Genomic DNA, 40,844 nt, shown 5'->3' on the forward strand with positions numbered 1-40,844 from the left:
ACGTAAAACTATCCTTCCTCACCGACGAAAAAGAGCATCCGTATGCCGACACCATGCTGGAGGAACTGGCATCCGAAGTAGATTCTCTGATAACTCAGGGAGTACGCACAAACGATATTGCTATTTTGGTTCGTAAAAACAAAACCATTCCTGCCATTGCCGACTATTTCGACAAGCATACGCCTTACCGGATTGTATCGGACGAGGCTTTCCGTCTGGACGCTTCGCTTGCCATCTGCATGATGATAGATGGCTTGCGTTACCTTACTTCGCCCGACGACCGCATTGCTCAGGCAAGGCTTGCCGTAGCCTATCAACGTGAAGTACTGCAACAGAATATCGACTTAAATACAGTTTTACTGAATCAAATAGAGCATTATCTTCCGGCAGGCTTTGTCCTTCAGCAGGAAGAATTGAGATTAATGCCCTTGTACGAGCTGCTGGAGAAACTATTTGTTCTGTTCGATATGCAACGTATCGAGAAACAAGATGCTTATATCTGCGCTTTCTACGATGCAGTGACAGAGTATATGCAAAATAACTCATCGGAACTGACGGCCTTTATCTCGTTCTGGGACGAGCGACTTCACGAAAAGACTATCCCTTCCGGAGAGATAGAAGGTATCCGGATTCTGTCTATCCATAAATCGAAAGGGCTGGAGTATCATACGGTTCTGATACCTTTCTGCGACTGGAAAATGGAGAACGAAACAAACAGTCACCTGATTTGGTGTTCGGTAGCAGGTACGGGAAAGAATACAGACCTCCCACCCTTCAACGAACTGGATATTGTTCCGGTCAACTATTCGGGAGCAATGGCCGAGTCGGTCTACCGCGACAGTTACCTGGAAGAGCGTCTTCAACTTTGGGTAGACAATCTGAATCTGCTGTATGTTGCCTTTACCCGTGCCTGCAAAAACCTCATTGTATGGGGAAAGGCCAAGCAGAAAGGAACCGTTTCCGAACTGCTTCTGGAAGCGTTGCCGCACATTAAGTTAACGATGAACGCTACTTCCAGCCGTGACATCGAGGCTCAGGAAGGTACCGATGAAGACGCTACCGATATATATGAATACGGAGAACTCTGCTTGTCGGAGGAAACAAAGAAAAAAACAAAGGAAAACCCGCTTGCCGTACAGCCTGAAAATATTCCGATACATATCGAATCGATAGAAACGGAAATAGAATTCAAACAGTCCAACCGCTCTGCCGACTTTATCCGAGGAGAGGAAGATGATGACGAAACGGGACGTTACATCCGTCAGGGACAACTTTTGCATAATCTTTTCGCCTCCATCCGGCAGGAAGGAGATTTGCCCCAAGCTATCGAACGACTGCGTTTCGAAGGAATACTGGAGTCGTCCGAACAGGAAAAACAAATTCAGAAGCTGGCTCAATGGGCACTGGGCAATCCGAAAGTGAAAGACTGGTATAGTGGAGAATGGGAACTGTACAATGAATGCAGCATTATCTATACCGATGAAGAGGGCGTCATGCAAACCCGTCGTCCGGACCGCGTCATGATGAAAGACGGACAAGTAGTGGTAGTAGACTTCAAGTTTGGCAAGCCCAAAGACGGTTACCGCCAGCAAGTCCGCGAATATATGAATCTTTTGTCCGCTATGGGATATGAACAGATAAGCGGATATTTGTGGTATGTATTCGCCAACGAACTGGAAGAGGTTAAATAAACGATAAAAGCCATCTGGATATATGGAAACATTTTTGAAACAAGTAGCACACGATTTATATAAAAAGACCGAAGGCGACTTCACAAAAGTAGCAATCGTATTCCCGAACAAGCGTGCAAGCCTGTTCTTCAATGAATATCTGGCTCAGGAAAGCGACCGTCCTATCTGGTCGCCCACCTACGTCAGCATCAGCGAATTGTTCCGTCAGTCGTCCGACTTAACTATTGCCGACCCGATAAAACTGGTCTGCGACCTTTACAAAGTTTTTCAGAAGGCCACCGGAAGCAAAGAAACACTCGATGATTTCTACTTCTGGGGAGAGATGCTTATCGCTGATTTCGACGACGCAGACAAGAACATGGCCGATACAAAAGCGCTCTTCAGCAACCTGAAAGACTTGAATGAACTGATGGATAACTACGATTTTCTGGAGGAAGGACAAAAGGAAGCGCTGAGTCAGTTCTTCCACAATTTCTCCATCGACCAGGTAACAGAACTGAAGCAACGTTTCATCTCTCTATGGGATGTGCTGGGCGACATCTATACGGAATACAAGACACTGCTGGAAAGCCAGTCGGTTGCATACGAAGGAATGCTGTACCGACAGGTAATAGAACAACTGGATGTGGAAACTCTCCCCTACAACAAATATATATTTGTAGGATTTAATGTACTGAATAAGGTAGAACATACTCTGTTCAAAAAACTGAATGAAGCCGGAAAGGCTCTGTTTTACTGGGATTACGATACATTTTACCTCAACAAGATACCTCACGAAGCCGGAGAATTTATCCGCCGCAACCTGCGGGATTTCCCGTCGGAACTGCCAGTTTCCTGCTTCAACAACCTGAGCCAGCCTAAAGATATAACCTTCATTGAATCGCCGACCGAGAACGGACAAGTACGATACTTGCCCCAATGGATTCGAGAAAACCTTACCCCAGAGGAGAAAGAAACGGCCGTTGTACTATGCAACGAAGCACTGCTTCAGCCCGTGCTGCATTCTTTGCCGGACAATGTGAAGCATATCAATATCACAATGGGCTTTCCGCTTTCGCAGACTCCCGCATACAGTTTCGTCAATGCCTTGTTGGAACTTCATACTTCGGGTTATAATCCAAACAACGGACGCTATTTGTTTGCGGAAGTTATCAGTGTACTGAAGCATCCGTATACCCGCCAGTTGTCACCCGAAGCCGAGAAACTGGAACAAATTCTCACCCGCGACAACCGTTTCTACCCGCTCCCTTCGGAGCTGAAACAAGACGAAGTACTGGAACTGTTGTTTACTCCGCGTAGAAACAACCTCGACCTATGCTGCATGCTGTCGGAAGCTTTGAAGGAAGTAGCCGTAATTTACCAGCAACAGGCAGCCTCACATTCCGATGCATTCGACCAACTGTACCGTGAATCATTATTCAAAACCTATACATTGGTCAACCGCTTCCACACACTGATTGAGAGCAAGGAACTGAATGTACAGGCAGGTACCTTCCAGCGCTTGCTCACCCGTGTCATGTCTTCATCGAGCATTCCTTTTCACGGAGAGCCAGCTATCGGTATGCAAGTCATGGGTGTACTGGAAACACGTAACCTCGACTTCCGTCATCTCATCCTGCTTTCCGTCAACGAAGGGCAGTTGCCTAAAGCAGGAGGTGATTCCTCTTTCATCCCTTACAACTTACGAAAGGCTTTTGGCATGACGACCATCGACCATAAAATAGCCGTTTATGCTTATTATTTCTATCGTTTGCTGCAACGAGCCGAGAAGGTAACGCTGGTATACAATACCGCTACCGACGGTATCAACCGCGGAGAGCTATCACGCTTCATGCTCCAGTTCCTGATAGAATGGGGACATCCCATACAGCGTAAGCAACTGGAAGCTGAGCAGTCCCCGCAGGGTTCTACCCCTATAACCATCGAAAAAACGCCCGATATCATGGAGCGAATGAAGAAGGTATTCGACCTTCAGAGTAACCCGAAGGCTATCATTTCGCCATCGGCCCTGAACTGTTACCTCGACTGCCCGCTGAAATTCTACTATAAATATGTAGCACAACTCAGCGCCCCCGACGAAGTTACCGCCGACATCGACTCAGCCAAGTTCGGTAGTATCTTCCATTATGCAGCAGAACATATCTACAAAGACCTTACAGCACACGGAAAACTGATAACCGAAGAGGACCTTAATGCACTGCTGAAAGATGAAGTCCGCCTGCAAACCTATGTAGACAATGGATTCAAGGAGCTGTTCTTCAATCTGCCACTGGATGAACAACCCGAATATAACGGCATTCAACTTATCAATTCAGCCGTTATCCTGAAGTATATCCAGCAGCTTCTCCGGAACGATTTGGGACATACTCCATTCACCTTCGTGGGGTCCGAACGCCCCGTTTTCGAGCAGGTCAGCATACAATGTCCGAATGGAACAATCCAGTCGCGCATAGGAGGTATCATCGACCGTATAGATACAAAAGACGGAACCCTGCGGATTGTGGACTATAAGACAGGAGGAGATGCTGATATTCCTGCTAACATCGCTTCGCTCTTTATCCCAGATAAAAAGCGCTCGAACTATGTTTTCCAAACTTTCCTTTATGCATCTATTGTCTGCAAGATATTGAGAGAGAAAAACGACGACCGACGGGTAGCCCCCGCCTTGCTATATATTCATCGGGCTGCTTCGGAAAATTATTCTCCGATTATCCAGATAGGAGAACCCCGCAAGCCGAAAGAATCTGTAGAAGATTTTGCGAAATACGAAGAAGAGTTCCGGAAACACCTGAATGAATTACTGGAAACAATCTTCAATCCCCATATCTCTTTCACCCAAACCGATATAGAAGACAAATGCGCCTATTGTGATTTCAAGGCACTTTGTAAGAAATAAAGACAGATTCAGTGGCAGGGAATTTTGGCATTCCCTATAGGACGCCGAAATTCCCTGCCGCTATTTAAAAGTCTAAATTATCATAGAAAAAAATAAAACCTGCATGAATTAGATTTTATTCTATTTATCTTCACCGCGCTAAACTAATACTACAATGAACAAACTATTATTCATCCCTATTGCCGTATGCGGCGTCAGTCAATATGTCAACGCCCAGTCCCCTCAATCTCCCAACATTGTTCTTATTCTTTGCGATGACATGGGCTTTTCCGACTTAGGATGTTACGGAAGTGAAATCCAGACACCGAATATAGATAAGCTTGCTCAGGAAGGAGTACGCTTCAGTCAATTTAAAAACACTGGACGAAGCTGTCCAAGCCGGGCTGCTCTGCTGACAGGCAGATACCAGCATGAAGTGGGAATGGGCTGGATGGCTGAAGTGGACGAACACCGTCCCGGTTACAGAGGACAATTAGATAAAGCATATCCGACCATCGCCGAAGTGATGAAAGCCGGCGGATACTCCACATACATGAGCGGAAAATGGCACGTAACGACAACTGGCGGCTACGATGCTCCTAACGGAAGTTATCCTGTACAACGAGGTTTCGACAAATACTATGGCTACCTGCATGGAGGAGGAAGTTACTACAAACCCAATCCGGTCTACAATAATTTGGAAAGAATCACCGATTTTCCCGATGACTATTATTACACCAAAGCCATCACCGACTCGGCCGTTAGCTTTGTACATGCGCACGATAGTCGGAAACCGATGTTCTTATACGTAGCCCATTATGCGCCTCACCTGCCACTGCAAGCACCAGCCGAATATGTAAAAAAGTGCGTCGACCGTTATAAAGCAGGATATGATGTCTTACGCAAGCAACGATTCGAAAAGCAAAAGAGCATCGGACTGATACCCGATAGTCTGGAACTTCCGATATTCAACAAAGAATTTGGCGGCAAACGTCCGGCATGGGAAGACCTGACGCCTCAGCAACAGGAGAAATGGATAAACGATATGGCCACCTATGCTGCCATGATTGAAATCATGGACGAAGGCATCGGCAAGCTGGTCGATGAGATCAAGAAGAAAGGTATGTACGAAAATACCGTCTTTCTCTTCCTGAGCGACAATGGTGCTACCGATGAAGGCGGATTCATCGGACAATTAATGTCTGACCTATCGAATACGCCTTATCGGAGTTATAAGAAGTGGGTTTTCCAAGGAGGTACCAGTACTCCGTTCATCCTTACCTATGGCGACAAGAAGAAAAATAAGATGAAAGGGGAAATCTGTCACCAGCCTGCACATATCATCGATGTCATGCCAACATGCATGGCTTTGGGAAAGGTAACATACCCCAAGACGTTTGCTCATGCTGACCTGCCGGGAACCAGCCTGCTTCCAGCTTCACAAGGAAAAACTCTTGAGCCAAGAACTTTATATTTCGAACATCAAAGTTCCTGCGCCATTATAGATGGCAACTGGAAATTGGTAAAAGCCGACAGAGACAGCCAATGGGAACTGATCAATCTAGCTACTGATCCATTCGAAACCAATGATCTTGCAGAAAAATACCCCGAAAAAGTAGAAGAGCTGGAGGCCAAATGGATCGACTGGGCCAACACCCATAAAGTCTTTCCTCTGGAAAACCGGAAATGGACAGAACGAATCAATTTCTATCACAAGAAGAACCCTTATCAGAAAGGAGATCAGTAACAACTTAAATCATACTGCATGAAGAAATCAATCCCCTACATTTATTTCGTTCTTTGCTGCCTGATGACATGCATCACACAGCAAAGTTTTGCTTATCAACCGGAATATTCTACTGCCGGTTTTTTCGAACTTCCCCATACGGGACGAACGGTGTATAGTATGAATCCTGCCTGGCGTATGTACAAAGGAAGTCTGAAAGGAGCTGAACAGCCCGGATTCAATGATAAAGAATGGAATCTTGTTTCCCTGCCCGACGGCATAGAATATGTTCCTACAGAAGCCAGCGGATGCGTCAACTATCAGGGAGAAGTATGGTACCGGAAACATTTTACACCGGAGGTTTCGTGGAAAGGGAAACAACTTTTCCTGCACTTTGAAGCCATCATGGGGAAATCCAAGGTATGGATTAACGGGACGCTGGTCAACGAGCACTTCGGCGGATTCCTGCCTGTCATTGCCAATGTAACCAAATACATCAAGTATGGAGAAGATAATGTGATTGCCGTATGGGCAGACAACAGCAATGATCCGTCCTACCCTCCCGGAAAACCACAAGACCAACTCGACTTTACGTATTGTGGAGGTATCTACAGAGATTGCTGGATGATTGTACATAACAACGTATTTATTACCGATCCTAATTATGAGAACGAAACAGCCGGCGGAGGACTCTTCGTTTCATTCGGACAGATTTCTGAAAAATCGGCAGAAGTAAGATTAGATGCCCACATCCGTAACCTGTCGGACAAGTCGTTCTCCGGAAAAGTTGCCTACCAGTTGTTCGATAAAGACAACCGACTTGTATGTCAGGCTGATAAATCTTTCTCGGTAAGCAAGGGAAAGGCACGTAAAACCTCTCTCAACCTTACGGTAGAGAATCCTGAATTATGGGAACCGGACAGTCCGTATTTATATCAGCTTCATGTCCTGATCAAGGATAAATCAGGACAGACCGTCGACGGGTATCGCCGACGCATCGGCATCCGAAGCATTGAATTCAAGGGAAAAGATGGTTTCTGGCTCAACGGAAAGCCTTACCCTTATCCGCTGATAGGAGCCAACAGACACCAGGATTTTGCCGTAATAGGCAACGCACTTTCCAATAGTCTCCACTGGAGAGATGCCAAGAAGCTGCGTGATGCAGGACTCCGGGTGATTCGTAACGCCCACTATCCGCAAGATCCTGCATTTATGGATGCCTGCGACGAACTGGGCCTCTTCGTGATAGTCAATACGCCGGGCTGGCAATTCTGGAACAACGAACCGGTATTTGCACAAAGAGTTTACAGTGATATTCGCAACATGGTAAGACGCGACAGAAACCATCCTTCTGTCTGGATGTGGGAACCCATCCTGAACGAAACATGGTATCCGGAAGATTTTGCCAAAAACGTTGTCGATATTCTTCACGAAGAGTATCCTTACCCTTATTGCTACGCAGGATGTGATGTCACCGCCAAAGGACATGAATACTTTCCCATCCACTTTACTCATCCGTTGAACGGAGCGGGAGGAGCCTTCAACACAGCAACCATGGATCCTAAGATTTCATATTTCACCCGCGAATGGGGAGATAACGTAGACGACTGGAATTCGCATAATTCTCCAAGCCGGGTGAACCGTGCATGGGGGGAAGTACCTATGCTGATTCAAGCTCAGGGATATGCCAAAACAGATTATAAATATACCTGCTACGATGCTTTATACCGCAATACACGGCAGCACATGGGTGGATGCCTCTGGCATTCTTTCGACCATCAGCGCGGCTATCATCCCGATCCGTTCTACGGAGGTATCATGGATGCATTCCGTCAGCCTAAATTGTCTTACTATATGTTCTGCTCACAGCGCCCTGCCGAAACGAACGACAAGCTGATAGCAGAAAACGGTCCGATGGTATTCATCGCCAACGCCATGACACCTTTCTCACCGAAAGATGTTACAGTATACAGCAACTGCGACGAGGTACGTCTAACTTACTGCAAGGACGGGAAACAGTTGGTCTATAAGAAAGAGAAAACAAACGAAGGCATGCCCTCACCGGTTATTACGTTCAAGGACGTATGGGACGTAATGTACGACAAGCAGCTGGCCAGAGCACGTAAGCATGCAGACTCTTACCTGCTGGCAGAAGGACTCGTAGATGGGAAAGTGGTAGCTACTCATAAAGTAATGCCCGCCCGACGTCCTTCCCAAATCAAGTTATGGGCCGACAATGAGGGTATGCAGACAACAGCCGACGGCTCCGACCTGATTACGGTCGTTGCAGCCATCACCGATGACAACGGAAATATCAAACGATTGAACAACTGTCACATCAAGTTTGAGATAGAAGGCCCGGGAGAACTTGTCGCAAGCGAAGAAACATTTACCAACCCCCGTGCCGTACAATGGGGAACGGCTCCGATTCTGGTACGTGCCAAAGCTCAGGAAGGTAGCATCAAAATAAAAGCATCGGTCGTACCCAGCGGAATACACACTCCGGTTTCTGCCGAACTCGTCATCCCGACGGCAAAGACGGCACACCCGTTCATTGCCGACAAGAATGAACTGAATCTTCTATTGAACGGCCCCGGAAAACGAGAGAACCAGTCTTCAGCCAATCAGGCAGACGAAGAAATGCGCAAGCAACAACAGGAACAAAGCCGGATGAAACTGAAAGAGGTGGAACAACAGCAAAGCGACTTTGAATAAGTCATTTCCCTATAAAAAAACAAATCGTGCAGACCTGAAAGCCTGCACGATTTGTTTTTTTCTGATACCTCTTTCCGTATCTTATGATGTAGAAAAAGAAAAACTGTCTTTAAGACAAGCCTTCTATTTCACCATTTACTATATCAATATGCAATGCCTGCGGTTCTTTCGGCAGTCCCGGCATACGCATTATTTCACCGGCAATAATAACCAGCATCTCAGCTCCAGCATTCAATACAATATCACGCACATGGAATTCAAAATCTTTCACTACTCCATACAGTTTCGGATCGGTAGAGAATGAATATTGTGTCTTAGCGATACAGATAGGGAAATGTCCGTAACCAAGCTCTTGAATGCGTTTCAGTTTCTTTCTGGCTGCTGCACTATAAGTAATCATATTGGCACCATACAAGTTGCATGCTACCTTCGAAATCTTTTCTTCTACAGAATCATCGTCATTGTATGCCAGACGTAACGGTTCTGAAGGCTGTTTTTCGATGGTATCTACTACCAAGTTAGCCAGTTCTACTGCTCCAGCACCACCTTCTACAAAGGCATTGTTCACCGCAAAACCTACTCCCAGTTCCGCACAATGCTGACGAACCAGATCAATTTCTTCTTCCGTATCGTTTGCATAACGGTTGAAAGCAACAACTACCGTCTGACCGAAAGAACGAAGGTTCTCGATATGCTTGTCGAGATTTGCCAGTCCCTTTACCAGTCCCTCTGCATTCGGTTCCTTTATCTGGTCAAGACTTACACCGCCATGCATTTTCAGTCCCTGTGCAGTTGCTACGATAACAGTCAGTTTAGGCTGCAATCCCGACTTGCGGCATTTGATATCATAGAATTTTTCAGCACCCAGATCAGCACCGAATCCAGCTTCCGTAATCACATAGTCACCGAAAGTCATGGCCAGTTTGGTAGCCATTACCGAATTACATCCATGAGCAATGTTAGCAAACGGACCACCATGTACGAAAGCAGCCGTATGTTCCGTAGTTTGAACCAAGTTCGGAGCAATCGCATCCTTCAGCAATACAGTAATCGCCCCTGCTACACCCAGATCTTTTACGGTAAAAGGTTTGTTGTCGATTGTGAAGCCCAGCAAAATATTCTCGATACGGCGACGCAGATCGTCTTCATCCTTTGCCAGACAGAGAATAGCCATAATTTCCGAAGCCGGTGTAATATCGAAGCTCGACTCACGAGTGATACCGTTCGATTTGCCGCCCAGTCCGGTAATGATATAACGCAGGCCGCGGTCGTTCACATCAAGCACACGGTTCCACAACACCTCTTTCAGTGCAAAACCGTTATCCTGATTCTGATACATATAGTTGTCCAGCAAAGCAGCAATCATGTTGTGTGCCGAAGTGATCGCATGAAAATCGCCTGTAAAATGCAGGTTAATCTTATCCATCGGCAATACCTGAGCATATCCGCCTCCGGCAGCTCCACCCTTCATACCAAAGCAAGGGCCCAGTGAAGGCTCGCGAAGAGCACAAATCGCCTTCTTTCCGATACGAGTCAGCCCCAGTGCCAGACCGATTGATACGGTAGTTTTTCCGATACCCGCCTTGGTCGGTGTAATAGCCGTCACCAGAATAAGGTTACTATTCTTTACTTTTTCCTCATCGATCAAAGTTTCTGGAACTTTTGCGATATAACGTCCATAATTATGGATTTCTTCTACAGGTATATCATAATCACGTGCTACCTGCTTAATCTTTGTCAGTTCAATACTGCGCGCTATTTCGATATCTGATTTCATAGTGATTTTGAAAATGAGAGCGCAAAGATAAGAAAAATTCCATAACTTTGCGGTATCACGTTCCACTATTAGGAATACTCTTATCTAACTTAGAATCAAATTAAAGAAAAAGGAGCTCAATTATGAACAATTTCACCTTTTACAGCCCGACTGAATTTGTATTCGGAAGAGCAACAGAAACACAAACAGGAACATTGGTCAGAAAATATCACGGCACAAAGGCTTTGATTGTATATGGAGGCGGCTCGGTAGTACGAAGCGGACTGCTGGACAAGGTAAAGCACTCGCTGGATGAGGCAAAAGTCGCTTATGCCGAACTGGGAGGTGTACAGCCTAATCCTACCGACCCGAAAGTATACGAAGGCATCGAGCTGGGACGCAAGGAACAAGTTGACTTCATACTGCCGGTAGGTGGAGGTTCTGTTATCGATACAGCAAAGGCTATTGCCATAGGTATTCCTTACGAAGGCGACTTCTGGGACTTTTTCATCGGCAAATCCGTGCCTCAGGCGGGACTGCCCATCGGGGTGGTACTGACAATTCCCGCAGCGGGAAGTGAAGGCTCCGGCAATGCCGTTATTACCAAACTCGACGGCTTGAGAAAACTGGGTCTACACACTCCCGCTATCCTCCGTCCGGCTTTTGCCGTCATGAATCCGGAACTTACTTATACTCTGCCCGCCTGGCAGACAGCCAGCGGTATCACCGATATGATGGCACACATCATGGAACGTTACTTCAGCAATACTCCGGGAGTAGAAATAGCCGACCGCATGTGTGAAGGTGTACTGAAAGCAATCATTACCGAAGCACCTCGCGTAATGGCAGAACCGGAGAATTACGATGCACGCGCCAACATCATGTGGGCGGGAACCGTAGCACACAACGGTACCTGCGGAGTAGGCTGTGAAGAAGACTGGGCCTCACACGGTCTGGAACACGAAATCAGTGCCATTTACAATGTAACCCACGGTGCCGGACTGGCTGTCATTTTCCCGGCATGGCTGACTTATGCAGCGAAACACAATGCGGGGAAGGTGGCTCAATTTGCAACTCGTGTATGGGACGTGCCGGCATCGGATGACTTACAAGCAGTTGCACTGGAAGGTATTTCACGTTTCAAGGCTTTCCTGCATAGCATCGGTATGCCTGTTTCCTTCAAGGAACTGGGTATAGAACATCCCGACATCGACTTGCTGGTAAGAAAATTCCACGAAGACAAAGGTCAGATAGCCGGCAATTATGTACGTCTTGACAGTCGGGCAAGCCGCGAGATCTATGAGATAGCCAATCAATAAATTTTATCAGCGGTTTGATCTACCGTATACTCAGACGGATTATTCATTGCTTCACGTAGCGGTGCAATGTTAATCCGCCTGTTTTTTGATTTTATTTATCGTACAACAGATTATTACATCCACTCAAATATCAACATTATGGAATTCAACAATACTCAAGTCCGCCGTCAGGACAGACTGCTGGACGAAACACGTTCGTTCGAAATACTGAAAGAAGGAGAATACGGAATACTTTCCATGCGCACCGAAAACGGCGACGGCGCTTATGGAATCCCCCTCAGCTATGTATGGGACAGAGGAAACTCCATCTACATACACTGTGCCCCGATAGGCAGAAAGCTGACCTGCATTGACGCCTGTCCCAACGTATCGTTCTGCGTGATAGGACGTACCAAAGTCATCCCCGGAGAATTTACGACAGCCTACGAAAGTATCGTACTCCGCTGTACGGCACACCACGGCCTTCACGAAGCCGAACGCATGTCGGCTCTTTCCCTGTTCCTGAGCAAATACTGCCCCGATGACAAGATAAAAGGAATGAAATATGCCGAGAAATCATTCCACCGTACAGAGATTATCCGCCTCGACATTGAAGAAATCAGCGGCAAAAGCAAGAACCGTTTCTAACACCATCCAAGCCAAGCATGAAGTCAACAACAAGCTATACCTATAAAGAAATATGGCTGATAGCCTATCCCATTCTGATCAGCCTGCTCATGGAACAAATGATCGGCATCACCGATACAGCCTTTCTCGGACGCGTAGGCGAAATCGAGCTGGGAGCTTCTGCCATAGCAGGCGTATACTATCTGGCTATTTTTATGATCGGATTCGGATTTACCATCGGTTCTCAGATACTGATAGCCCGCCGCAACGGAGAAGGCAACTACCGTGCCATCGGAAACATTTTCTATCAGGGCATTTACTTCCTCATGCTGATGAGTCTGGTGATATTTACACTCTCCCAACTCTTTTCAGAGCAAATACTGGGTGTGCTGGTAGCTTCCGACCACATTGTCGGAGCAGCCACCGACTATATCCGCTGGCGAGTATACGGATTTTTCTTTTCCTTTATAGGTGCCATGTTCAGAGCTTTCTTTGTCGGAACCACACAAACCCGCACACTCACGCTGAACTCTGTTGTCATGGTACTGGCAAACATAGTATTCAACTACACGTTGATATTCGGCAAGTTTGGCTTTCCTGCCATGGGAATTGCCGGAGCTGCTATCGGTTCATCACTTGCCGAACTGGTATCGGTGCTGTTCTTCATCGGATATACATACAAAAAGATCGACTTCCGCAAGTACGGGCTGAACCATATTCCGGGTTTTCGCACCCGTGAACTGTCGCAAATCATGCACATTTCACTATGGACCATGGTACAGAACTTTATTTCACTTTCCACCTGGTTCCTGTTCTTTATCTTTATCGAACACCTTGGAGAACGTCCGCTTGCCATATCCAATATCATACGCAGCGTATCGAGTGTTCCGTTTATGACGGTCACCGCCTTCGCCTCGACTTGCAGTTCCCTGGTCAGCAACCAGATAGGAGCCGGACACAGCCGTCAGGTTCCCGCCCTGATCAGTCAGCACATCCGGCTGTGTGCCTGCATCGTGATTCCGATGGTCGGGCTTATCTCCCTGTTCCCTTCACCGGTACTGCGCATTTATACCGATATCCCCGACCTGATAAATGCCAGCATTCCCACCCTGTGGGTACTGTGTTCCACTTATCTGGTCAGCATCCCCGGCTTCATTTATTTCCAGTCGGTATCCGGAACAGGCAATACCCGTGCAGCCTTCATCCTCGAAATGATAGCACTTGCCCTGTACATCATCTACATTCTGATTGTCATCATGGGCATGAAAGCCGATGTAGCCGTATGCTGGACTGCCGAGCATCTGTATGCCGTGTGCATAGGAGTAGCCAGTTATCTGTATATCAAAAAGTTCAACTGGCAGCATAAACGTATCTAAGGAATTCCCCTATTGCAAATAGGAATATTCCTCTTTACGATTAGGAAAAAACAATTGTACATATCACATTCCCGGATTATCTTTGTCATATCAAAACAAAAGGAGGAAGTTATGAAAACAATAAAACGTAAACTTTACTATATAGCAGCAATGCTGTCTTTAATATTTACATTAAACTCGTGCGACTATGTAGGATTAGGCATTGAATTCGGAAATGGGACAAATGATTATCGTGAAACTACCGACTATTTATGCAGCCGTATCTGGACGGACGAGTGGACCGACGAATACGACGTCTATTACTATCAGGAACTTCGTTTCTATCCGGATAATACAGGAATAGATTATCTGTACTCGCAAGACCGCTACGGAAACCGTCAGGAATCTACGCTGAACTTCGCATGGGACTGGTGGAACAGCAGTTATACAAGCATCCGCCTCAACTATGGCAACCGATATTCATACATGGACAATATCCAGATGGGAGGCAATCAACTGAACTGCCTGCTGGATAACTACCCGGCCTATTTCATCGGGAAATAAAAACTACTTATGTTTCTCTCTCTCTAATTCTCCCCGTCTGTTTTACTGAAACTGCCGAAAGTTTGGAAAACGGAACGGGGAGTTCCTTTATTTTTTGTACAAATCATATTGTATTTTTGTACAGAACTTTTTATTTTTTGTACAAAAACAATCAGTATATCCGGCAGGTCTTTCAGAAAATGTGCTGAGGCGTCTTTACATCTCTGAGGATATTCAACAAAGAAGAATTTCTTTCACTCCGAACTTTATCTATTGCGTCTGCCGTATGTAGCAGAGAAAATGAGTATCTTTGTTTCCCGAAAAAAATTAAATTCAATAATCATGAAGAAAACAGACCTTATGACAATGACGGCAGCCATGATGTTTGCAGCATCGGGCTATGTCAATGCCGCCACTCCGGCTGATGCCGACAAGCCTGTCATCGGCAAACAAGAAATCAGAATCAAGGACAAGAAACTGACTCCCGAGGCACTATGGGCTATGGGACGTATCGGAAGTTCAAGCGTATCGCCCGACGGAAAGCAGATTGCATATACCGTTTCTTACTATAGTGTAAAGGAAAATAAAAGTCACACCGTTATCTACGTAATGAATGCCGACGGCACGAATAACCTGTTGCTGACTACTACTGCCGACAGTGAGGTGGAACCGGCATGGATCAAGGGCGGCAGCAAGATTGCCTTTCTGAGTGCTGCCAGCGGAAGCATGCAGTTGTGGGAAATGAACCCCGACGGCAGTGAACGCAAGCAACTTTCATCTTACGAAGGAGGTATCGATGGCTTCAAGTTCTCACCCGACGAAAGCAAGGTGCTGTTTATCGCGCAAGTGAAATACGGCGAACGTACATCCGACCTGTATCCCGACCTGGACAAGGCAAGCGGAAAGGTTATCAACGACCTGATGTACAAGCATTGGGACGAATGGGTGGAAAGCATTCCGCATCCTTTTGTGGCTGCATTCGACGGCAATCAGGTAGGAACTGCCACAGATATCCTGAAAAATGAGCCTTATGAATCGCCGATGAAACCGTTCGGCGGCATCGAACAACTGGCGTGGAGCAACGATTCCAAGCAGATTGCCTATACCTGCCGTAAGAAAACCGGTCTGGAATATTCCGTATCGACCGACTCGGATATCTACCTTTATAATACAGAAAACGGTGAAACCCGTAACCTGTGCAAGGAAGATGCTACTGACAAGAACCTGGGTTACGATACCAATCCGAAATTCTCTCCCGACGGAAAGAGCATTGCCTGGCAGAGCATGGAGCGCGACGGCTATGAAAGCGACCGCAACCGTCTGTGTGTGATGAACCTGAAAAGCGGAGAAAAGACATACGTAACCGAAGCCTTCCAGTCGGGTGTAGACGACTATTGCTGGGCTCCCGACGGAAAGACATTGTATTTCGTGGGTGTATGGCATGCTACCAGCATGATTCACAGTACCAACCTGAAGGGAGAAGTTAAGCAGCTCACCGACGGCATGTACGATTATACCTCGGTTGCCATGCTGAACAACAAGCAGTTGCTTACCAAACGTCACTCCATCAGCGAAGCAGACGAGCTGTTTGCAGTCGATCTGAAAAAGAAAAACACCGTAACCCGCATCACGAAAGAAAACGATCATATCTTCAGCCAGTTGAAGATGGGTAAGGTGGAAGCACGCTGGACCAAGACCGTCGACGGAAAAGACATGCTTTCGTGGGTAGTTTATCCTGCCAACTTCGACCCGAACAAGAAATATCCTACCCTGCTGTTCTGCGAGGGCGGTCCTCAAAGTCCGGTAAGCCAGTTCTGGAGCTACCGCTGGAACCTGCAAATTATGGCAGCCAACGATTACATTGTCATTGCTCCTAACCGCCGCGGTCTGCCGGGATTCGGTATGGAATGGCTGGAAGAAATCAGTACCAACTACGGAGGTCACTGCATGGACGACTACCTGAGTGCCATCGATGACATCGCCAAAGAACCGTATGTTGACAAGGATCGTCTGGGATGTGTGGGAGCCAGCTTTGGAGGTTATTCGGTATACTGGTTGGCAGGTCATCACAACAAACGCTTCAAAGCCTTTATCGCTCACGATGGTTTCTTCAACATGGAACAACAATATCTGGAAACAGAAGAACTTTGGTTCACAAATTGGGATCTGGGAGGCGCATACTGGGAGAAAAACAACCCGGCGGTACAGCGCAGCTATGCCAACTCTCCTCACCTGTTTGTTGACAAATGGGATACTCCAATCCTCTGCATTCACGGAGAAAAAGATTACCGCATCTTAGCTTCACAGGGAATGGCTGCCTTCAACGCCGCCAAACTGAGAGGAGTTCCGGCACAGTTACTTATCTTCCCCGACGAGAATCACTGGGTACTGAAACCGCAGAACGGTATTTTGTGGCAGCGTACCTTCTTTGCATGGCTGGATAAATGGCTGAAACCGGCAAACAAGTAATTTATGGTAAAACAAACCGAAATGATTAAAAATATTGTATTCGACTTCGGAGGGGTAATTGCCGATATCGACCGCGAGCAGGCCGTAAAGGCTTTTATCCGTCTGGGAGTGACAGATGCCGACCGCATCCTCGACAAATATCACCAAACCGGTATTTTTCAGGAACTGGAAGAAGGTACACTTACTGAAGAAGCCTACCGCAATGAGCTGGGCAAATTGTGCGGACGGACGTTAACGTGGGAGGAAGTACAGCAGGCATGGTTAGGGTTCTTTACCGGTGTAGATCTACGGAAACTGCACTGTCTGGAAGAATTAAGACAGAAAGGCTACAAACTATATGTACTCAGCAATACGAATCCGTACGTCATGGGATGGGCATGCAGCGAACGTTTTTCATCAGAAAAAAAGCCGCTGACAGCGTATTTCGAAAAGTTATATCTTTCCTATCAGATAGGCTGTACGAAGCCCGACCGACGCATATTTGAATTCATGCTAACCGATAGTAAAATACAGCCGCAGGAAACCCTGTTTGTCGACGACGGAGCGTCGAACGTTGCAGCCGGACGCGACTTAGGCATGCATACCTTTCAGCCTCAAAACGGGAGCGACTGGCGGGATGAGTTAAACCAGTTACTTGCTGAATTGAAATAATACATATTACAGAAAAGCAGAGATTCTGCCTCTCCGGGGTAGAATCTCTGTTTTTTTATACCTCCAAGAACAAGAAATGATGCCCACAATAAAAATAAATAAAGCATCAGAACCGGTAATAGCGGCTGCACCTTTCGAAAACAAGGGAAAAGAAATATACAAAACGGTAATTTCCGATACCCTAAAAGACACCGTCAGTTCCCAACGTATCAGTCGGATATAAAGGATGTTACCCCAAAAAGCAATGCCACAAAGGCTCAAAAGCAGATTTGAATTTTCAAAAAAAGATATCAAAACACTTGCATATTACATTTCAAAGCACTACCTTTGCATCGCTTTTGAGGAAAAGCACTTCTTCGGGGTGTAGCGCAGTCCGGTTAGCGCACCTGCTTTGGGAGCAGGGGGTCGTGGGTTCGAATCCCGCTACCCCGACGAAGAAAAGAAAAAGATCTTTAATAACTGTTTAAAGAAAACAAGTTCGGGGTGTAGCGCAGTCCGGTTAGCGCACCTGCTTTGGGAGCAGGGGGTCGTGGGTTCGAATCCCGCTACCCCGACGAAGAAAAGAAAGATCTTTAATAACTGTTTTGAGAAAATAAGTTCGGGGTGTAGCGCAGTCCGGTTAGCGCACCTGCTTTGGGAGCAGGGGGTCGTGGGTTCGAATCCCGCTACCCCGACAAATAAATGTTGGTAATTAAACAACTTAAAGGTTTTAATTATCAGCATTTATTTTTTTATTACTAACATCTATCTCTTATCCCATTATGAAAACACTATCCGTAAAGAAAATCAGCTTTCCTGCCACTGAATCAGCAGCACAGATTCCTTCAATCTTCGATGCAGAACAGATTCCATTCCAGCAAATAAACTGTGTAAACTGGAAGGATTATCCTTATATGCCGGAGGCAAAGTTCAGAATCGCACACACAGGAGATGCCGTATTGATACACTACTGTATAACAGAAAAAAGTGTACGCGCCGTCGCACCGGCAGACAACGGAAGAGTATGGGAAGATTCATGTGCAGAGTTCTTCGTACAACCTACAGATGAAAACAAATATTACAACTTTGAATGCAACTGTGCCGGTACGCTACTGATAGAATACGGAATACCGGGAAACCGGGAACATGCGCCGCTGGAAACGGTCGGACAAGTTGCACGCTGGGCATCATTAGGAAGAACACCATTCGAAGAGCGCATGGGAGAATGCACCTGGCAACTTGCTCTCCGGATTCCTGTCTCAGCTTTTTTCCACGACAAAGTAACGTTACTCGACGGAAAAAAGATGAGAGCCAACTTCTATAAATGTGGCGATAAACTTCAAACTCCTCATTTCCTGTCGTGGAGCCCGATTGCTCTCCCCTCGCCTTGCTTCCACTGCCCGGATTTCTTTGGAGAAATTATTTTCGAATCAAAATAAAAGAATAATGCTTTTAAGTTGTTTCTTAGCAGCAGTTGCAGTCATGCTAACCATCAAGCTATGGATCATGACAGGGGATGTGCGTAAAATACGGCAGCAACTGACCGAACCTCAGGCAGAAAACATGGAAACGTACGCTCAGATCAGTGCACGAATCGGAAAACTTTAAAAGCAAAAGATTTTTATGGAGAACTTTGCAGCAATCGACTTTGAAACGGCCAATAGAGAACGTTCCAGCGTGTGCAGTGTAGGAATCGTCATCGTAAAGAACGGAAAAAATCGTCGACAAGATTTATCGGCTAATCCGCCCCTGCCCGAATTATTACAGCTACTGGAACACCCAAGTACATGGTCTGGTATTTGATGATACGGCACATGCTCCGGCATTCCCTGAAGTATGGAAAGAAATTGCGCCAAAGATAGACGGACTTCCTCTTGTAGCCCACAACAGTCCTTTCGATGAAGGTTGCCTGAAAGCAGCATTTCAAATCTACCACATGGAATACCCTGGCTATACATTTCATTGCACCTGCAGGGCCTCCAGACGTACCTTTGGCAAAAAACTTCCCAATCACCAGTTACAGACGGTAGCCCTCCAATGCGGTTACGACCTGCAACAGCATCATCATGCACTTTGTGATGCAGAGGCATGCGCACAAATAGCCCTTGCAATCTTATAAAAAAATCCGCTTTAAGTCATGGTATCATTCAGTACCAGGCGACTTAAAGCGGACTTTCTTTATCAGGTTCGTATTTATTTCTTCAACATCAAGTTCTTAAAAGGTGCGGGATACAATGTTTCAAACTCCATCCGTTCTCCTGTTACCGGATGATAGAAACATAACTTGAACGCATGCAACGCCAGACGCCCCAACGGATCAACTTCACAGCCATAACGTTCATCTCCTACAACCGGATGTCCTAACGACTGCATGTGCACACGAATCTGATTCTTACGACCGGTTTCCAGTTGAAGCTCGACCAACGAGTAACCGTTGGCACGCTTTATGGTACGGTAATGTGTAACCGAATATTTACCACCATCATCGACAGGAGAAGAACTTACATACAGTTTGCGATCCGTCAGCCACGATGCAACAGTACCCTGATCCTTTTCCATATCTCCCGTTACGATAGCAACATAACGGCGGTCGTATACAATATCGTGCCAGTTATCGCGCAACGTATGCTGCGTCTTCTCATCCTTGGCATACATCATAATGCCCGACGTTTCACGATCCAGACGATGCACTACAAAAATACGATTATTGCGGTGCTCACGCTTTACGTATTCGTTCAGGATATGTTGTGCCGTTCTTTCCTTCTGATGCTCAGTTGCTACAGAAAGAAGCCCCTCTTTCTTTTCCACCACAATAAGATAGGCATCTTCATACAATATCTTCAGCATCGGATGGCGGAATTCGTGGTTGTGCTTCTCGCGACTTATCTGCACCTTCATACCCGGCTTAAGCGGATAATTGTATTGCGTCTGGATATTATTGTCGACCAGCACCACACGATTAGTAAGCAAAGCCTTTACACGAGTACGGCTGATTCCTGCCATTTTCTTCATCAGAAATTCCATCAGCTCAGCGGGTTCCGTCACATTATATATAGTATATTTCGCAGCAGCACGCGCTACAGGACGGCCACCAGCATTTCTGTTTCTTCTCGACATAACTATTTTCTATTGATGTAATTTATCTTTTCTCCAGTAATACGACATTCTCTACATGATGTGTATGCGGGAACATATCTACAGGCTGCACAGCCGTTACCTTGTACTTGGCATCGAGCAACTGAAGGTCGCGTGCCTGGGTAGCCGGATTACAACTGACATATACAATACGCTTAGGCTCGGCAAACAAAATCACATCAATAACATCATTGTGCATGCCCGCACGTGGAGGATCGGTTATAATCACATCCGGACGACCGTGCTCATTGATGAAATCCTGTGTCAGGATATCTTTCATATCACCAGCATAGAATAAAGTATTGTCGATGCCGTTTATCTGAGAGTTCACCTTTGCATCTTCGATAGCTTCGGGTACATATTCTATACCAATCACTTTACGTGCCTGACGGGAAACGAAGTTCGCAATGGTACCCGTACCGGTATAAAGGTCGTACACCAGCTCATTACCGGTCAGTCCTGCAAAATTACGAGCGACCTTATAAAGATTGTATGCCTGTTCCGAATTGGTCTGATAGAATGATTTCGGTCCTACTTTGAAGCGAAGCCCTTCCATTTCTTCGAAAATATGATCGTTTCCCTTGAAAACTTCTACATCCAGATCGCCGATAGTATCGTTGCATTTATTGTTGATGACGTACAACAAAGAAGTAATCTGAGGGAACTTGTCCGCAACGAACTGCAACAGTGTTTTCATTTTCTCCAGTTCCGCATCCGAAGTAATCTTACATTGCAACAGCACCATAAGCTCTCCTGTAGATGAAGTACGGACCATCATATTACGAAGCATTCCTTCCTGACTGCGCAAATCGAAGAACTCATAATTATGCTCATAAGCGTAATCGCGGATTGCATTACGAATCTGGTTTGAGATATCATCCTGCAACCAGCATTTTTCAATGGCAAGTACCTTGTCGAAAGCTCCCGGAATGTGAAATCCCACAGCATTCATCTGATCGTACTTCACATCCTGCTTTACTTCCTCTTCGGTGAGCCAACGCTTGTTAGAGAAGGTAAATTCCAGTTTGTTACGGTAAAACATTGTTTTTTCCGAACCCAGAATAGGCATAAACTCAGGCAATTCCACCTTGCCAATACGAGTCAGGTTATCGTATACCTGCTTCTGCTTATAGCGAATCTGGTCTTCATACGCAAGACACTGCCATTTACAACCGCCACAAACGCCATAATGCTGGCAGAACGGCTCGACACGCATCGGCGATTTTTCATAAAATTTTACTGCAACCGCTTCTGCATAGTGGTTTTTCTTACGTTTCACCTGCAAATCGACTACGTCACCGGGAACTACATATGGTACGAATACTACCAAATCATTTACTTTCGCCACTGCCTTACCCTCGGCAGCTACATCTGTTATCGTTACTTTTTCCAGTAAAGGAAGTTCTTTTTTCTTTCTTGCCACGTCTGTTTTATATAAATCCAATTTGGGGGCAAAGTTACAAAATAATCCCGACAATCTGTCACGATTTCGGAAGAAGTTAATTTTGCAATGTCTATATTGCAAAACATGCAATAAAAAGTTTCTTTTTCATTTGGATATTCATAAAATATGTATAGTTTTGCCAGCGTTAAATTCTTTTACAAAGAACCATTACAACTAGAAAAACATACATAAACCTTAATAAACCTTTTATAAAAATGGAAAAGAAAAGAATCTACACTTTCGGAAACGGCCATGCTGAAGGTAAAGCAGATATGAGAAATCTTTTAGGTGGTAAAGGAGCCAACCTTGCAGAAATGAACTTGATCGGCGTTCCCGTTCCTCCCGGATTTACAATCACGACAGAAGTTTGCAACGAATATTTCGAAAAAGGAAAAGACGACGTAGTCAATCTGTTAAAAGATGATGTAGAGATATCTATAAAAGGAGTGGAAGCACTTATGAAATCTAAATTTGGCGATGTAGAAAATCCGCTGCTGGTTTCTGTTCGCTCGGGTGCAAGAGCCTCCATGCCTGGTATGATGGATACCATATTGAACTTAGGACTTAACGACGAAGTAGTTGTCGGTCTGGCACGCAAAACAGGTAATGAACGCTTTGCGTGGGACTCATACCGTCGATTTATACAGATGTATGGCGACGTGGTGCTGGGTATGAAACCTACAAATAAAGAAGATATCGATCCGTTTGAAGCCATCATAGAGGATGTTAAGAAAACAAAAGGCGTACATCTGGACAATGAGCTGGGAGTAGCCGAACTGAAAGAACTGGTAGTCCGTTTCAAAGCTGCCGTCAAAGCTCAGACCGGACAGGATTTTCCAGAAAATGCTTACGAACAACTTTGGGGAGCCATTTGTGCCGTGTTCGATTCATGGATGAACGAACGTGCTATTCTTTACCGCAAGATGGAAGGTATACCTGCTGAATGGGGTACTGCCGTTAACGTACAGGCAATGGTCTTCGGTAACATGGGTGACACTTCTGCCACAGGCGTTTGCTTCTCTCGTGACGCTGCTACGGGTGAAGATTTATTCAATGGCGAATACTTGATCAATGCACAAGGTGAAGATGTGGTAGCCGGAATCCGTACGCCTCAGCAGATTACGAAAATCGGATCTCAGCGCTGGGCTGCCTTGCAAGGAATTTCGGAAGAGGAACGTGCCAGCAAATATCCTTCTATGGAAGAGGCTATGCCGGAAATATATAAAGAATTGGATGCACTGCAGACAAAACTGGAAAATCATTACCACGATATGCAGGATATGGAATTTACCGTTCAGGAAGGTAAACTCTGGTTCCTTCAGACAAGAAATGGTAAACGTACAGGTGCTGCCATGGTACGCATCGCTATGGAAATGCTGCAGCAAGGTCTGATTGACGAAAAGACTGCAATTTTACGCTGCGAGCCCAACAAGCTGGACGAACTGCTTCATCCGATATTTGACAAAGAAGCTCTGCGTAAGGCAAGAGTACTGACTCGCGGTCTTCCTGCTTCTCCGGGTGCTGCCTGCGGTCAGATTGTATTCTTTGCCGACGACGCAGCTCAGTGGCGTGCCGACGGACACCGGGTAGTTTTAGTACGTATCGAAACTTCTCCTGAAGACCTTGCCGGTATGACTGCTGCCGAAGGTATTCTGACAGCACGAGGCGGAATGACATCGCATGCAGCTGTTGTGGCACGAGGCATGGGTAAATGTTGTGTATCAGGTGCAGGCGCTATCAATGTCGACTACAAAGCACGCACGGTAGAAATAGATGGAACTGTCTTGAAAGAAGGTGATTTCATTTCATTGAACGGTAGCACCGGTGAAGTGTATGCTGGAGAAGTTCCTACCCGCGCAGCTGAATTATCCGGTGACTTTGCGAAACTGATGAAACTTTGCGATAAATATACTCGCCTGAAAGTACGTACCAATGCTGATACGCCGCACGATGCTGAGGTGGCTCGCAGCTTCGGTGCTACCGGTATCGGACTTTGCCGTACGGAACATATGTTCTTCGATAACCAGAAGATCATCGCAATGCGTGAAATGATCCTGGCTCCTGATGTAGAAGGACGTAAGAAAGCACTCGACAAACTGCTTCCATACCAGAAAGCTGACTTCAAGGGTATCTTCAAGGCAATGGACGGCTGTCCGGTGAACGTACGTCTACTCGACCCTCCTTTGCATGAATTTGTTCCGCACGATTTGAAAGGACAGGAAGAAATGGCTAAAGCTATGGGCGTAACAGTTGATTACATCCGTCAGCGCGTAGAAAGTCTGTGTGAACACAACCCGATGTTGGGTCACCGTGGATGTCGTTTGGGAAACACTTATCCTGAAATCACTGAAATGCAGACCCGCGCCATTCTGGGTGCTGCCTGCGAATTGAAGAAAGAAGGTTACGACCCGCATCCGGAAATTATGGTACCGCTTATCGGTATCCTCTATGAATTCGAGGCGCAAGAAAAAGTGATTCGTGAAACTGCTGCACGCTTATTTAAAGAAGAAGGCGTAGAAATTCCATTCAAGGTAGGTACAATGATTGAAGTACCGCGTGCTGCCCTGACTGCCGACCGCATCGCTTCTCACGCCGAATACTTCTCATTCGGAACCAATGACTTGACTCAGATGACCTTCGGTTACTCGCGTGACGATATTGCTTCCTTCCTGCCTGTATATCTGGAAAAGAAGATTTTGAAGGTAGACCCGTTCCAAGTTCTCGACCAGAACGGCGTTGGTCAATTGGTAGAAATGGCTGTCCAGAAAGGACGTTCTGTCCGTCCGGATTTGAAATGCGGTATCTGTGGCGAGCATGGTGGTGAACCTTCTTCTGTTAAGTTCTGCCACAAAGTTGGCTTGGACTACGTAAGTTGTTCTCCATTCCGCGTTCCTATCGCCAGACTGGCTGCGGCGCAGGCTGCAATTGAGGAATAATCTCTAAAGAAGAAAAGCAGATATTTACTAATAATCAATAAGTTAAGGGGCTTGTTTATAGTAGCAAGTCCCTTTTTCTATGTTATATTACTTTGTTTTTCTGATTTTCATGTAGTAGTGTTTACTTCATGTTTACACTAAATTAAGAGAATGTTTACACTGAAATAATATTCGTATAATATTGATTATTAGTTATATATGGTAAGTTTTAAAATCTGTGTTAGACAACAGAGAAATGATAAATTATTTCCTGTTTACATTAGAATCACTCATAGTAGAAAAGTAGGATATATCAAAACAGATAAAGTGATAATTGCTTCTAAGTTAAGAAAAGGAGAAATTAAAGACCCTGAGATTCTTTCCTATGGCTCCAATTTGATTAAGAACTATAGTGAAAGATTGAATGCAGTAGATATTTCATTTTGGGATATACATGATATAATCTCTTATTTGCAGAATATTGATAAGGACATCTCTTTTTCAAAATATGCGAGGAAATATGTTTTAGAAATGGCTACACTCAGAAAGATGGAAAGAAATGCCAAAAACTATAAATGGGCATATATGTCTTTGGAAAAGTACGCAGGTACAGATAATATTATGTTCTCCAAATTGACAACTCAATTTATTCAAGGTTGGATTAATTCTTTATCTGGAACAAACAGGGCTAAAGAAATGTACCCCATTTGTATAAGGATGGTTTATAATGCTGCTCTTGAAGAGTATAATGATTACGACAAGAATATCATTAGAATTAAATTACACCCATTTAGAAAGATTACAATTCCTAAGGCAGATGTCCCTGAAAAGAGAGCATTGGATATTTCCATACTTCGCAAATTCTTTCAAGGTATTGTTCCTGAAACTAAGTTAAAAGCATCTTTGTCCGAACTAAGTAGGGATGTAGCAGAAATGGTATTTTGTTTGGCTGGTATAAATACAGTAGATTTATTTGAGCTAAAGAAAGAGAACTTGAAGGGAGATTTGCTGTGTTATCATAGGCAAAAGACAAAGAAGTTCAGGAAAGATGGTGCTTATATGGAAATTAAGATACCCGCAAGACTATTCCCTTTATTTGAGAAGTACAAATCTAAAACAGGGTATTTATTGAATTTTTCAGAAAGGTATCAGGATAGTAACTGCTTTAATATCAATGTAAACAGTGGCTTAAAACCATATTGTAGATTCAATGGTTTACCCAATATCTGTATCTATAATTTTCGCCATTCATGGGCTACAATAGCTCAAAATAATTGTGGGGCAAGTATAGCAGAGGTAGGTTTTGCTTTGAATCATTCTTCTGCTCATAGGGTTACTGAAGGATATATTAAGAAAGATTACTCTCAAATTAATGTACTTAATGAAAAAGTGATTGAATGCGTGTTTGGTTTCAAAAAATAATTTATACTTTTGCATTCGACATCAATAATCCTCAATCAAACAATCAAATTTTCTTATTATCCGATGTTGGGGTCAAAATTACCCTAATACTAATTATAGCTAAATATTAGTAAGTAGATATTTAGTATAGGAGTGTTTTTGACCCATAATTTATTGTTTAACAAATAAATAGCTGAATTATGGAAGAAAGACATCCAAATTTGATTGTGGCAAGAAAGGATTACACTCCATTCCCTATTAATGCCACTGGCTTATTCAAGCCAAAAGACCTGTACTTGCTTGCAGGAATGTATTTATCATCCGAGTATTATTCTGATGCAAGTTATTTGTATACCAATGTTACTGTTAATCAGTTATCTGCTCTTACAGGTGTATCTGAAGATTACATCTCTAACAATTTCTATCCAAGATTAAAAAGAAGTGGCTTTATTAGGTACAGATGTATTCAAGAACAACCACTTGTAAGAAGAAATCATTTTTATTTACCAAATCCAACACATAACTTTAGATTTATCAGAAAGGAATTTTTCTTTGATAGAACCATTTCTCCTGAAGAGAAAGGTGTAATGATAGGATTGTATTGCATTTGTATAAATGGTACTTTCAGATATGATTTATCAGACCAAAGAGTTTGGGAATCACTGGGTATATCCAAGAACACTTTCAAAAAGTACAGAAACAGCCTTATTGACAATAATATCCTGTGGTCTTCTTATGATGCACCTATGGCATTAACCAATGCAGAACATTTGAGTGCAAAAGTGTTGATGTATCCACATCTTGGGCATAATACTTGGCTTGATTTAGTGGAAGAATTTAACCCTACAGAAGATGAAATAAATCACTATCTTATTATGGTTGAACAAGGCGCATAATACTATGTGTGATTGAATGTATAATCCTCTGTTTTCATCATGGAGAACAGAGGATTTTCTTACATACAGATATATAATGTATAGCTAAATATACTGAAAAATCCACGACATAATATCCCATAAATCAAACACAAACTGGATTATTCTATCCCATCCAATTTTTTGACACTTGTACAAAACAGCCTTTATTCTAATTATTTTCATTTATGATTTTATTTTAGAATAGGCAACTTCCAGTGTGGAGGTTTAAATTTTCAATATTTTTTGCTGTAATTATATTTTCAAGAGCATGAATTACACCATCCTGATACCCTCCCCATCACTCAGGGTGGGGATAGTCCCCTCCCACAACAATTAAAATCATAAATTATGGATAACTTGAAATTTATTGAAACAATGTCAGTTGCTGACTTTAAAACAAAGATGGGTGTGGATAGAATTGATGTGAAACAGAATCCCAATACAGGAAAATGTTTCTTTGTTTATGGCTGTGAAACAGGTGCTGTAAGTGAAAGATTCCTCAAAGGGAATATTACAAAGCCTGTTATTTCACAAGTATGCTCTCCTGATACAGGAGATATGTTTTATATGTTGCATCAGCAGGGTGATGGTGGAGCACCAACATTGGCAACTTTGTAATTGTTACATTGGCAGTTGGATTTAATTCTGACTGCCTTTTTTATTTTCAAATTGTAGAATCATTAATAGTTTTTTGAATATGATGCAATTAAGAGTTTCATCAAAGAAGCAAGCCAAAATAAAACTTGCTCTTCAAGGATGTGCAGGCAGTGGTAAAACTTACTCTGCCTTACTTCTTGCCTATGGGTTGTGTGGAGATTGGAGTAAAATAGCAATTATAGATAGTGAAAATGGAAGTGCTGATTTATATGCTCACTTAGGCAATTATAATGTTCTTTCTCTTCAAGACAACTTTACTCCTGAAACCTATATGGAAGCCATTGGGATATGTGAGGATGCTGGGATGGAAGTCATTATCATAGATTCCATTTCTCAATGTTGGGATAATCTGTTGGAATATCATGCTAACCTACAGGGAAATAGTTTCACTAATTGGCAGAAAGTCACTCCAAGAATCAATGCCTTCATGCAGAAGATTCTGCAAAGTGATAAACACATTATCTGTACTATGAGATGTAAACAGGATTATGTCCTCAATGAGAAAAATGGCAAGATGGTTCCTGAAAAGGTTGGGTTAAAAGCTGTAATGAGAGATGGAATAGATTATGAATTTACCATAGTTTTTGACATCAACATGAAGCATCAAGCCATTTCAAGCAAAGATAGAACCAATCTCTTTATGGGAAAGCCCGATTTTACTATTACACCAACAACAGGACAAATTATCCTTGATTGGTGTAATGATGGAGTGACTGTTGAAATGATAAGACAGCAAATAAATACGGCTAAAACTATAGAGGAATTAACCGCCATTTATCATAAATATCCTGAATGGTATCAACAATTGACCTCTGATTTTATGCAGAAGAAAATGCAGTTGCAAGAGGATAAGAATAAACCGAGTATTAACTATAATCCAAATTTTATAAGATATGGAAGCAATGCAACTACAGCCTGTCAAGGCTAACTTGATTTATCCAAGCAGGGTAAACAGGACATTTGATTTGTCTAAACAAGAAATTGTTGATGTAGAACCTATCTTGTCAAGAAGAGAAGTAAAAAAACTTCCTTTTATTGAAGCCAATACAAAAGAAGTCACTATTGAGCATCTAAAAGATGATTGCATTGTACCTGTATTCAGCAAGGACAATGAAATAACCATTTCCCATCCCAACTTTATTGAATCTGTGTGGGAAGCAGCTAACAGGGTTTTCCCAAGTGAAAGTATTGAATTACCTGAAATCAGAGTAAGTCATATCATCAAAGGGAGAACTCCCGAAGCTATTCACAAGTCAGTAAAAGATTTATTGGAAGAAGACAAGACCATTTATTACGAGAGAATGATGTTTTGCTTTGAAATACCTACTATCCATGAGGATATAATGGGCAACAGATTAAACCTTACAATAGGTGGTGTAAGGGCATATAATCATGAGAATCTTTATAGCAAAAAAGGAGTTGAGAAGTTCAAAATCTTTATAGGCTTCAAGAACCTTGTCTGTTGTAATATGTGTGTATCTACTGATGGTTTCAAGTCAGAATTAAAGGTGATGGATACAAATGGACTGTTTAATGCTGCTATACAACTTTTTCAAGAATACAATATAGCCAAACACCTTTATTATATGGGTGCTTTTCAAGACAGCTATATGACAGAACAACAGTTTGCACAATTCTTAGGAAAGAGTAGATTATACCAATATCTTCCACTTGAGCAGAAGAAAAGTCTTCCTCAAATGCTTATGACTGATACACAAATAGGTATTGTAGCCAAGTCATTTTATCATGATGATAATTTCTCATTTCCTGACAACCAAAAAGAAATTTCTATGTGGAATGTGTACAATCTGCTCACTGGAGCAAATAAATCATCTTATATAGATAACTTCTTGGACAGAGCTTATAATGCTACTCAACTTGCTGATGGATTGAATAAGGCTTTGTATGGAGAAAGTGAGTATATTTGGTTCATACAGTAACAATATGTTCCAATGTTTATATATCCATTATGGTAGGAAATTTTCAGGTTTGTATTATGGGAGAAATTATATTTGCCATTATAAACTTACTGATAGGGGCTTTTGTACTCTGTTACTTTTGTTCTGAAAGTAAGAAAAAGCCATGATTTATGGATTGATTGTTGGATGAAGTCTCGGAGTATATCAATATTTCGGGGCTTCTTTAAATTGGGAAGCTATGAGAATCAGAGATATGTGATAAAGATGTACTTTTGTATAAAACAAGGAGAGATATAAATCACCTCTTCCTGACAAGATATTGCCCACACCTCGAATGCTGATATGGATTTACTTTTATAAAATTGGCTGATTTAATACTTGTTTCTTGCAGAATTATCGTATTTTTGCAGTAACAACAAAATAGTTAGCAATGGAATAGAAGTTTAACAAGACATATTAGAAAAAGAAGTGTTTGCTTCTTACTTGTGACAGTCCTAAAATCACCACTTTGAAGACTAACAATCACAGCAGTAAGGAAGTGAATGCTCATGCCATGAGGTGTGGGCTTTCCTTGTTTGTGATTGTAGGTGTTGTGGTGATACCTTGGACTCAACAAGAAAGCATCACACCTTTCTTGTTGTAGTATGGCTACAAAAAGGCAATATGGATAAGGACTATATCATATATCAAGAGGATGGGCTGTTTGGAGCAAAGAATCAAAGAGGAGAAGTAATCATTTCACCTCAATACATGGAAATGCAATCATTCAGTTGCGGTCTGTCATTGGTCAGAAACCATCAATATCAATATGCTTATATTGATATTAACAACAAGCAAGTTATTCCTTTTGGCAAATATTCTTGGTGTGACCCTCAATTTACAAACAATTATGCTCGGGTTAAATTGAAAGATAATATTCATTGGGGTATAATTGACAACTTTGGGAAAATAGCCATTTATCCAAATCTTGATTATATAGCTCCACTTGAATCATTTAAATCATTTGGTAATTATAATGCTGTAAAATTTACAGGTAGATACAATGGAGAAAAAGTTGGATATATAATAGACCATTTATCTAAAGAAAACTTACCTATTGACTTTGAATTCATGTCTGATTTTGAGTTAGAAGATATTTTACCATCAGAGCAAACAGATATAAAGAGAAGGTATTTTGTCTACACATCAGATGAGAACTTCAATGATTCTTCATGGGAAGATAAAGAGAATTGGGAAGACCAAAGACTTGATGCTTTTGAGGGAGATGAAAGTAATTATTGGAATATTGATTAATAAAAGAAACATATAAAATGGATAAGAAAATCATTTTACTTTTTATATTGCTCTGCTGTATATTTATCAGTTGCAGCAATGAAGATGAAGCTGCAAGCAATTTGTCTGTAATTGGGACTTGGAATGCCACAACTTTAATAGAAGATGCGGTATATACAGACTTAGAAAAAGAAGAACATAATGAAGTTGAAATAAATTATGGGTCTTATATTTGGGAGTTTGAGGGAAATGGTAATATTGAAGTGACTGGTAGTGTTGATGGTAATTATCAATGGTACAATAAAGGAGAGAAACCTGCAGATTATCGGGTCTTTGTATTTGACAAAAATCAGATGAAATTGCTAATGGAATTTTCAGACACTTCAAAATCTCCTGCTGTCTATGATGTGTTGGAATTATCTGATACAGAAATGATATTGAGAGATTCTGATACATGGTTGAATATGGGAGAGGGAGAAATTATAATTACTCGAACTTTAACCTTCAAAAGAATCAAGTGAGAGATGGAATTTCCATTAATTTTTGGTCTTCAGAAGACAAGTTTACCATTGATAGTAACATCAGGTAAACTAAAGAATTTGTGCTTTCTTATAGATACAGGGGCTACTCATAATGTTCTTTTTGCCTATGTATATGAACACTTTAAGAATGAGTTCAAAATACTGAATGGTACACAGAATATTATGGGTATTGAGGGAGAGTATAAAGAAACTCCGATTATTGAAGCGACTTTCAATTTTGAGGGAAATGATTATACCTCCACATTCTCAGTGCTTGATGCATCTGAAGCAGTAACACAAGTACAAGAAGAAACAGGGGCGCAAATTCATGGTATTCTAAGTACCGACTTTTTAATAAAAAACAAATGGATTCTTGATTTTGAAACTTATAATGTAAAATGTAATGATTGAAGTTATAGCCATACTTGCTATAGGAATAGCAATACTCTTATATGCAGAAAGACAATCCAACAAAAAGACAATAGAGGAACAAAGTTATAAAATAAGACATTTGACGGGTAATCTGAATGGAGATGATAAAAGGGAAAATCAGCAATTCCTTGATGACTATCATTTTGAGAAGATTGTCAGAGAATTGAAGTCAGAAGATGAATATGCCCAGTTTGAGCCTGATGATGTAATTGAAGGAAAAGCAAAAGTTAAGTTCAAAAGTATGTATGGGTATGAATACAGAAAAAGATGATATCTTCATTCAAACCAAAGGCATAGGTTTTACATTCCTTCTTGACAAGATAATGAAGCATAACCTTATCAGTCCTGCATTCTTGGCTTTCTTCAATCTTGGAGAAAGTCAAATGTATTCACTTCCTATTGATAATATAAGAAAAGTGAATATAAAACCTGCCTATGACAACTTACAACCTTTTCTTCCTGAATATGTAGATTCCGTAAGCACTAATGATGTGTTCCATTATGTTGGAAAGAAAGTAGGAAGATGTAAGGACAACAAGTTGAGAATATGCAAAGTATTTATGCTTGAATTTGAGTATGAGGGATACACTTTCTCTTTTCTTTTTCTTCTTGACAAGAGTTTAAAAATACCTGCAATATTAGGTTTAGAATCATTTAATTATATAATAAGAACAGTTATGAAACCTAAATAATAATATTTGATTAAATTACTAATATATAGAATATTACATTAGTAATTATCTGCATGAAATAGAATCAAATTATATAATAATAAATAGAAAGCATCTTATTTGTATTCAAATAAGTTTACTGCATTTTTACAGTAAAAAAATAACTTATTGATTGTCATAAGTATTTTCTTGCGGCGCAGGCTGCTATTGAAGAAGCATAAGCAATATAGGATAATATTTGATTTAGGCTGTAACGAACTGTTTATCAGGCGTTACAGCCTAAGTTGTTTTTAGGTGATTCGTGCACTTGTCCGCAAAAAATGAGCCAAATAAACGGTACTTGCATACACCACGCATACACTTTTGAACAGTGGCGCATACACCAACGCATACACCATTTAATAACTTATAAATCAATCTGATATGGCAACATTTAAAGTAGTCGTAAGAAAAAAGAGAGCTGACGGATTTTATCCAGTGTACATTCGTGTTGTCCACCGTTCAAGAATGGTGTACTATGGAGTAATAGGTGCTGTAATGGTCAGCATAATTCTTTATCTATATAAATTGGACAAAAAGATTTGTACAGAGAAGCATAACCAAATATGGATTCTATGCTTTTTACCCTACACACCTTTTGTTATACATCGTATTAATAGTACATATTTCTCTTGAACTTTTACCCACTATATATCTAGATTGAGCCTTAATAAGTATTTAACATAGGTCAACTTAATTCTTTTAAAACTACTTTAATCTACTTAACTCATTAATATGAAGTACGCAGAATCTTATCTTCATTGCGTCATCATATATTTCAGCAGAAGTATGAAAATGTCCGTAAAACCAATTGGTAAGAAGGTGTTCATTCCCTACAAGCCATTCATATAATCGGGTAAGATCTTTTCTCTCCTTATCCAAATCAGAAGTCAAATCATCATCATTAGCACAGAAATGCTCTACATCTCTTTTTGTAAGTGGAGGACAAAAATCCGGAGCTGAATGAGTTATTACTGTATCAATTTTTATGCCTTCATCATTGAGAATCCGTAACTGTTCTTCATCATATCTGAACATTTCATCCTCCCAATACAAAGGTAACCTTTGTTTACCGAGAATCCGATTATAATCCATCTGGGAAAGCCTGAAACTCCTGTCTATAGATATAGCTCCACCAACACACAAGATATTATGTTTCCTAGTATGTACAATGGTATAATCCGGCAAAGTTTTCATATAAGGATAATCAATCAACTCCTTATCAAAGAACAAGGGGTCATCATGATTGCCACGTACCATAAGCAGCAGAACATTCTGTTTTTTAAGTTTTCTATGTAACTTCCTTTTATAGAGTTCATCATAATACGCCAGTTTATTAAATCCGAAACCACAATCTCCAGCTACAATAACAGTCGCATTTTCTATTTTCTTTTGTACAATATTGAAGACAAGTGTTTCAAACTCGCCATGAATATCACCACAAGCTATAACAAAATCGTCTCTATATGATATATCAAGATATTGCATTATTAATCAAGACTAATTCATTCTAAAATAAATTCAAACATCTCTACAAATTCTTATACTGAAACATATTAGAGATCGGCAGCCTTCAAATTAAATACAGGCTTTATTACATTTTCAATATCAACAGTGTCATTAATGTTATCCATGATTTCATGTTTTGATTTATAAACCATAGGAGACTCGTCTTTAGTATATTCTGATACTGTTTCACTATATACATCTTCCATCGATTTTTTGAAATCCTCCAGACTTATCTCCTTAAATGCCTGACTACGGCTCATGATTCTTCCTGCACCATGAGGAGCAGAAAAGTTCCAGTCTTCATTGCCTTTCCCGATACAAATCAAAGAACCGTCGCGCATGTTCAATGGTATAATACATTTTTCACCTAATCTTGCCGATATTGCACCTTTTCTGATTATATTATCATTACCAATATAATTGTGAACACTTTCAAAAGGTCGAAAATGCTCTTCAGATGAAACAACGCCTTTTCCAACGATAAAATCCATAATCAGATTTACAATCAGTTTTCGGTTTATCTGTGCCCAACACTGGCAGATATGCATATCATGCAGATAGTCTTCCCGAAACTGACCTTGCAAATAACATAAATCCTGTGGTATGGTCAGTTTGCAAGTCTTAAATGAGTTGTGAAGATTTCTGATGACATCCTGCAACTCGTTTTTTCGTCCGGCAAGTTTGTACTCTGCAATTATACGGTTTTTTTCTTCAATCAGCTTATCCCAACCGGACTGACATTTTATAGCCAATTTCTGATAAATATCTGCCACCTGCTTCCCTAAATTGCGGCTTCCGGTATGCACAACAAGGTAATAAAGGCCGGATTCATCTTTGTCCAATTCTATAAAATGATTTCCACCACCAAGCGAACCTATGGATTTATATAACCTGCGAACTTCTTTCAGTTCACGATAACAGCGCAACTGCAATATCAGTTGTTTTGCATTATGATACAAATCTGAATATTTTTGCGGCAATGGCAGATACTGCTCATCCCTAAAATCACGTCCTGAAGGAATAGCATGGAGGATATATTCATTCAAAGCATGGAAGTCGATAGAACTGTTGCAGGAGAACGGTTGAACCAACATACCACACCCTATATCCACTCCCACGATATTAGGAATAACCTTGTCACCCAAATTACCGGTGAAACCTATAACACATCCTGCTCCGCCATGTACATCCGGCATAATACGAATCTTGCAGTCACTGAATACATCTATGGACAGCAACTGCCTGATTTGGTCAAGAGCTGCATCTTCTATATTGTCTGTGAATATCTTCACATCATATCCATCTATCGTCTTCATATGAATATCTTTAATTACATTTGGTGAATATATCGATTCTGAATATGTTTTTCTCCATATCCGGATCATGAATCATCGTCCATTTTGTCTGAGTGTCTTTTGTCAATTTATTCATAATATCAGCAGATACTATCATATCTAGAAACTTGCGAACTATATCCTCATCGGTCTCTCTATTATAATGAATTGCCACAATCAGATTGGAAATATCATCTAAAGTATGATATTTCGTTGGAAGATGTTTCAGCAGGTCACTCAATTCCGCATCCAGATAATCAAGATTTCCATACAATGTAAAGAAATCTATAAACTTTGTATCAGAGTAATATCTCAAGAAACTTCTGACATCATTAAAATCAAAACAAATAAGACTGTGTTTCACTATCATATTTATAAATGAGCCTACAAAACCCATTACTTTTCTGTCGGCCTCATTATATAAATCTGAAATAGTGCTGCAAGGCAAACCATCATAGTCCACAACAAAAATCCCGTCTGCTAATTTTTCTATTTCATCAAGAAGTAGTAAAGCTTTTTCTCTCTTCTCCAGTCCCTCGGATGAGTGAGGTAATGTGACAACAAGCAATTTTACCTTTATTTGTATGTCAACGGATTTTTGTAGAAAACCTCTTATACAGCCTTCTCCTGTACCTCCACCAAGGCATACTATAAAACAGGACAGTATTTTATCGGTAATAATTTTCTCCAGACTTGGTAATATTTTCTGACACTCTGATTCTGCAAGGCTTCTATTCTTTCCACTGCCTAATCCATCTGCTCCTATCAGGTATTTATGCGGTAATGACAGTTCCTCCATTTCTTTTCTGTTCATACCAAACACACTTAACTCTGTATCGGTCAACTTACAAGCCTGTATTTTGTTCACTATTCTGCCGGCTCCACCGCCAATACCAATTATTGAAATAACAGGTTTAGATTCTTTTGGAAAAACAAATGGAAATTCTAAATTATTATCCTCCATATATACTTTTCTTTATTATATCATACACAATAAACATCCTTCTTCTTAAAAGAAAATAAACTGGCAGTAACATAAATACCAAAAATGCCAATACATAAACAACAGTACGTTGAAATACTGTAAATCCAGAAATATCAGGATGTGACAATATACTGCGTAAAGGTTTCATTATTTTAATATTTAAACAATCAGGTCGGGAACAGGAACATCCATTCGGCATCAGTTTGTGATGCCAGGACAAAGACAAGGACAAAAGCAAAGTCAAAGACCGGGTAACATTCAAACCTCATATGGTATATATTACCCGTCGTGTTTTAAGTTAAACATGTCTCAAACTAATCCTCATAAATAATGACTGATGATACTGTTCCCGTAAAGAAAGAATCGATATACCTTATGACATCAGCTTCTTCCAACCTGATTTATTCTTCCAATAAGGATAACTTCTCGTATGTAGTCTGAAGTGCATCTGGAACGATAATCTTCAGTTTGGATATACGATCAGATTCCTTTATCTGCCACTCTTTATATTGTGAAAACATCCGTTTGTACTGCAATGAAGCTCTTTCCAGTTCAGACTTATATTTCTGTTGCGATTCCAGATTCAACCGGTCGGACTCCCTTTTCAATGCAAACTTGATACGGTTCAGTTCACGCTCATTCTGTCTGTGTATCTTTTGCAGTTCAAAGAAGACTTCTTCCACCTTCTCCTGGCTTACCGAAGCTGTATGGGAATAAATCAAGGTATCCTTTCCTGTTCCATCCGCCGTATAAGGTTTCATCGTCTTGGTTAAAAGTTCTTCTCTGGCATCCGAAAACTTTCCTCCGGGATGGATATATTTTCCTATGGTTACGGCTATAGCTTCAAGTGTAAAATAACGGTTTCGTTCTTTCACATTCATTTCGGCAATAAGGTCTTCCACACGTATTTTTTTCGGAAGTTCTGTCTTTTCAATAACAGGATATCCGAATGACTGGTACCATTCATCAAAGGAGCATCTGTTTACTTGCTGTATCTCCCTTTCCTTGGCTTTTATGGCTTCGCGCATCCAAGCACAAAAAGCATTCATTTCTGCAATTTCTTCAAGCAGACCCTTTACTTCAAACTCTTCTCATCATAACCTAAGCTGACTGTCTTTCCGCTTTCGGAGAGTGAGCCGACAATATCCACTTTCGTAGTAATGAAACTTATATTCTTGAGTTTTGTTTCATTGCCCAAAATGGTTTCCTGCGCAAGGTCAGCTAAATGAGATGCGGAAGTTGAAGTCAGACCCTTTTCCGAAAAGAATACCTCATTTACTTTCTCCATAAATACTAATACAATTTTTTAAATTCAAAATCATCTATACTACAACATGCTTTCTTATAATCAAATCCATATAAACGCATATATGCTTCTTTAATTTCCTTTGCACCGTTATAGAACGGATTTGATGTATGAATATCTGTAGTAACGATTACTTTCATTTCAGGAGTCAACACTGTATCGCTTGTCCTTTTAATCCGCTTCGGAATTATTTCAAACACCCTGTCCTCCGTGTTTATAAATCCAACTGCTGCCATCATGAGATTATCAAAAATCAGATTACAGAAACACGAATCATCAACATTATTATTTGATAGTTCTTCCATAATTTGACAAGGGGTTCCTTCATTCCAGTCTCTATATTTCTTTGGTAACCAATCTGTCCCCCAAATCCATTCTTTACCTCTACATGGGTAAGTGTCATAATGTTCTTCGAGAAAATCATAATAAATTGCAAAGTCACCTTCATTGTCAAATTCGTATGTAAGCCATAAAACCCTTTTCTTACTACTTATCCGATAACGGAAATGCCTTATCTGGTAAGGATGTTCAAAGTATGAAAAACTATGAAAATCTATTTGTAAGGAAGGATGCTGTTTTTCGACCTTTTTCCCAACCCTTTTTAAGGCTTCAGATATAGGGCCTCTAAGCACTTCTTTTATAATCTCATTCTTCAATGAAATAACTAAAAGAGCCTCTTTCATGAAATTTTGATTGAAAGAGATTTCATGTAGTATCTGACTAGCAGAATTTACTTTATTCTTTTTAAACAATGATGTCAAGGGGATCTTCATCTGAGCTAATCCAATTTCTTGAATTCAAAATCGTTTTTACTGCAACATGCTTTCTGATAGTCAAATCCATACAGACGCATATATGCTTCCTTAATTTCCTTTGCACCGTTATAGAACGGATCGGTAGTGTGTTGTTGTGTAGTAACTGTGACTTCCATTTCAGGTGTCAGTACTGTTCCATTTGTTTTCTTTACTCTCTTTGGAGTTACTCTAAATACTTTTGACATAATACATTAAGTTTAAAGGTTATATATCTTATCCATTATTTATACAGACAAATATACGGGTTACAATATGCCAAATTGAGGAATAGCAAGAAAAAAATAATATTATCTACATTAATCTCAGTTTTTATTGAATATCAGCTTCCGATTCTCATTTGACATTTCTTCAGTACCGCCATAATATGTGATCTCCAATAGCTTTTCTTCAACCCATCTTTATTTAAGCGTTCTTCCGACTTAGGAGCATTGATTTTCCACTGTTCATTGAAATCAGAAAATATCTCTTCAAAAACGTACTGTTCAAGTAAACTTTTGATATTCATAATAGACTATATCTTTGTTTTTGCAAATTTATAAAAAGAGAGATGCCAGATTGAAGCATAAATGATTTTTATTTATTATCCCTCAATATGGCATAGTCTTTAATGTTATTTTGCATCAGTTAAATTGTAAAGATATGAACCTAAATAGCAATATAGATAAAAGTAGCTTGCCATTTTCTGTTGAAGAATTGCTTTGCATTCAAATGCAAGATTATACTATGGAAAGATGCAAACTTATATTAGAGCAATAAAACAAAGAAGGAGTAATAACTATTCCATTTTACTCTGAACTATATCCAAAATATTTACTGGATATACTTGGTGATGATGCTCCATTATTAATTCATATTTCCGGTGATTTGGACTTATTTTCCGAAAACAAGCGTATAGCCATAATAGGTTCACGTAAGGCTGACGATAAAGGAATAAAGTCTGCATATCAATTAGCATTCAAATATGCATCTATGGGATATGTCATTGTAAGTGGACTGGCATTGGGTTGTGATACTGCAGCCCATAAAGGCTGCTTACAGGCAGGTGGTAAGACAATAGCAGTTGTGGCTTCAGGTTTAAATATCACTCATCCTAAATACAATAAGATTCTACAAGACGAAATAGTAAACAATGGAGGAGCAATTATCACAGAATATCCGTTTGGCATTAAGGCAAATCCTACAAGACTGGTGAAACGTTGCAAATTACAGATTGGTCTTTCGCAAGAAGTAATCGTAGCGCAATCCTCACCTGAAAGCGGAACCATGTATGCTGTGCAATTTGCAAAAAAATATTTAGGATCCAAGAATATATATGCAGTAGAATATGATAAATACGATGACAACAACTTAGGGAATAAGTATCTGATTGAACGAGGCATAGCAAAACCTATAACAATTGAATAATACTACATATCGGCTAGAACTATTACTTAGCAATAATAAAAATATCAACCTAATAGATACAAAAACTGTATTATCGTTAATCAAAACCAAACCAATATTAGAACGTAATTATGAAAGCGAGAAACAAGTGGCAACACAAAGTTAATTCTGAGAAATACAAGGAAGGATATACAGATGTAAGCTACGAGGATACATGATGTTTAGATATGACACTAGCCCGTACATAGTCAATCACCTTCATGGCTTTTTGAAAGCACAAAAGGGTCCATGGGGAGGATGTCCTGGATTTTTTTTTGAAAAATATGGTTTAGAAAAATGTCACGATGCATGGCTAAACACTATCCGTAAAATGATTTATGCCTTTGAGGAATACCAGCGTAATGACAAATATGACATTGATGAAGAAAAACGTGAACGTATCAGAGAGGGTATGCAGTTATTCATCGATTACTATAGAAATCTATGGATATAAGCAAAATAACC

The 40,844-nt window shown here is 41.4% G+C and carries 36 protein-coding genes, 3 tRNA genes and 2 pseudogenes (1 of these 41 running past the window's edge); 31 read left to right on the plus strand and 10 right to left on the minus strand.

What is annotated here, in order from left to right; genetic code table 11:
- The 4 genes from WKT12_RS01615 to WKT12_RS01630 all read left to right on the plus strand — a co-directional run.
- On the plus strand, positions 1–1,691 hold the 3' portion of the coding sequence (locus WKT12_RS01615) for a UvrD-helicase domain-containing protein (protein ID WP_340318609.1). 1,588 nt of this gene lie to the left of the window's left edge; the window shows 1,691 of its 3,279 coding nt (coding positions 1,589–3,279); the start codon falls outside the window, past its left edge; its stop codon occupies positions 1,689–1,691.
- A gap of 22 nt (positions 1,692–1,713) precedes the next feature.
- Complete coding sequence (locus WKT12_RS01620) at positions 1,714–4,587, plus strand: PD-(D/E)XK nuclease family protein (RefSeq protein WP_340318572.1); 2,874 nt, start codon at positions 1,714–1,716, stop codon at positions 4,585–4,587.
- A 154-nt stretch (positions 4,588–4,741) separates the two neighbouring features.
- A complete protein-coding gene (locus WKT12_RS01625) occupies positions 4,742–6,313 on the plus strand; it encodes an arylsulfatase (protein WP_340318573.1) in 1,572 nt (523 codons plus the stop codon).
- A gap of 18 nt (positions 6,314–6,331) precedes the next feature.
- On the plus strand, positions 6,332–9,007 hold the full coding sequence (locus WKT12_RS01630) for a glycoside hydrolase family 2 TIM barrel-domain containing protein (protein WP_445323109.1): 2,676 nt from the start codon (positions 6,332–6,334) through the stop codon (positions 9,005–9,007).
- 109 nt (positions 9,008–9,116) lie between these two features.
- Here the strand turns inward: WKT12_RS01630 and WKT12_RS01635 are convergent, their stop codons facing one another.
- A complete protein-coding gene (locus WKT12_RS01635) occupies positions 9,117–10,784 on the minus strand; it encodes a formate--tetrahydrofolate ligase (RefSeq protein ID WP_021970993.1) in 1,668 nt (555 codons plus the stop codon).
- Positions 10,785–10,906: 122 nt separating this feature from the next.
- Here WKT12_RS01635 and WKT12_RS01640 point away from each other — a divergent pair, with 122 nt between their 5' ends.
- The 12 genes and pseudogenes from WKT12_RS01640 (at position 10,907) to WKT12_RS01695 (ending at position 19,804) form a co-directional block, all read left to right on the plus strand.
- Positions 10,907–12,082, plus strand: coding sequence for an iron-containing alcohol dehydrogenase (locus tag WKT12_RS01640; RefSeq protein ID WP_340318574.1), 1,176 nt, complete (start codon positions 10,907–10,909; stop codon positions 12,080–12,082).
- 138 nt (positions 12,083–12,220) lie between these two features.
- Entirely contained in the window at positions 12,221–12,709 is a 489-nt protein-coding gene (locus tag WKT12_RS01645; protein WP_340318575.1) for a pyridoxamine 5'-phosphate oxidase family protein, read from the plus strand.
- 17 nt (positions 12,710–12,726) lie between these two features.
- Positions 12,727–14,064, plus strand: a complete 1,338-nt coding sequence (locus tag WKT12_RS01650; RefSeq protein ID WP_021970990.1) for an MATE family efflux transporter — start codon at positions 12,727–12,729, stop codon at positions 14,062–14,064.
- A gap of 111 nt (positions 14,065–14,175) precedes the next feature.
- Positions 14,176–14,607, plus strand: a complete 432-nt coding sequence (locus WKT12_RS01655) for a hypothetical protein (RefSeq protein ID WP_021970989.1) — start codon at positions 14,176–14,178, stop codon at positions 14,605–14,607.
- Positions 14,608–14,928: 321 nt separating this feature from the next.
- Positions 14,929–17,055 carry a S9 family peptidase gene (locus tag WKT12_RS01660; RefSeq protein WP_340318576.1) on the plus strand — a complete coding sequence of 709 codons (2,127 nt, stop codon included), beginning with the start codon at positions 14,929–14,931 and terminating at the stop codon, positions 17,053–17,055.
- A 21-nt stretch (positions 17,056–17,076) separates the two neighbouring features.
- Complete coding sequence (locus WKT12_RS01665; protein WP_340318577.1) at positions 17,077–17,706, plus strand: HAD family hydrolase; 630 nt, start codon at positions 17,077–17,079, stop codon at positions 17,704–17,706.
- 357 nt (positions 17,707–18,063) lie between these two features.
- Positions 18,064–18,138, plus strand: a tRNA-Pro gene (locus WKT12_RS01670).
- Between the two features lie 47 nt (positions 18,139–18,185).
- Positions 18,186–18,260 (plus strand) — tRNA-Pro (locus WKT12_RS01675).
- A gap of 45 nt (positions 18,261–18,305) precedes the next feature.
- Positions 18,306–18,380, plus strand: a tRNA-Pro gene (locus tag WKT12_RS01680).
- Between the two features lie 87 nt (positions 18,381–18,467).
- Positions 18,468–19,124, plus strand: coding sequence for a carbohydrate-binding family 9-like protein (locus tag WKT12_RS01685; protein ID WP_340318578.1), 657 nt, complete (start codon positions 18,468–18,470; stop codon positions 19,122–19,124).
- A 7-nt stretch (positions 19,125–19,131) separates the two neighbouring features.
- Positions 19,132–19,293, plus strand: coding sequence for a hypothetical protein (locus tag WKT12_RS01690; protein ID WP_340318579.1), 162 nt, complete (start codon positions 19,132–19,134; stop codon positions 19,291–19,293).
- 15 nt (positions 19,294–19,308) lie between these two features.
- A pseudogene (locus WKT12_RS01695) lies at positions 19,309–19,804 on the plus strand (3'-5' exonuclease).
- 74 nt (positions 19,805–19,878) lie between these two features.
- On the opposite strand, the gene WKT12_RS01700 reads toward WKT12_RS01695, so the two are convergent.
- Together WKT12_RS01700 and rlmD are read right to left on the minus strand one after the other, a co-directional pair.
- A complete protein-coding gene (locus WKT12_RS01700) occupies positions 19,879–20,802 on the minus strand; it encodes an RluA family pseudouridine synthase (RefSeq protein ID WP_021970983.1) in 924 nt (307 codons plus the stop codon).
- A gap of 22 nt (positions 20,803–20,824) precedes the next feature.
- Complete coding sequence (gene rlmD / locus WKT12_RS01705) at positions 20,825–22,243, minus strand: 23S rRNA (uracil(1939)-C(5))-methyltransferase RlmD (protein ID WP_340318580.1); 1,419 nt, start codon at positions 22,241–22,243, stop codon at positions 20,825–20,827.
- A gap of 236 nt (positions 22,244–22,479) precedes the next feature.
- On the opposite strand from rlmD, the gene ppdK reads away from it, so the two are divergent.
- From ppdK to WKT12_RS16515, 13 genes and pseudogenes are all read left to right on the plus strand, one after another.
- Positions 22,480–25,200, plus strand: coding sequence for a pyruvate, phosphate dikinase (gene ppdK, locus WKT12_RS01710; RefSeq protein ID WP_021970981.1), 2,721 nt, complete (start codon positions 22,480–22,482; stop codon positions 25,198–25,200).
- A 198-nt stretch (positions 25,201–25,398) separates the two neighbouring features.
- Positions 25,399–26,601, plus strand: a complete 1,203-nt coding sequence (locus WKT12_RS01715; RefSeq protein WP_340318581.1) for a tyrosine-type recombinase/integrase — start codon at positions 25,399–25,401, stop codon at positions 26,599–26,601.
- A gap of 179 nt (positions 26,602–26,780) precedes the next feature.
- Positions 26,781–27,476, plus strand: a complete 696-nt coding sequence (locus WKT12_RS01720; protein ID WP_340318582.1) for a hypothetical protein — start codon at positions 26,781–26,783, stop codon at positions 27,474–27,476.
- 369 nt (positions 27,477–27,845) lie between these two features.
- On the plus strand, positions 27,846–28,115 hold the full coding sequence (locus tag WKT12_RS01725) for a hypothetical protein (RefSeq protein WP_340318583.1): 270 nt from the start codon (positions 27,846–27,848) through the stop codon (positions 28,113–28,115).
- 79 nt (positions 28,116–28,194) lie between these two features.
- Positions 28,195–29,082: an AAA family ATPase gene (locus WKT12_RS01730; protein WP_340318584.1), complete on the plus strand. Its 888-nt coding sequence runs from the start codon at positions 28,195–28,197 to the stop codon at positions 29,080–29,082.
- On the plus strand, positions 29,048–30,094 hold the full coding sequence (locus tag WKT12_RS01735; RefSeq protein ID WP_340318585.1) for a DUF3871 family protein: 1,047 nt from the start codon (positions 29,048–29,050) through the stop codon (positions 30,092–30,094). The genes WKT12_RS01730 and WKT12_RS01735 overlap by 35 nt, the downstream gene beginning before the upstream one ends.
- A 487-nt stretch (positions 30,095–30,581) precedes the next feature.
- Positions 30,582–30,716: a hypothetical protein gene (locus WKT12_RS01740; RefSeq protein ID WP_340318586.1), complete on the plus strand. Its 135-nt coding sequence runs from the start codon at positions 30,582–30,584 to the stop codon at positions 30,714–30,716.
- Between the two features lie 20 nt (positions 30,717–30,736).
- A complete protein-coding gene (locus tag WKT12_RS01745) occupies positions 30,737–31,366 on the plus strand; it encodes a WG repeat-containing protein (RefSeq protein ID WP_340318587.1) in 630 nt (209 codons plus the stop codon).
- Positions 31,367–31,383: 17 nt separating this feature from the next.
- Complete coding sequence (locus WKT12_RS01750) at positions 31,384–31,866, plus strand: hypothetical protein (protein ID WP_340318588.1); 483 nt, start codon at positions 31,384–31,386, stop codon at positions 31,864–31,866.
- 3 nt (positions 31,867–31,869) lie between these two features.
- A complete protein-coding gene (locus tag WKT12_RS01755; RefSeq protein WP_340318589.1) occupies positions 31,870–32,277 on the plus strand; it encodes a hypothetical protein in 408 nt (135 codons plus the stop codon).
- Positions 32,270–32,569: a hypothetical protein gene (locus WKT12_RS01760; protein WP_340318590.1), complete on the plus strand. Its 300-nt coding sequence runs from the start codon at positions 32,270–32,272 to the stop codon at positions 32,567–32,569. The genes WKT12_RS01755 and WKT12_RS01760 overlap by 8 nt, the downstream gene beginning before the upstream one ends.
- On the plus strand, positions 32,550–32,990 hold the full coding sequence (locus WKT12_RS01765; RefSeq protein WP_340318591.1) for a hypothetical protein: 441 nt from the start codon (positions 32,550–32,552) through the stop codon (positions 32,988–32,990). The genes WKT12_RS01760 and WKT12_RS01765 overlap by 20 nt, the downstream gene beginning before the upstream one ends.
- Before the next feature lie 402 nt (positions 32,991–33,392).
- Positions 33,393–33,485, plus strand: a pseudogene (locus tag WKT12_RS16515) (phage integrase SAM-like domain-containing protein); the annotation flags it as partial.
- A 231-nt stretch (positions 33,486–33,716) separates the two neighbouring features.
- On the opposite strand, the gene WKT12_RS01770 reads toward WKT12_RS16515, so the two are convergent.
- From WKT12_RS01770 to WKT12_RS01800, 7 genes are all read right to left on the minus strand, one after another.
- Entirely contained in the window at positions 33,717–34,496 is a 780-nt protein-coding gene (locus WKT12_RS01770; protein ID WP_340318592.1) for a metallophosphoesterase, read from the minus strand.
- Between the two features lie 68 nt (positions 34,497–34,564).
- On the minus strand, positions 34,565–35,833 hold the full coding sequence (locus tag WKT12_RS01775) for an RtcB family protein (RefSeq protein WP_340318593.1): 1,269 nt from the start codon (positions 35,831–35,833) through the stop codon (positions 34,565–34,567).
- Positions 35,834–35,843: 10 nt separating this feature from the next.
- Positions 35,844–36,815 carry a hypothetical protein gene (locus WKT12_RS01780; protein ID WP_340318594.1) on the minus strand — a complete coding sequence of 324 codons (972 nt, stop codon included), beginning with the start codon at positions 36,813–36,815 and terminating at the stop codon, positions 35,844–35,846.
- A 422-nt stretch (positions 36,816–37,237) separates the two neighbouring features.
- Complete coding sequence (locus WKT12_RS01785; protein ID WP_340318595.1) at positions 37,238–37,885, minus strand: hypothetical protein; 648 nt, start codon at positions 37,883–37,885, stop codon at positions 37,238–37,240.
- A gap of 26 nt (positions 37,886–37,911) precedes the next feature.
- Entirely contained in the window at positions 37,912–38,124 is a 213-nt protein-coding gene (locus tag WKT12_RS01790; RefSeq protein ID WP_340318596.1) for a hypothetical protein, read from the minus strand.
- Positions 38,125–38,129: 5 nt separating this feature from the next.
- Positions 38,130–38,825, minus strand: coding sequence for a DUF6140 family protein (locus tag WKT12_RS01795; protein WP_340318597.1), 696 nt, complete (start codon positions 38,823–38,825; stop codon positions 38,130–38,132).
- A gap of 95 nt (positions 38,826–38,920) precedes the next feature.
- Complete coding sequence (locus WKT12_RS01800; protein WP_117852371.1) at positions 38,921–39,142, minus strand: DUF6140 family protein; 222 nt, start codon at positions 39,140–39,142, stop codon at positions 38,921–38,923.
- 586 nt (positions 39,143–39,728) lie between these two features.
- On the opposite strand from WKT12_RS01800, the gene WKT12_RS01805 reads away from it, so the two are divergent.
- Both WKT12_RS01805 and WKT12_RS01810 read left to right on the plus strand, forming a co-directional pair.
- Positions 39,729–40,361, plus strand: coding sequence for a DNA-processing protein DprA (locus WKT12_RS01805; RefSeq protein WP_340318611.1), 633 nt, complete (start codon positions 39,729–39,731; stop codon positions 40,359–40,361).
- A gap of 349 nt (positions 40,362–40,710) precedes the next feature.
- Entirely contained in the window at positions 40,711–40,833 is a 123-nt protein-coding gene (locus WKT12_RS01810; protein WP_340318598.1) for a hypothetical protein, read from the plus strand.
- Positions 40,834–40,844: the final 11 nt, after the last annotated feature.

Origin of the sequence: Phocaeicola sp. HCN-6420, assembly GCF_037890145.1 — a bacterium.
Lineage (GTDB): Bacteria > Bacteroidota > Bacteroidia > Bacteroidales > Bacteroidaceae > Phocaeicola.

Bases quoted from the DNA above. Each gene is read 5' to 3' on its own strand.
- WKT12_RS01620 (WP_340318572.1), top strand. From the start codon at position 1,714: ATGGAAACATTTTTGAAACAAGTAGCACACGATTTATATAAAAAGACC.
- WKT12_RS01625 (WP_340318573.1), top strand. From the start codon at position 4,742: ATGAACAAACTATTATTCATCCCTATTGCCGTATGCGGCGTCAGTCAA.
- WKT12_RS01630 (WP_445323109.1), top strand. From the start codon at position 6,332: ATGAAGAAATCAATCCCCTACATTTATTTCGTTCTTTGCTGCCTGATG.
- WKT12_RS01635 (WP_021970993.1), bottom strand. From the start codon at position 10,784: ATGAAATCAGATATCGAAATAGCGCGCAGTATTGAACTGACAAAGATT.
- WKT12_RS01640 (WP_340318574.1), top strand. From the start codon at position 10,907: ATGAACAATTTCACCTTTTACAGCCCGACTGAATTTGTATTCGGAAGA.
- WKT12_RS01645 (WP_340318575.1), top strand. From the start codon at position 12,221: ATGGAATTCAACAATACTCAAGTCCGCCGTCAGGACAGACTGCTGGAC.
- WKT12_RS01650 (WP_021970990.1), top strand. From the start codon at position 12,727: ATGAAGTCAACAACAAGCTATACCTATAAAGAAATATGGCTGATAGCC.
- WKT12_RS01655 (WP_021970989.1), top strand. From the start codon at position 14,176: ATGAAAACAATAAAACGTAAACTTTACTATATAGCAGCAATGCTGTCT.
- WKT12_RS01660 (WP_340318576.1), top strand. From the start codon at position 14,929: ATGAAGAAAACAGACCTTATGACAATGACGGCAGCCATGATGTTTGCA.
- WKT12_RS01665 (WP_340318577.1), top strand. From the start codon at position 17,077: ATGATTAAAAATATTGTATTCGACTTCGGAGGGGTAATTGCCGATATC.
- WKT12_RS01685 (WP_340318578.1), top strand. From the start codon at position 18,468: ATGAAAACACTATCCGTAAAGAAAATCAGCTTTCCTGCCACTGAATCA.
- WKT12_RS01690 (WP_340318579.1), top strand. From the start codon at position 19,132: ATGCTTTTAAGTTGTTTCTTAGCAGCAGTTGCAGTCATGCTAACCATC.
- WKT12_RS01700 (WP_021970983.1), bottom strand. From the start codon at position 20,802: ATGTCGAGAAGAAACAGAAATGCTGGTGGCCGTCCTGTAGCGCGTGCT.
- ppdK (WP_021970981.1), top strand. From the start codon at position 22,480: ATGGAAAAGAAAAGAATCTACACTTTCGGAAACGGCCATGCTGAAGGT.
- WKT12_RS01715 (WP_340318581.1), top strand. From the start codon at position 25,399: ATGGTAAGTTTTAAAATCTGTGTTAGACAACAGAGAAATGATAAATTA.
- WKT12_RS01720 (WP_340318582.1), top strand. From the start codon at position 26,781: ATGGAAGAAAGACATCCAAATTTGATTGTGGCAAGAAAGGATTACACT.
- WKT12_RS01725 (WP_340318583.1), top strand. From the start codon at position 27,846: ATGGATAACTTGAAATTTATTGAAACAATGTCAGTTGCTGACTTTAAA.
- WKT12_RS01730 (WP_340318584.1), top strand. From the start codon at position 28,195: ATGATGCAATTAAGAGTTTCATCAAAGAAGCAAGCCAAAATAAAACTT.
- WKT12_RS01735 (WP_340318585.1), top strand. From the start codon at position 29,048: ATGGAAGCAATGCAACTACAGCCTGTCAAGGCTAACTTGATTTATCCA.
- WKT12_RS01745 (WP_340318587.1), top strand. From the start codon at position 30,737: ATGGATAAGGACTATATCATATATCAAGAGGATGGGCTGTTTGGAGCA.
- WKT12_RS01750 (WP_340318588.1), top strand. From the start codon at position 31,384: ATGGATAAGAAAATCATTTTACTTTTTATATTGCTCTGCTGTATATTT.
- WKT12_RS01755 (WP_340318589.1), top strand. From the start codon at position 31,870: ATGGAATTTCCATTAATTTTTGGTCTTCAGAAGACAAGTTTACCATTG.
- WKT12_RS01760 (WP_340318590.1), top strand. From the start codon at position 32,270: ATGATTGAAGTTATAGCCATACTTGCTATAGGAATAGCAATACTCTTA.
- WKT12_RS01765 (WP_340318591.1), top strand. From the start codon at position 32,550: ATGAATACAGAAAAAGATGATATCTTCATTCAAACCAAAGGCATAGGT.
- WKT12_RS01770 (WP_340318592.1), bottom strand. From the start codon at position 34,496: ATGCAATATCTTGATATATCATATAGAGACGATTTTGTTATAGCTTGT.
- WKT12_RS01775 (WP_340318593.1), bottom strand. From the start codon at position 35,833: ATGAAGACGATAGATGGATATGATGTGAAGATATTCACAGACAATATA.
- WKT12_RS01780 (WP_340318594.1), bottom strand. From the start codon at position 36,815: ATGGAGGATAATAATTTAGAATTTCCATTTGTTTTTCCAAAAGAATCT.
- WKT12_RS01785 (WP_340318595.1), bottom strand. From the start codon at position 37,885: ATGAATGCTTTTTGTGCTTGGATGCGCGAAGCCATAAAAGCCAAGGAA.
- WKT12_RS01790 (WP_340318596.1), bottom strand. From the start codon at position 38,124: ATGGAGAAAGTAAATGAGGTATTCTTTTCGGAAAAGGGTCTGACTTCA.
- WKT12_RS01795 (WP_340318597.1), bottom strand. From the start codon at position 38,825: ATGAAAGAGGCTCTTTTAGTTATTTCATTGAAGAATGAGATTATAAAA.
- WKT12_RS01800 (WP_117852371.1), bottom strand. From the start codon at position 39,142: ATGTCAAAAGTATTTAGAGTAACTCCAAAGAGAGTAAAGAAAACAAAT.
- WKT12_RS01810 (WP_340318598.1), top strand. From the start codon at position 40,711: ATGATTTATGCCTTTGAGGAATACCAGCGTAATGACAAATATGACATT.